The organism is Caballeronia sp. EK (assembly GCF_014384845.1).
GTDB classification, from domain to species: Bacteria; Pseudomonadota; Gammaproteobacteria; order Burkholderiales; family Burkholderiaceae; genus Caballeronia; species Caballeronia jiangsuensis.
The window spans coordinates 57,672-108,822 of record NZ_JACSUE010000019.1 but is presented as its reverse complement, the minus strand read 5'-3'; the positions used below and the strand labels follow the sequence as shown (position 1 = coordinate 108,822).

Sequence of the window (51,151 nt, the reverse complement as noted above, 5' to 3'; positions counted from 1 at the left end):
CTGCGAGCCCATGTAACACAAACGGGCTACCGCTTCGGGTGAGCGGAAGAGATCAGTTTCCGCCCACCTGGAATCAATATACAAGTAACCAAAGAAACAGCTATCCCCAGCCTAAGCACTTCATGCCGGCCGCGGCACAGGCGATTGGCCTAATGGCCCGGCAATAGCGAGTGCCCCCACAAGCAGACAAGGGCTTGGACCGCGCACGGTCTGACACATCGCACCACTCGCCTCACTGGTTCAGCACCAAATAGCTCCGGCCCGCTACGCGGCCGACGGGTCAATCGGGTCCGCGCACGCTTCTTCTCGACGGTTTCCCTCGCGTACCCGACGGCAGCGCGTAGCGCTGTGCCGAAGCTCTTTCGTGCTGAACCAGCGCACTGAAACGTCTCGGGCGGCAGACCGTGCGCGAGCCAAGCCCGAGTGGGCCTTCGAGGGCGACACTTAGGCGAGTGCCACCGCGGGCTGGCAAGCATGGCCAAACTACGTGTGACCGCGGGCCTAAACGAGCTGCTTTCTTTGGTTACTTTCTTTGCAGCAGCAAAGAAAGTGACCCCCGCCCCGGGGAGGGGCAGTGCTAATAGACCGACGTGATATCGGGATCCGACGAAAGCAGCCCCCCAATCCAACCCATTCCCCAACGCCACCCGCGCAGCGAAACCACCCCCTACGCTCCGCTAGAATCCTAACTTCAGCGCACGGCCGCGCTCTCCGACGAAGACCGAAATTCATGAAAATCGCCACCTGCAAGCTGGGTCGCTGTATCACGGTTTCTCATGACGAATCCAAATCTCCGCCTCACCCCCGCCTCGCCTAGATTCTTTGTTCCCCTATGTCTCGTATTGCCGCGCTCTGACACGTGGAAATTGGGTAGCTAGGTGGGTAGCTAGCCTATAATGCGCGCCTAGCTACCCACCCTCAGCCATGCCGAAACAATCCCATCTGCTCGACGATATCCAGATCAAACGCTGGATCGCGAAGGGCGAGCCGCTCGCCAAATCTGACGGCGAAGGCCTCACCTTCACTCTCTCAAAAGCCGGAACGGCGAGTTGGATTCTTCGCTACCGCATGGGCGGTGGACGCCGGAAAGAACTCACGCTCGGCAACTATCCGGACGTGTCGCTCGCCGCGGCGCGCAAGCTCGCGCGCTCGCATCGCGCCTCGATCGACTCGGGCGCGGACCCGGCGTCAGAGAAAAAAACCGAGAAGGCGCGCTCGCTCAGCGCCTGGACAGTCGCGGATCTGATCGACGACTTCGACGAGAAGGTGCTAAAACCGCCGCTCGCGAAGGGAACCATTTATTACCGCAAGTGGGACCTCGAAAACGTCGTGCGCCCGAAGCTCGGGTCGCTAGAGGTACGCAAAATCGCGGCGGCCGACGTCGTGCACATGTTGGAGACGAGTAAGCGATCGTGGACGGTCTGTAAACGCATCCTGACGACGGCGACACAGCTTTTCGCGCACGCCTGCGGCAAGCGGATGATCGACGTCAATCCGTGCACTGGCATCAGCCTCAAGTCACTTATGGGTCCGCGCCCGCCGGTCAAGCCCCGAATCATGCTCACCGAGGACGAGTTGCACAAGTTACTCGCCGACATCGACGAGACGATCGGACGCGAGAACGGCCTCGCGCTGCGCATTCTGCTCGCGACGTGCGTGCGGTCAGTCGAGCTCGTCAAGGCGCGCTGGGATCACATGGACTGGGACAACAACACGTGGTGGGTTCCGGAAGAGTCGGTCAAGACGCGATCGGGATTCCTCGTGCCGATCACGCCCACGGTGCGCAGCTGGTTCGAGCAGTTGAAGGCAATCGCGGGTGACTCCGACTACGTGCTGCCGGCGCGGCGCATCGATCGCGTAGAGAAGCACGGCGATACGCACATCGGCAACACGACGCTATGGGCGGCGATTGACCGCGCCTTCACGCGCGGCGGGCTAGAGATTCGCCGTTTCACGCCGCACGACACGCGCAGCACGGCGAAGGGCCACATGCGCAACATGAAGATCCCGAACGAGATTACCGAGATCGCGTTGAATCACAAACTGAAGGGCATGGAGCGGATCTACGACGTGCGCGAGGAAATCCCCGAGCGGCGCGAGGCGCTCGAACTGTGGGCCGCGTTCATCGTTTCGTGCGCGGAGGGAAAAAAGTGGAACGTGCTGCCGTTCAAGGCCGCATAAACGAGAAAGCCACCCGAAGGTGGCTTTTCGATTTCCGCACACTGCCAGTCAGTAACAGAGCGTGTACTGGCCAATAACCCCGTTGTAGATCAGCTGACAACGCGCGAGCACGTCGCGTCCGAGCAGCCCAAATATGCCCTGGGATGCGAGATTTGCCTCTGTTACAGGTAGCGCTTGTATGTTGAACGGCGTTCCGTTTGGAGACGGGATTGCGAGCTCGACATCATACTGATTGCAGGAGACAGGCGCACCGTTTGTTGACGGCGTATGCACCTGAATTGTGCCGGTCGGTTGCAGTTGAAGCGGCCCAAGGAGACCGGGATCGACGGAAGTGTGGCTGGCACCCGTATCAATCAGAAAGATACCGTGCGTCGCCGCTGGGAGAGCTTGCCCCGCTGCTCGCAGGGCCAATTGACGATGGACGCTCGGCGCCAAAACAACGGTAACTAATGGCCCCATAGGGCCGATTTGAAGATTTATGCTGGGCACGGAACGTAGAATCGACGAGTGAAGTTTGCCGCAGACTCAATGCGAGTGATCTGCTTCACCAAGAACGGCTCGAGTTTGAATGTCTGATATCCGATCTTGAGTGCGTCATCGTATGTGTCGAATTTTTCTACCACGTTGTCCCCTTGTATGAGGACAAACTTTCCCTCATCAGCGAGAAGATTAAGTAATTCTCTCTGATAAGTTGCAAGCTCTTTCGCAAGAGCAGTCATGATGAACTCCTGTTGGTGCCTGGTGAGGGTCGTCTTTTTAGTATGTTAGCACCCGCACATTTAGCCATACGTTAGGAAAGAGACGAACTGTCCCGGCAATTCGACGGTTTGGCCCGCTTCCCTTCGCTCAGTTCCCCCGATACAAAGCCGGATCAGGCGCCGATTGCTGCACGACAGTCGGCGCTGGCGTCGTGACGTTCACCGGTGCAGCTGCTGCCGCGTTGCCGACGTCTGCGATCATCTGCGTCTTCTCGCGGCTGTCTTTGCTGGATCCGAAGTAGTAGCTGACGACCGCGATCCAGGCGGTTTGCAGCGCTCCGACCATGACTAGCAGCAAGTCGTGCACGTCCTGACGAAGCGGGGCGAGCATCACAGCGCCTAGACACCCGAAGAAGCCAGCGGTGATACCGCCTGCAAGCCACTGGGGCGTGTGATCGTTCGGGCTTGCGATCTGCCGCGCGCGGGCGTTCTGGATGTCCGCGAGCCGGTTCTGTTCTGCCGTCACCGCGAGCTGCTGCAGCTGCACCTTCGCGTTCGTCTGAAGCTCCTGAATCTTCACGATTGCGTCAGGGTTGCCGACGAGGGCAGCACTCACGGCATCGGGCGTATTCTCGGTGCCGAGCGCTGCCGCGACCAGCCCACCTACCGCTGCTCCGGCGGGGCCGCCCAATAGCGTTCCGACGACGGGTGCGGCCTTGCCGATGACGCCCGCAATATCTCCCCATGTGCTCATGCTGCGACTCCCAGAGCTCGATTCAACTGCCAGCCGTACTCGAACGTTTCCTGCGTCGGATTCGCTTCCGCGATCTCGACATACCGCACCGACTGTTGCGCAGCGATCATCCCGAGCAGCACGCGCCGGCCATCGTTGCCGCGCTGCGCGATGAACGCCTGAAGCGCTGCGATTGTCATTGCGCCGATACCGCCGTCAACTGAGAGGTCAGGGAACGCCTTGCCTTGCTGGTTCAGCACGTTGAGCGCGCGCTGCAGGAACTTGACGCCGGTCGCTGGCCCCATGTTCACACCGATGTCGAGCAGCTTTTCCGCGACATCACCATCGATCGCCTGGACCTGATCGAGCCTCGGCTGGGTCCAGTAGCGCGAGCGATAGATCGCGATCGCGGTGTCGCGCGTCATCTGCGCCATTGGGCCCGTGTAGCCGAAGGCGCGTGCGGTCGCGGCCGTGACGCCCCAAATTGTCTCGCCACCCCTATCGGCCGGGTTATTGGAATAGCCGCCTTCGCGGCCGATCACCTTGTCGATGTAGTCGGTCGGATTCACTGTGTCACCCTCACCTTGAAGTACTGCCAGAGCGCAACGCCGATAAACAGAATCAGCGCCCATAAACCTCTCTCGACTAGCTTGCTGCGCAGGTCCTCGTAGAACTTCGCGCGTGCTTCAGCCTTTCGAATCTGCGCCTCATGCGCGCGGCGGTGGCCATCCGGATCACCTCCCGGAAAGCCCTTTGCCAAGTCATCAACCAGCTCTTTCACGACCTTCAGATCCTTTTCCAAAACCGCAAGAGAACTCGTGTTCTCGACGTGCCGCAGTCCGAAATCGACGGTCAGTTTGTTGAGCGCGGCGAGAATGGCGCGCATGTCGTCGCCTTCGGTACGCGGCGGATGGCCCTCATGCTGCATCCGCTCCATTTGAGTTCCCCGTTATGTGGCTGTTGTGTTTTTTATGTGGTGCCGCGCGGGCGGCACTTCCCTTTACACGTCCACCGCGTCTTCGAACTCGGGCAGCGTCTTCAGATAGGCATAGGCCTGCGTGAAGGGATCCGCACCGGCGACGTTGAACGACACGCCGTTGTATGACACGGCTGCATCGGACAGCATGTTGTTCGAGTCAGCGGCCGCGTCTTGCGACGGATACATCCACACGCCGAACGACATGGAATTGCCCGACAGTTCGATCTGCGGAAGAACGACTCGGTAATAAGCCGCAGGAATTTCCAGCGTCTTGTAGGTGGCAGATTTTTTGAGTGCCATTTCGATTCCTTAAGATTGAGTTCCGACCACGGTTCCGTCCGTGTCCGTTGAAGGCGCGCTGTTCTTGATGCGAAGACGACCCGAGCTATCGACCCACAGGTAGTAGGCGCCGAGCTTGAAGGGAAGCGCTCCGTTCCAGGCGCTCGAGTACGTCACAAGCTTGTTCGTCAGCAGCCATCGCGAGGTGGCGCTGTCGTAAATCAGCGAGACCGCCGTGTTGTTCGAGGACAGCGGATAGTTGTCCGGGACCGCGATATTCCCGCCGCTGACGAGCGTGACCAGACGGCTGGACGAAGCGGAGCGCAGCACGATCTGACGGCCATCGGAGCCGTTGTTGATCGTGGACAGCGAATCGCTCGACGCGGCGCCCTCGGTGTCGACCGCGAAGTACGTGCCGGTGTCGGGAATCGTGATCGCGTCGCTTGCAATGGTCTGCGTCGGCGCGCGCGGCGTCGTAACCGTGCGGCTTGCCGGAGTCAGCGCCGCGAACGCGGGCGCCTCGTTCATGCGATCGGTGCGCTTCCAGCGTCCCGCGCCTGATGTCTCCGAGATCACATCGAATGCGTTGGGCGAATCCTGGCTCGTCGAATCCCACCTGAATTCGCCGTCCGCCGCGCTATCGAACTCCGCGCCCGCATTCGCGCGGATCGTCTGCGCGAACTTGCGGCGTGCGTAGCTCGTCGAGGGGATGGCCGTTGGGTTCAGCGTGTAGGAGATGGCGGGAATCTTCTCCGGTTGAAACGATGCGAGCGTGATGCCATCTGCTGCGACCGTAGCGCTCGTGTAATCGACCACGCCCGGACCGTCCGTCGCACCCGTGCCGCCGCCAAGCGGAACCTGAGCCGTGCGTACGGCATCGACGCCGGACCAGCCGGTGCCCTTTGCCGACATGAAATAATCGCCACGCGAGATAGCAGCGCCGCCGGTGGCCGTCAGAATGCCGTAGGCCGCGCCCGTCGTGCCGTCGTCGCGCAACTGCTCCGAGATGCGATGGACGTTATTCACCGAGTCGACGAAGGTCTGAGAGACCACCTTCGGTTGACGCTGCCCCACCGAATCGAAATAGTTCTGATACATCGTGACGAACAGCTTGACCGCGTCAGGCGCCGCCGTCGGGCACCATGCCGGAGGGCTCGGGTTGTAGCACGCGAGCGAGCCCAGGAGCATGCCCTTATCGTGCTGGCGGATCAGACAGCGCGACACCGTGATGCGGCAGCCGGACGGCATCTCGACGAGCGTCGACATATCAATACATCCGTCACCGGCATATCGGAACGAACACTGATCGATCCACACCTTGTCGACGGTATCCGGCGTGATCCAGATGCCATCACGCAGCGTTACCGTCGCGCCCGGAACCGAGCTGAACTGCAAGCGCCGGACAATGACGTTCGTGCTGTTGATGAGCTTGAAGCGAGTGACGTCTGTCGGCGCCCAGACTCGAGCGTTACGGCCCGGAGCATCCACCGTGATATTCGACGGCATGATGATCTGCGAGTTAAGGAAGACGTCGAAGTTGCCTCGCGGATGGAACAGCACGCGCCCCGAGCCCGCGGTGCGTACCTGCTCGATGCACCACCGCAGCGAGCCCGATACCAAGATGTCGTCGCTCGTGTTCGTCACCCAGTAGATCGTCCCGCTGCCACCACCGGTCGTTCCACCGCTCGCCGCGTAGCCGACCATCGTGGAGAAGTCAGTCGACATCGAATCGGCCTGCGCGCGGTTGTACGCGACGGTCTTCGTTGCGGCCGAAAAGAAGCGCGTGATGCCGTCCTGAAAAGTGAACTTCCCGCCACCCACGTCCGAGAAGTCGAGCGGCACATTCGTCGCGGTGTTCGCAAGAACGACAAGCGTCAGGTTCTCTTTGCGCGTGTGGACCAGATCGCCCGCCAGAAGGTTGGCGACCGGAAGCGACGCGAGGTCGTCGAGGTTGTCCACCTCGATGCCGGCCATCTTCTGGACGGTGCCGCCCTTCGATCCGATCAGCGTTGCGCCGGTCGGTGCCGCGAGGTCGGTGTACACCTTCGCCAATCCAGCTTGCAGATCGTCGATGCTCTCGCTAATGCCCTCGGTTGCGTCGACGACCGGCTGATCCCAGATCGTGACGCCCTGCGCATCCTTGAGCACCTGACGATACGATCCGCCGCCCCAGATGACCGCTTCTCCGCGCGCATCGAGCACAACGGGATTCGTGTTCGGGATGGTCATTGCCTCGTCTTGCCACGTGTCTTTCTTGTTCTCCGTGCTGGGCTCGTAGAAATAGACCTTCCCGCCGATCAGAGGCCGGCCATTGAGGTCCGTGAAACCTGTCTTGCCCTTGGGCAGAATGGATGCCATGGTCTAATATCCCCGAATCGATAAGGCGAAAAACATGAAAGATCTCTGGTTCTGGTTCGTCAGCACGGTGACTTCACAGAAGTTCGTCATTGGCGTTGTCTCGTCGGCGCTTTTCACGTGTTTCCTAACGCTGATGTCCAGGCTGGGCGACGAGAGCCCCGCCCGCTGGCGCAAGAAGTGGGAGAAGCGGGTTCAGGCTCCCTTTGACGCCCGGGTTCGCCGTGGCTCGGATCTGCGCGGCGAGTGAGTTTGCGACCGTGCGCTCGTCGAGAAACTGGTTCACCGAATTGCGCACGATGTTCACGCCGGGAAAGCCCCCGACCTTGCCGCTCATCTTCGAAAGCAGGTTCATCACGGCCGCACCCGTATTCGAGTTGTTCACCGCCGATCCCGCCGGCTGCGCCTGAATGTTCCCGGCCACACGGCCGATCTGCCGCAGCTGCGCCGCCACATCGGAACCGAAGATTGCCTGCAGCTTCGCGTCGCCGATCGAATTCAATGCCTTGTTGAATCCCGCCTGCGAGAACGTCCCAATCTCGTCGCTCGCGCCGTTCAGCGCCTTGGACTTCAGGTAATCGGCCATCTGCGCGCGCAGCTGGTTACCCTGATCCGGAACGAGGCGCAGCAGCGAATTCACGTCGCCCACATTCCCGTTCACCACATAGCGCTTGAAGAAGTTGTCAGGCACTGCGTCGCCGTTCACGACGGCGCGCAGCGCCGGATTGCTGTCGATCGTGCCGAAGCGTTGCGCGGCCGCCGCGCGCGCCTGCCCGAAGGCCTGCACCGCTTCCTCGCCGGGATTCGACGGCGGCAGCGGCGCGCCGTGCGGCACGATCTGATTGCCGCCGAACTGCGTCGAGCCTTGCAGCGGCTCTGCGCTTTCGAGTGCGTTGCGCACCACGCCGAGCGCGTGCCGCTGGTTTCCATCGGTCGATGACCGGATCGCGCGCGAGAGCTGCGTCTTGAACTGCTCGGACACGCCCACGGTCAGCGGCAGATCGCCCGACGAAATCTGATTCATCGTCGTGCGCGCCCATTCCGGAAGATGCGCGTGCGCGAGGTCCTGATCGAGCGTCGTGTTCGCCTGATTGACGAACGTCGTGTGATCGAGCGGAATGTCGCCGCCGTTCAGCGAGCGGGCGCGGTTATAGAGGCCGGTCACGTTCGCACGCGCCGCGTCGTCGACGCCCTGCAGCGCATTGATCGTCGACTGACCAGCGTTGAATTCGCCGGGCGCATTCGCCGCGCCGCGCTCGTTCAGCGCGCCAATGAGGGCGCGGTTCTGATCGGCGAAGCGCTGCGTGAGCGGTTCTCCAGCGCCTTGCACGCCCCGAAAATTGCGCTCTTGCGCGAACTGGATCGGGTCGCGCGTGGACTGCCCGAGCGTCAGACCAGCGTCGCGGCCTAGCACCGCCTCGCCTTCTGCGCGGCGCAGAATCGACGCCGCGTCGGTCGTCTTGTTGCTCGCGAGCGCGTCTGCGACCTGAGCGCGCACACCGTTGCGGATCGACTCCGGGATCGCCGCGAGGTCGATGCCTTCCTGTCGCGCGACTTCGACGAGCAGCTCGTCGGCGTTCGTGTTGGCCGTGCGCTGAACGCCGGGCGTCGCCGACTTGATCGCGGTCACGACGCGATTCGCGCCATTCACGAGCTTGTCCAGTGCCGCGCCCGCCGTCGCGCCGATTGCGCCGCCGGCCGCCCCGCCGAGCGCGCCCCCGCCAACGCGCGATAGCTCGGTTCCGATCGTATCGTCGCCATGCAGTGGCTGCGCCCCCGCCGTTGCGCCGCCAGCCACTGCGCCGCGTAGCGCAGCGGACGCCACGCCGCGCGTGCCTGCCATGATGGGGCCAGCCGCCATATTCACTGGATTCGCCATCGCGCCGGCAATGTCGCCTACCGTCTGCTCCGTCGCATTGGCCGGTGCAGGCGTCACTGCATCGACACCGCGCCGGATGAGCGTGTCGACGTCCTGCAGGTGCGGGTTATGGCCGATCGCATCGCCCACCGTATTGATGAGCGCGTTAACAGGGTTAGCGACCAGTCCGACCGCGTCGGCGATGCCATGCCCAGCCGCACGCGCAGTCAAACCGAGTTGATGGCCGACGGAATCGAGGATCGGCGGATTTGCGCGCGCGCCGCCGGGAGAGCCTTGCTGTGATTGGGTTTGCGATTGAATGCTTGCATTATTCCGCGACCCCAGCGCCGCGAGTAAGTCGTCGTCACTGATGCCCGAGAGATCCTGAGGCGTCGCGGCGTTGGCCGTGCCCGAGATGGCACTCGCAACCGCGTCGCCGACTCGCGCGAGCACGCCCGGCTGCTTCGACTGATTGCGCTGCACGGTCTGCACGACGCTCGCAAGCTTCGCCCCGTAGTTCGGGTCTTCCGCATAGCCTCGAAGGCCGCCAGCGAACTTCTGGACGTCCGATCCCGCACCAACGACGCCGGGATATTTTCGCGCGAGCAGCGACGCCTGATCGGCGGCGAACGCATCGGGCGACGAGTACGCGCGATAGTTGTCCGTCGAGCCGGTCATGTTGTCGCGCGCGGCGAGACCGCCGCCGGAGAAGTCCTTGATGTTGCCCAGATTGTTCGTGCCCGGCACGACGGACTTGCCCCACCCGGTTTCGAGGCCCCACTGTGCGAGCAGCAGATCGGGATCGACGCCGAGCTTCTGGCCGGCGGCTTGCGCGGTGCCCTGATGCTGCGCAATGAACGCCGCGGGCGTGCCTGCGGCCTTCGGCGCGGGGCCGAGCGCGGACAGCAACTGATCGTCGGACAGATTGCTCAGATCGGCCATTTAATGCCCCATCGCTTGGAGTTTCGCGGCGAGCGCGGGATTGTTGGCAGCACGGCGCAGCAACTCGGCGCGCGCGGCGTCCGGCGCGATCTGCGCCGCCGGCTGCTTCTGCGCTGCGGGCTGCTGCGCGGCCGGGCGCGGCTGATTGCCGTAGTCCTGATTCGCGTTCGAGATGATGCCGCCGATCATCGACGCGCCCGGGCCCGCCTGCGCCTTCAGACCTTCGATCGCGAGATCACGCGCGCGGGCCTTCTGTTCGATCGTCGCGGCGCTGTCGCCCGGCTGCGGGAAGTATTTCTTAGCTTCGTTTGCATATTCCTCGTTGGAGATCGCCGCACCCGACTCCTTACGAAGAACTGCCGACACGAAGTTGCGCTGCGCCTGCTCGTAACTCTGCTGCTGATCGTTCGGAGCCCCAGCCCAAGTCGGCAGAGAATTAACAGCGTTTCCAAGCGCATTGCCCACGACCGGGATCCCCTCGACACCTTGCTTGATGCGACCACCATTGGTAATGCCAGAGGCCTCAAGCTGGCGAAGGGTGTTCTGCGCGTCAAGCGCTCGCGCACCAAATGCGACGGCATTCGACTGCTCACCGGTCAGGTTCGCGGCGGTCGTTGCAATCGGATTGCCCTGCGCGTCACGCACCGGGACAGATTGACCAGTTCGCTTGTTGATGACGACACCGTTCTTCGCGTCATATTCGAGCCCCCGCGTCAACGCGCTCGCCGCTTCCGTCGCTGAATTGGCTTGCGACACGGCAAGCTGGCCGGCGGCGTTGCCTTCGGTCGCCTGATTGTGGCGCTGCGTTTCGGTGAACTGGCTCTGCGCGAGTTGATCCGCGAGCGTCTTGTGCTGCTCGTCGAGTTGCTGCAGGACGGTGAGCGCTTGCTTGCGCGCGTTCGCAATGACCGTCGGATCGTAGACAGCCGGCGCGTTGTCCAGCGACGACGGTCCGAGATTCGTATGCGCCCATTGGCGCGCGGCATCCCACGACGCTTGATCGGTCACGCTGCCGAGCACCTGGCCGACCGTTTGCAGCTGCGCGCCCGCGGCTTCGAGTCGCGTCTTCTGCTGCGTGAGCTTCGCCGTGTCGGCTTCCATCAGCGATTTCTGAATGCCCGGAATCGCCGAGCCATAGCCGGATTGCACGACCGCGCCGAGCAGGCCTTGCTGATTGACGGTGCCGTCCGCATTCAGGTTTCTCGCATAGGCATCGTTCAGAGCCGCGTTCTGGCCGACCTCGCGCTGCTTGTCCGCGATGGACAGATCGAGCAGCTTGTTGCGCTGCTGTGCGTCCTGAATGGCCGCGACCTGAGCGTATTGGGTCAGCGGGTTCTGAATCTGAACCGGCTGGACTTGGAGGGCGATGGAAGGATCGAGGCTCATACCGGGTTCCCGTAAGCGTCAGTCGCGGTCGATGTGTTCTTGTTGAGAAGGCTGCTCAACAACTGGTTGCTCTGATAGCCATTGATGGCGCCGGAAATGCCGTTGCTGATCGCGTTTGCCGAACCCACCTGACCAGCAGCGGTAGCCGCCGCGCCTGATGTCAGCGTGCCCGCGATGCTGTTCGTCGATGTCGTGCCCAACTGCCCCGTCTGTGCTGCGGCGTTCGCGCCGGTCTGAACGAGCCCGAGCAGACGGTTTACGTTGTCCGACGCCACGCCGTAGTTCGTCGTGTAGTTGCTCAGCGCGTTGTTGCGATTCGTCGAGTAGGTCGAGAGCGCCCGATTGTAGACGTCGTTGTAGGTCGAGTCCGCGAGGCCCGTGGCGTACTTCTCCGCACCTTTGACCGCAGCACCGGACGATCCGAGTCCGCGCGCCGATGCGCTGTTCTGCGCCGCCTTCAGCCCTTGATCAAGCGTGAACTGATAGCCGGGCGTCGTCTGCGCTTGCTCCGCAGTAGGTGCTGTAAAAGACCCGTAGCTGAACGTCGACGAGAGCAGCGGATTCTTGATCGAAGCCAGCAGCGCATCGATATTGCCTGACCCGAGATCGCGGTATGGCTGCAGATCGCTGCGGACCTGTTCCTGCTGCTGTTGCTGAAGCGCTGCCGCATTGGTCGCCGCGTCCGCCTGCGTTTGCGCCGCATCCTTGGACGCGTTGCTGCTGATGATTGCGCCGCCGACCGCGCCGGCTGCAGCGAGCCCGCCACCGACGACCGCCGCCGTCGCGGCCGAGATTCCGAAACTCATGCTTTCACCTCGATACGATTGTTCAGCGCCTGCTTGTTCTCGCTCCCGCCGAGCAGCTCGGAAGCCTTCGATTCGGTCAGTTCCTCGACGAGCTTGTCGAGGTCCGTTTCGTCCGTCGCGTGCACAGTCGTCCAGTACGTGTCTTCGTGCGCATAGCCCGCGCGCTTCGCGCCGGGCTTCGAGACGAGGATTGCGTGCGCGTCCGTCAGGCGCTTCACCCCGTCATCCGTCGTCACGGTCATGTCGCCCGACACGATGCAGAGATGCTCGGTCTTATGCACCGCGCCCGTGAGCGTGACGCCCTTCGGGATCAGCATCTTTCGCGCATACAGGCCGGGCGCGAAGTGATGCCACACAGGACATTCCACTTGCGGCAATCGCGCGAGTTCGTCTTCGAGCGCGAACACGCGCTCGCGCATCGGACGATTGTCGGTCGTGGTCAGTTCGCTCGACATATTCACTCCGCAACGTATTCGATGCCGCTGATGTTCAGCGAGCAGCCATTGCCGTCAGCGAATATCTGCGTGCCCGGCTCAAGCTTGTGATTGACCAGTTCAGGAAACTGGGCCGTCAACCCGGCTGGAACAGTCTTGCTCGCAATGCGCGTCGCCGAGCCTGCCGACGTCCCGCTTGGAACCTTGTAGACGTTGATCGTGACGGGCGATCCGCCCGGATTGTTCGCGCTCGCTGCATGGATCGATGCCGATGTCAGATCGGGCGCCGTGTAGTAGCTCACCGCCGACGCCGTGAGCGTCACGCCTTTGACCATCTCTTTGTATTTCGTCGCCATCGCTCACCCCGTCAAATTAGGTCACTACTGAATCGTCGGCAAAACGCTTCCACGCGCTACCGTCGCTATAAGCCGGAACAATCCCCGTCGCTCCGGTCGCGTTGGTTACGAAACGCCGCCATCCCTTGTTTCCAGCCGCTGCCGTAGGGAGGCTCGCCTTCGCGACCTGCGCCCAGTCGTTCGGATCGGCGGGCGTCGACAGCGTGTCGAGCTTCGCTTTGTCAGCGGCCGACAAGAAACCAGCAGCAGTCGCCGTGGCGATCGCATGTAGGTCCGATGCGTCCTGAATGCCGTGCGTCGGCACGAGATCCAAAGCCGGGAGTACGACGCGCAGCGCGCACGCAACCACCTGCATTGCTTCGAGTTCTGCGACGCGCCTCGCAAGCGCACCGAGCAGCGGAATCGCAACGAGTGCCGCAGCTTGCATGTCCAGTTCGTCGATTCGCAAGCCTTGTTTCTTGAGCAGCGCCGCGACGTCATCGAGCAGCGTCTTAAGCGCGCTCAGATCGCCACCGGCGTTAGCACCAGTGCGATTGAAGATAGTCAGCAGGAAGTCCCACCACACGCGATTTACACGGCCATCAGGGCCGAGGAATGGAACCTCGTACGGCGGGAATGGAGTCGGTGAGCCTGCCATTACGCCCCCAGTTCCGCGTCGACGTACGCGCCATTCAGCGCCGTCTTCACGGGCGCCGACCACGACACCTCGAACACGCGCTCGCGCGATTGACCGCAGCGATTGAACCGCACGAGATGACCAAACTGGCCACGCGCGCCGAGACCTCGCGAGACAGGGTTCTTCCACGAACGCCCGCGCGTGTCGGACCAGCGCAGCCGCACTTGCGGCTCATCCTCGCCAACGGGGATCTCGCCGACTTCCATGTCGAGGCTGAACCGGTCGAGAAAGATGCGCTTCTTCTCGTTCGAAAGCGCCGGCCACGAGCGGATATGCAGCATGTCGTGACCTGCGTCGTCGTAAGCGTCCGGAGTCATTTCATACAGATCTCCCGTCTCCCAATCGCCGACGAGCTGCATGCGATTCCACTGCGCGAAGCAGTTGCCGCGATGACGATGCAGCGCACCGGCGGCGTCCATCCAAAGGCGCTCGTGCCACTGGCCCGTCGCCAGATCGAAGCACCATGTCTTATCGGCGGTCGGGAATGTGAGCACGTAAAAAATATGGCCGTCGCGCTGGTAGCAATAGCCGATCGCGTCGTCGATGCGCGCGTAGCTCTTGATCTCCGCCTCCATCGCATGCGTCGAGATGCGCAGTGCACTCATCTGCGACGAGCGGAATACCATGCCTTGACCATCCGCCCCGTCAGAGAGCCAGTACACCGATGTGTCGATGGTGGCCACTGACGCGGGAGCCGAGCAACCCTGATGGATGAGCACGCCGGGATAACGCTGAAACGCGAAGTCATCAGCACCAGACGGCGACCAAACTTCGGTCGTGCGCTCCCCGAGCAGCCAGACCGCACCGGCGATCGCTGCCGTCGCAACCAACTTATCCGGCGCGCCGTTCTTCGACACGATGTCGAGTGAATCGAACGTCACCGCCAGCGCGCCACTGATGTAGAACTGACGCGTGTCCGGCTGATTGAAGATCAGGAAATCGTTGAGGATAGAGATGCACGGCGAGCCGTAGAACGCTTCCTCGTCGATCTTGGCGAACTCATATGTTGTCAAGTCGACCATGTATCCATCTTCAGATCCATCGACCACAACGAGCGTCAAACTGTTGTCGCGCATCGAGACCGGTCCGCTCGACGTCGCGAGCGAACCGAGCAACGTGAATGTCCAGTCGTTCGCGATGCGATAGAGGCCCGTCGATACGACTGCGTAGAGATCGCCGCTCGTCGCCGTGTATAAGCCGCGAAAGCCCTTAAGCGGCGCGCTCGCGCGCTTTATCAGGCCCGGCGTCAGATGGTGGGTCGTCGGAAACTCGGAATCGGACGGATTCGCTTCCGGGAACAGGTTCACGCAACGCTGCGCGCTCGCGATCACGCTGCGCGCCTCGTAAGCGCCGGTTGTGAGTGACATCTTCATGCGCGCCACCCGTAGTCCGTCCCGCTCAACCAACGCGGCCATTTGCAACCACCGCGCGCGATCATATGTCCGAAGCACAGAGTCGTGCGCAGACCATCGGCATCCGTCATGACGATGCGAAAAGGCATGCGCGCGCGAATGTACATCTTGTCGGGCAGCGGCGTGTCGAACGTGAAAGTGTTGCCCGTCGCGGTCATTGTTCTCGATGGATAGCCCAAGATCTCGAACGTGAGCGTCTTGCCGCTCAGGTCTTCTGCATCGATATCGTCTGCGCTATCGGTCGCGTAGACCTTCATCGCCAGCTTGAAATCGTCGCCCGCCTGGAACGCGAAGTCGCGCTCCTGCGCGGGCGAGTCGAGCGCGACGGAGAAATTGATGTCCATCAGAAGTACTCCGCGCACACGGGTTCGCCCGAGCGGGGCACGCTGACTAAGCTCGAGATCTCCCGCTCGCCCCAGTCCCATACGTCGGTCGTGAGGCCCGCGCCGAATTCTGGAGCCGCGAGGAAGGACGCCATGAACACATACGGCTCTGCAGCGGCTTCAGGTATGCCTTGCAGAGTCCACCGCACGCGCTCGTCTTTCTTCAAACTTGCATGCACGGCGGAAACCTTTTCCTCGGCGATGAGCAGGTCGTCGGCGTCGGCAGTCTGGCCCGTGCCGAGCACCTTCAGCTTGCGCAGCACGCGCGTCGCCAGTTCTGCCTGAGTCGTCATAGCCTTAGCCCTCTGCCTGCGTGGACGATTCGTCCGCCGATGCGCGGCTGCGCTTTGCGCCTGCAGATGCGCGGACCTGAAAATGCGAGTTGGTCGCCAGCTTCGCTGCCATGTCGTCGGATACATCGACCTCGACATCGCGCGCGAAGAACGTGCCCTTGTACTCGACTCCTGGAGTCGGGTCGTTCCCACTCGGGTCGCCGATGAAAGTCACTCTTGCCATGCTGTTTCTCCGATGACGGGGAGCGGCGGCGTCGCCACCACTCCCCGCACGCATTTAAGCGTTAGGTGGCAGGAAATAGACAGCCAGCGAAATCGTGCCGGAGGTCGCGCTCGTGGCCGGCGCCGCCTTCACCACAATGTCGATGGTGTCGTCTGCCGTGAGCGTAAGCGGGAGCGCCGTTGCTGCTGAAGCTCGGGCAACGCCACCCGCCTGTCCCACGGTAGAGGCCGCGATGAAGTAGTCCGGATCGACTCCGTAGCCAACATCGAGCGTTACCGCCGGCGAGCCGCTCGAATCGAGGTCGGGCGTTACGACCGTGACATCCACGATCGTCGTACCCTCATCGAACATTGGGCTTTGCAGCATGTCGTTGATCACCAGTGCCCCTGCGAGCGCGTAGGTGAACACCGCGCACTTCAAGCCCTTAGCGTCGCCGGGGCCAACCTTGCCGCCTGCGCGGCCTGGGATGGGCTGCATTTGATAAGTTGTCGCCATGTCGTTGCTCCTTAAGCGTCAGCAACGGCGGCCGCGTACACAGTCACGACGCCGTGTTGAACGAGGTTGTCGGTGTCGCCGGCGCCACGGCCGAACAACAGCTTCTCGATGCCACGAATCTCCTGCACGCCGACACCGGTCCGAAAGCCGTAGTCGCGCACGTTTGTCGTGGATTTGGTGCGCTGCGCCCACGCCACCCCGATCGCTTGAGCGCCGACGAGGAAATTCGCGCCGACCTGAATGCCGCCCGCGCCGACACCAGGCAGGAACGGGATTTCCGGAATTTCGCGGATGATCACGCCGTCCCACTGCAGCGAGCCGCCAGTAAAGAGCGGGTTGTTGCTCAGGGCGCCGCTTTCACGTGCGCGAGCATCGCGGTTTGCGGAGACCATTGCGGCGTCTTTGCTGAGGTCGCGGAACGCCAGCGAGTTGGCGAACATCACGAACCACTCTTCGTCCTCGGCAAGACGGATCGGCTTGATGGCCGGAGACGCCAGCTGCGCGCGACGCTTGGCGAGGCTAATCATGTCGCACGACAGCTTGTCGGCCGTGTTGTCGATGTTCGCGAGCGATGCGCTGTGATCGTTGCTCGAGTTGTTGCTCACCGATGCGCCGAAGAGAACGCGGTCTGCGTTGTCGGCGAGCCAAGCGTCTTTCTGCGATTCGGTCGCGGTCGTGTAGAGCACGCCGTTAATCGAATAGAAGGCCGCTATCGTGCCGTCGCGCATTTTTTCCATCGCCCACAGCTTGAGCGCGGTCTTGCCGGCGTTGCGAAGATCAATCGCCGACTTCTGCTCGTCCCAATCAGTCACGACGACCGCGTTACGCAGCGGGTTGACAGTGACGGCCATTGAGCGCGAGTCGAGCTCGTCCTCGTTGCCTTCGAGAACCTGATTGCCGGTGACGCCATTGCCATTAAGCTTTCGCACATTGGCAAACGTGACCTTGTTGCCCGGCTTGACGGTCAGATCGTCCTTCAGTTGGATGATCGAGTTTTCGTCGGTGCCCATGTACCGCTTAAAGCGGCTGTCACGGACGTATTCCATAAAGAACTGATCGTCCCACTGCTGGGGAGTCAGTCCGGCGCGTGCGGTAGTTTCAGACATGATCGACCTCTATTAGCGTTTGAGAATGTCGTTGAGAGACGTCGGTCCGTTCCACGTCGGCGCGCTACGCGGGCCTGCGGATCGGGTCGTTGCAAGAGTTTTCGGAAGGACGGGCGCTGCGGCCTGCGTCGGGTGCTGAACGGTTTCGGCGGTCTGGGTCTGTTGCTGCGCTTGCAACTCGGCGAGCAGCTCGGCACGCATCTTTTCGCGATACGCGACCGGGTCGTCGCCGATCGAGGCGAACGCTTGCATGCGCGTCGCTTGCTGATACATCCATTCATACGGATGCCGTTGCCTGAGCAGTTCAGCGCCCAATGCCGGGTTCTTCGCGGCTTCTGCTTGGAACACGGCGAGCTTCTCGTCGACGTCGTCATGCTTGGCACGAAGCAGCATTTCCGACGTGTTAAGACGCTCGTTGAACAGTGCGGTCTGATAGTCCATCTCGACCGGCTGATTCTCTTGCTGCGAGGTTTGCTGAGCCTGCGGTTGCTCCTTCTGCGCGCGCAGATGCTTCAGTTCTTCCTCGAAGCGGATCGCCTTTTCCTTCCAGTCCTGACGCCCCTTACGCTCTTCCTCTAGGGCTTTCAGCGGGACCAACTTGTCATGCTCGGATGCCGGCGGCGCATCGTTTCCAGCTTCAGACGCAGTCGTTTGGCTTTCGCCTGCTGCTGCATCCGTCTGCTGCGTTTCGCCCGTGTGGCTTGCTTCGCCCGTATCAGCTGCTGCATTAGCGGTAGCGTCATTGGTCTGCTCCCCACGGAGAACATCGTCCAAGCTGTTCATCTGATTTCCTCTCTACGCCCGATCGTCCCCGGCGGCGGTCAACGCCCGAATCGGCGGCGGCCCGTACTACGCGTACTGCGAAATTTGTGACGGCTGTTGAGCCTCTGCGATCTTCTTCACGGCTGATGCCTGAAGGTCGCCGGTCTGCGCGTCGAGCTTTCGAATCTCGGCGGCTTGCTTCATCTGGTCGAGCGTCGACGGGCCTTGCTCGGGCGCTTGCGGCGTCGGGCCTTGCTGCGCCTTCGCCATCGACTCGGCGGCCTGTGCTTGGCTCTTCTGCGCGTCGGCGTTCGTCTTGTTGATGTCGGCCTCGGCCTGCGCCTGTCCGATCTGCGCGGCGGCTTGCTGGGCCGGTGCGGCGGCTTCTTGCTTCTGCTTGAGCATCTCCAGCAGCTTGTCTTTGTTGCGCAGCTGCGAAGCCTCGATGAGCACCTCGGGCGGCAGCGGCGTGCCCGCCTGCGCCATGGCCGGCGCGAGCTGCGAAAGCATCTGGAATTGCTCGGCCTGTACGTTGGCCACGTCCGGTCCTTCCTCGATCGTGATGTCGACGTCGAGGCCCGCAATGTCGTTGTCCATGCGTACGATCTGCTGCAGGCGGGGATCGCCCGGCTGCAGCCCCATCTGCTGCGCGTACTGCGCGGCTTCCTCGGGCGGCAGCTCGCCGAGCGCCTGACCGAGCGTGACCGGCTGATTCAGGCCGACCCACTTCGCGTTCTTCTCGTCGTCGGTGACGCGAATCCACTTCTCCGCGGTCCAGAATTGCCGGATGCGCAACCACGTGGCCTCGTAGACTTGCTTCGTCCACTGGCGCAGGTCGTCGATGATCGGCTCGACCTCGATTGCGCCGCCTGCCTGCTGCGACTGGATCGCACGGCCGGATTGAATGCGCGGATCTTTGCCGGCCATCGCAGCATTGGGGCCGCTCGCCTGCAGTTCGCCCGTCGCGTGCTGGAGCAGCGCCATCTGCGATTGCGCCATGTCACCGGTAGGCAGAATGCCGAAGTCCTGATTGAGCACGCCTGCGTTCTCGATTTCGAGATGGCCGTCGGGCTTTGCGAGCTCGCGCCGCGCCTTGTCCACGTCCGCGATCGCCTGCCGGTTGCCAAAGGTCTGGCGCACGCTCATCAGATGCAGCGCCTTCGAGCGGCGCTTGTTCACCTCGTCTTGCAGGCTGATCATGTCGCGCGCGTGGCCGTAGCGATTGTTCTCGCGGTCGACGTAGGCGCTGCGCAGCTTCAGCGAGCACGCGGGCTGGCCTTCACGGTCGACGTAAGGCGACGGAATCGGCTCGGAGAGATAGCCGCCCTTCGTCACGGTCGCGATCATCCACACGCCGCGATACTTGAACTGGATCTGGATCACGCGCACGCGGGTGCGGCGGTTGTCGCTCCACGTCGAGAACTTCGGCCGGTCGTCGTAGGTATTGCTCAGCGAGTTCGAACCGAGCGTCGTCTCGATGGCATCCTCGTAGCCCGGGAACGTCTCGAAGGCCTCGTCCTTGTCCATCCAGATCACGACGCCCAGATAGCGCGCGTCGCTGAAGTCCTTCTGGCGGCTGTACGGGTCCGCGAAGATGCGATCCCAAGGCACGCGCGTGAGCACGACCTCGGGGCCGTCCGAACCGTTCTCGACGGTCACATCGACGCCGCCGGTTCCCTCGATGAGCATGTCTTCGTAGACGTCCGAGCGGATCACATCGAAGTCGTTGCGATCGGCCACGAAGCGCAACGCGTCGGTCGCGGCCTCGCTCATCTGGTCGTCGTCCGGATTGCGCGGGAAGGCCTTCGGATCGCTGCGCATGCGGCGCTCGAAGCCGCGCAGATACTCGACCTTGCGCTTGATGTAATTGATGGTCAGCGCGGGCTGGCCGCGACGGCGCAGCGTGGCGAGTTCCTTCTCGGTCCACTGCTGGCCGTTGTAGTAGTCACGATCGCGCTCGGCGAGACGGCGCGCGTCGTCCGTCATCTGCTCGGCCTCTTCGAACCAGCGGCAGAGCAGCGTCGCGTCCGGCGCTTCGACGATATCCACCTGGACTTCGACTGATGCGACGGGCTGTTGAGTAGGTTGAATAGCTGCCATCAGGCGACCTTCCAGGTGGATTCGTCATCGTCCGAGCGGTTGAACGCTCGTTGCCAGCGGTCGATCTCGACCGGTCGTTGTTCTTTCACCGGCACGATCGCGGGATGAGCATCGGCAAGCGCGCGGCCGATCAGGCTGCCCGCGTCTACCTCGTCGTCGTTCTTCGCGGTCGGGAATTTCGTGTACTGGTCGAGCACGTCGTCGCCTTCCGGGCCTTCGGGCAGCCAAACGGCGCCGTTCGATGCCAGACCTTGAAACGCCTGCGCCTTGACCGTCTTGTCGCTGCCGTGCGGGCTGATCGGTTCGATACGCACGAACGTCTTCTCGCGGCGCATCGCGGCCGTGACGAAGCCCTTCACGGACTTCCAGTTGTTGTCGTCTTCGGGGAACCACGCGAGCGGCCGGTGCTTGCGGATGAGGCCCGTGCGCACGTCCTGCGGCTCGACCTCGCGCAGCTTCGCGGCCTCGGTGTTGCCGACGACCTCGGCGACGAGCTTGTCCATCGTCATCTGCTTGCGGAAGCCGTCGATCAGATAGACGTCGCCCTTCGCATCGACGCCCCAGATGCGCACGCACGCGAAGTCGCTCTTGTCGGTGCCCGCCGGTGCGTGGTCGCTCGTCATGTAGTAGTTCATCGCCTTGGGCTGGCTGCCCGGGCGATATCGACGGAACCACGCCTTCTGGAAGTACGTGCCCTCGTCCGGCGATGGCTTCTGCTGATACAGGCTGAACCACGAGCGGCGGTTCTGTTGGAACGGCTTCCAGTGGTCGAGGCTGAACCACTCGGGCCACAGCGTCTCGCCGAGCTTGCGGCCGAGCGGATCGTCGGCGCGGTCTGCGATCGCGGGCAGACAGACGACGTGCCACGTGCGGCCGTCGCGGCCCTGAAAGACGCCCGACTCGCCGTCCCATCCATCGGGCAGGATGCGGCCCGCCGGATCATCCTGATGCCAGCGCGTGAGCATCATGACCTGCGGCGCGCCCGGGATCAGACGCGAGCAAAAGTCATCGATATACGCGTCCCACGTCTTCTTGCGGATCGTGTCGGACTCGGCCTGTTCGCGGCCCTTGATCGGGTCATCGATCACGCCAAGGTGCGCGCGATTACCCGTCAGGCCCGACAGCAGACCGCCCGCCATGAATTCCGAGCCGTTGCTCAACGTCCACTGGTGCGCCGCCCGGTTGTCACCGACGAGGCCCACGTCCATCAGGCGTTGGAAGCTCGGCGAGAGCGCAAGCTGACGCGCGCGACGGCCCTGCTTCTCCGCGATCTCAGTCGCGTAGCTCGCCAGAATCACATTGCGGCGCGAGCGGCGCGCCATGAACCACGGAATGAAGACGACGTCGGTATAGGTGCTCTTCGCGCTGCCCGGCGGCATGAGCACCATCAGATTCGGGATCGCGCCGTTCTCAATGCCCTGCAGCTTCTCGCACAGCAGCTGGTGATGCGCGGCGAGCTTCCCGATGCGCATCATCGAGAAGCGGTCTTCGTCAGCCTCTGCGGTGACGGGCACTGTCGGGATATCCACCAGACACGCGAAGTCGGGCAGACTTTGACGCGCCAGCAGACGCCGGGCTTCTTGAACGTGCTCGATGGTGAGATCGCGGGCGCCCATCAATCCACCTTGATGGAAGCGATGATGCGAAGCTGCTCTGGCGACAAGCCGCTCAGGTCCACTTCGTTCTTAACGGGGATCGGGCCTTCATCCGGGCCGCTGAGCATCGTGATGGACTTCCCGTATCCGCGTTCGAGCAGCTCCTTACCAGCAGCGATCGCCGCAGTCTCGTTCGCGCTCTTCAATGCGATATCGGCGAGGCGTGCTATCACTTCGGCTCCGTATTGGCGCGCGAGCGATTTGACTTCGGCGGTCGCCTTATTCGGGGTGCCCTTCACCCGCCCGCCAGTCTTCGGCGTGCCGGGTTTTCTGCCCCGTTTTTTCGGCTGCTTAGTCGCCTCGTCCATTTCTACCCGTGCGCTACTGTCGAAAATTGCGCGAATCGCGCTTCACACGCAGTATTGAGCGATCGGATAGACCAGATTTGGGCTAAATCACCAGAATGAACGGACGATGGACGTAAAAAAACCGCCGAAGCGGATTTTCATCGAGTCTGCCTATCTCACCATGATCGGATCGTACCGCTGCTGCGTTGGCGCCTCGTCGCGATCCTTCCCGGTCTTAATGGCCCAGAGCCTGAGCAAACACATGCCGAGAGAATGGGACGGCTCGACGCCTTGCTTGTAGTTCTGAAGCGTGCTTCGCGGAATAGATGTGATGCGTGACACCTGATACAGCGAGCCGCCGTCCTGACACAGATCGGTCAATATTCGAAACCAATCGATGCGCAATTCGGGCGTTACGGTCATGCTCGCGCTCGGTGAGGGAATTCGGGGGCTGCTCCGTTTCGTGGAGCGAACGACGCGCGGGGCAGCGCGTACCAAGGTGGCGAAACTATTTGCCGCCGTGCAGCCGCTCGTGAGCGCTGGCGGTCGGATCGAAATCCGCTCCGAGGTCAGAACGCTCGGTCGGTCCGTCGTGGAGGTGTTGCTTCAGCAGATAGCCTTCGAGCGGCCAGATCTTTGCAACCGCGTTTTGCCGCGCGATCTTGCGACCGATCTCGGCGTCGAAGTTCTCAGGCGATGCGCAGGCGCTCTCTCCGGTCACCGTGAAACCGTTGCGCAGGACGAGCACGCAAAAGGTGAGCAGCTTCGTCGCCGAATGCGGCGCTTCCTCATCGCCCCACGCGATCACGCCACCGGCGTTCATCGTCCGCTCGATCGCGGCGCCGAAGACGCCCTCTGCCGCCGTGAAGTAATACGCGCGCTCGATCGCCGCTTCGATGTCTGCCGGCGTGATGCGTGGCGCTGTCTTGCTCTTGCGTTGGATCTCGTCTTCGATCTGCTCGTCGCTGGTCTTCGGCGTGTGGACTGCCATGTTCATAGGTGCCTCGTAGGTGGGTGGAAAACCGGAAGTCAGGGTTTGCTTTACTGCGTTTCGTGGACTAGCTTCGAAGAAGCTACCCGCCACTCAAGAAAGGGCTTTCGCAGTTGCTCGTGAAAGCGCTTCTCGGCGTCGGGGTTCGAGATGAGTTCCCGCCGCGACTCGATTTGGCACACGAGCCGGATGAACTCGGCGCACTGCTCGTGATCGAGTTCCGTGCCTCCGTCGAGAGATGCAATCCATTCCCGGAACTGAGGGTCGCGTGGGAGAGCGCCGGCGAGCTGGAGCACGTTCATGCTTCCCCCGAGATCATCACGTAGCACTCACCGCCCTTCACGATCGGCCCGCGCAGCACAAGCAGCTCGTCGATCTGCTCGTCGTCATCGAACACACCAGCGTGCTCCAGTGCGTCGCAAAGCGCCTTCAGACGGTTGTCGAGATCCGATGGTCGACGATCGCGCATGCAAAGCCGCACAGCCATGAAGATCCGCGCCCTACCGAACTTCATCGCGTTACGCTCGGCGACGATCTCGGCAACGCTCTGGCGAAAGTCCTTGCCCTGCTGCGTGATGTACATGCCGTGCGGCGACTTACGCCAGTACGTGTTGACCGAAGGCGGCAGCGGAAGCGTGAGGAACTGAGAAACTGCCGCTCGCTCGATGTCATCTATGCCGCTCAGACGCGTTTGTAACGGTTCCATTTCGGCTGAATTGGCAAAGCCAATGGGTGAGTAGCCAAGAGTCATTTGGAACCTCCAGACGCACGCGCATCAGCTGCCTCACAAGCCTGCGTGTAGAGGCCGGCTGCTATGCCGCAGAGCACCGGCAGGATCAGGACAAACACGATTGCTTGGGCGTCGGCGTTCATGCGCTCACCTCGGTACGTTGATTCGGCTTACGGATTCCAAATGCCACGGCCATCGGGTCGAAATCTGCGGGGAGCACCGCGCGGAACGGGTAGCCCTTCTCGCCGAAAAGCGGCTCCGGCGAGAAAACCTCATCGACGACGCCCGGCTCAGGCGTCCATCCGGTTATGGGGCGAAGCTGGTGATCGAACGCAATGCCGGTCACGACGCCTTCCCGGTTCGATTTCGTGTTCAGGTTGAAGCCTGAGAGCGGGCGACCCGAAGTTTTCACACGCCACACGAACGAACCGAGTTCGAATGTCCTTTGCACGTCGGGCTCGATGATTTCGACGACAGCGCCGACGTTTTCCTTGAAATTGCTGCGTGCGATGAACGCGAGATCACCCTTTTTGCAGTTCATTCGGCCTCCATTTCGGTTGTGAGGTCGCGCTGCTGTCCGATTTCCTTCGTCAGCGTCACGAGTTCGTTTTCGAGTGCTCCGTGTGCGACGCCGGCGCGGCGCAGTGCCATCGCTCGATCGACGAGTGGCTTGTTCCGATGCAATTCCGCCGTGATCGCGTCATTCAAGCCGGGGTTGGCATTGAAGTGACAGCAGCAGTACCACTTGCCACTCACGCCATGGACGCCCATCAGCGGGCAACCGTAGGCAGCGCAGAGGTCCGGGGTGCGTTCACTCATGCGTGGCTCCGCTCGTAATCGTCGACGCGGCGCTGCGTGTCGGCCTTCAGGCTCTCGAGAAACGAGCGGTCGGCAGCAGCCGCAGCAGTTTTCGCTCGAGCGAGTTTTTCGGCCTGACTCGGCATCGTTCCGAGAATCTGCGCGATGCGCGCCTTGCACTCGGCGGCCTTTGCCGGGTTGCATTCGGTCTGCGGTGCAGCTAGAAGCGGGGCATGCGCGCTGGCAGCGGGTAACGACAGCAGGCCCTTCTCGACCGAGACTCGAGCGAGCTGCTCACGGCCATCGCGATCGAAGCCCCACGAGAAAACCCATTCGACGGAGCGCTTCGCCGCGCGAGCTTCGGCACACAGGCGCTTGTACGTCTCCTTGAACGCCATGCGTGCGCCGATCTCGTCGCGCTCGAGCAAGCGCTTCACGTCGTCGTTCATCGCCTCTGCGGTTTCCGTCGTCCAGCGGACGCTCTCGAACTCGTTCGCGCCGGCTAGCGCCGTCACCCATGCCTCATCCGCAGCCGGTCGACCGTCGTTCAACGGATCGCCGCTCAGTTGCGCGATCAGGTCCGCCGGCTTCGGCGGGAATTGGCCGCGCTGCGGGTCTTTGATGTGTGCGCTGAAGGCCTTGCGGACGTCCGAGAGCGAGTATTCGCCCAGCGCAGCGAAGAACAGCGATCGCGCGTCAGCCGTGAGCGACTTGCTGTGCAGCGAATACGCGGCGTCAAGCACGCGAGCGAAGCTATCGAAATCACTGGGCTGCATGGTCTACCTCCGTGCCGAAAAGCATCGCCTTCGCTCGAGCGTTCTCGCGTTCGTTGAAGGCCTCACGGGAATCGCGATCGCCGCTGCCGCGAGTCGCGTTCGACTTGATCGGGAACAGGCCGCGCCACGAGTTCAGCGTGGACTGCTCGAGCACGGCCCGAGGTCGATGCCCATCGCCCATCAGCTTTTCGAGTTCGCGAACAGCGAGCGATACTGCGTCGGGGGTCAGCGGGGCTTTGATTTTTTTTCGCATGGCAACGAACCCCTTCCACGCGTCTTCGGGCATCCAATCCGGCAGCGTCGCGACGTCAGTCGCCGGCGCTTGTTTTTCTCGACTCCCTTCCTCTCGACTCGACTCGACTCGACTCGACTCCGGGGGTGAACACTCGTCGAGTGTTCGCTGTATGTTCGGCGAACACTCAGATTCCGTTCGGCGAACACTCGACGAATTCGACGATCGAATGCGGGTTTGCCGGCGCTTTGCAGCGCCCTCAGGAACAGAGCCGTCAGGCATCGGATATTTGAACGTCGGTTGATCGACTTTCTGGTGATGCCAACCGGTGATCATCCAATAGCGTTCGCCGTCGACCTCGTACTCGTCTATCAAGCCAATCGAAATGCATTCGTCGACCATTCGGCGAACATCATCCGAAGTGAGATCGTCAGCAGGGAACACTTCGGCCTTCAGCGTCTTCGGCTTCGCCGGATGAATGCCCGCATCGTCACAGAATCCCCACATGCCGATGAACATCAGACGCGCGTCGCGCGACAACTCCATCACCTGTTCGGAGGTCCAGTACTCGGGCTTGATGCTGCGGATGCGCGCCATGTCGATCTCCCCTCAGGCCGTCCGAGCACGCACGATCTTCGGCTCAACACGAGGCCCCTTTCCGCGCGTGTAGATCCGCGCCGTGAGTGCGTTGATCTCTTCGACGGTCTGGTGGATCGCGTTGCCGATGCGACGCAGATCCGCCATCTCTTCGTCGTCGACTTCGCCGTCCTGTGTAGCTTCCTGATGGCGCTTAGCGAGCGCGCCATAGTGCGAGGTGAGCTTCAGGAACTTCTCGAGCAACTCTTCGTTGTCCGGCTCAGAGGAAGGCTCGGGCAGATGCACCACGACAGCGTTACGGTCAACAGCCCAGGCCGTGAGGATTCGTTCGTCGCCTGTGATGTCAGTCGTACGGACGGCTTCGGCGAGCGTGATGTGATGCGTGGTGTTGTTGGGGTTGACCTTGTTGCGCAGCACTGCTGCCGACATGCCCAGGCGTGGCGCGAGAGACTCCGTACCGCCTGGGTAATCGTGGACCACTGCGTAGGCTGCGTCGGTGATGTTCATGGTGTTACCCCGTCGAACGTTGTTCCGGCCCCACCTCGCGGATACAGTACGATCCAAGATGGGACGTTTTGGGTGGGGACTACCCCGCACATGGTTCCGACACCGGCCGCCAAGCCACGACACCAGAAACCACTGCTACGGGGAGTCCCCATGGACATTCAAATTGCTCTTCTCGTCTCTTACGTCGGCCTCGTTAAGGCTCTCGACGACAACAAGACCGTACCGATCGGCAACGTCATTCACACGATCGAAGAAATCCACGACGTCTACGTCAAGAAATCCGGCCCCGTCGAGGGCGTCGATTCGATCCTGCGATTGCTTCGTGACGTTCAGCGCCTAGAGAATCTGGGCACCCCACGCACTCGGCAATAACCGACCCACCGTACGTCTGCGTGAGGTCGTGGTTCATGCCGCGCCCTGCGCGCCGTCTTGCCAGCCAACGACACCAACTCTTTTCATTGAAAGAAACTCCGTGAACGAAAACGAAAACGAAATCGATGTTCTTCGAGATGAAATCACCAGACTTCGCGGGGAGAACCTAGCGCAGGGTCTCCTGATTCTTGCGATCGTCAGGGACCACCCATTGCCCGCTCGAATCGCCGCATCCTTTCGAGATGACGTTGAACGTACGCTCGCAGAGGAAGACGATGCCCCGTTTCCAGCGGCATACCGGGCTGGATTCCTTGAGGAAGTGAATGACTTTCTTGCGGCGCTAGACGGATTCGCGCGGAGTAAAAAGGGGCCTCAGGAATAAGCCGACGCGAGCTCGGCTTCACGTGAGGCGCGCGGAGAGGTTTCATGCCGCCTCCTGGACGGCGAAAAGAGCTGCACAGTCGGCAGGAGTGACCTCGCCGTCCGTGATCCTCTCTATCTGCAACGCTTGATCGAGCGTGACGCGGGTCAGGCCGCGAAACCATTGGCTCACTTGAGCTTGCTTGACAGGCGGGATGAGCAGTTCGCCGAATTGAGCCTGCGTCATCCTCTTCCCCCGCAGGTAGTCGTCAAGTCGCATGAGGCACCTCTCTATGAGTAGCATTGCTTCTATTCTAATCAAAGAGCAATGCTTTTCAAGAGATTCACAGGAAAAAAGTGGAACTAATAAAATCGCGCCATGAAAAGACGAGAACTCACTTTCGAAGAACAGCAAGAGGCCATGCGCTTGCGTGACTCATGGGCTCGGTATAAGGACCAAAATCATGGGGTCACCCAGGAATGGCTGGGGCGCGAGACGGGGCTGGGATCACAGGGTGCCGTAGGCCAATACCTGCGCGGAGTGATTCCTCTGAACCTTTCCGCTCTGTTAAGCTTTTGTCGGGTCTTGAAAGCGAGTCCCGAATCCATAAGCCCGAGACTGGCCAATTTGATGCCGCCCTCCGACTTTGGAGTCGGGACACCAATCATTCCGGTCGAGCATGGCGCGGAGACGCCCGAGGGCTACGTGGCAATCGAGAGATACAACCTCAAATTCGAGGCGGGCAGCGGTCACATTCAATGGGAAATCGAGAAGGAAAGCGAGCCGTACACCTATTCGCTTCGCTACCTTCAACAGAACAACATTCGGCCGCACAATGCGAGACGGGTGAAAGTGTCCGGTGACAGTATGGAGCCGACGCTATTTGAAGGCGATTCGGTGCTCGTCGATATCAGCGATACCGCAATTCTGGACGGCAAGGTCTACGTACTGCGGTACGGCGACGGATTTCGCATAAAGCGAATATTGAAGCGCTTCGACGGTTCAATCGTGCTCGTGAGCGACAACAGAAAGTATCCGGAAGAGGTGGTTACTGAAGAGCAGGCGGCTCAGTTTATCCAGATCCTTGGCCGGGTTCGTGACCGAAGCGGGAGCGGTGGCCTTGCTTAAGAAAGTCTGCACAATCGGAATCTGTGCCTTACTCTGCGGCTGCCCCTCCTATTCGGGCATCATCCCGATGGGCCAGGACACCTTCTTCCTCTCTAAACAGGGCGCTAGTAGCTTTAGCGGTATGGGAAGTCTTAAGGCGGAAGTTGTGCAGGATGCCGGCGAGTATTGCAGCAAGCAGGAAAAAGCGCTCCAGATTCTGTCGACGAGCGAGTCGCAGCCTCCGTACATCTTCGGCAATTATCCTCGCGTCGAAATCCAGTTCACCTGCCGCTTGTCGACCACCGAAAAAGTCGCACGGCCTATAGAATGATGCGCAGTAAGGTTGCGTGGCTCGTCATAGTCATTGCAGCTGGAGTCGCGGGTCTAAACAGCTGCTCGGACAGGTGGACCGCCTTTGTCTATCCGGACAAGAATTTTCTGGCGGACTACAGAAATTTGGGTGACTTCCCGTCGCTAGATGACTGCCGAAGAGCGTCGCTCACGGCGCTTCAAAGGTATTCCGCAACTTCCTCGTCCGGAACGTACGAGTGCGGGAAGAACTGCGATGGCGGAAGGCAACTAGGCGAAATACAAGTTTGCGACGAAACAACTCGATAATTCTCCAGTGTTTTCCCGCTCCGGCGGGATTTTTTTTGACTATTCGCTGACTAGAGCCCTAGAAATCCTTTTCATTTTCTACAAAATTATTCTTATTGAGAAATCCATTTGGCGTGAGAAATACGCGCCTGCAGGTTGACCGGCCATTCCGTTCGCCGAAAACTCAGTCGTTGCAGCCTTCATATCGGATCGCGCCTCCTCCCCGCGCATTCAATCTCCGCGTCCGTTTTAGCCAAATCTCGAAGTGAGTGCTCCTCCAACTCTGTCTTGACTAGAGGTAGTCCTCAGTCACCCGTCTACGCTGACGGCATGAAATATTAGCAATGCTCTTGACAGAATAAAAAGCTTTGCTAATATCGAATCAAGAAGCAACGCTTCTTATCGGGCTGACGATGCTGCCGGCCCCGCTCTTTAAAAAACCATCCCGCACGCCTCCCATGTGGACTCGCGTGCCGGCCTCAAGGCGAGGTCGTGAGCCAGTGTCAGCACCCCGCGCAAGGCTGTGTTTCGGCTTCCGGGCTCTGCTGGATGGATCTGGCGAAGAGTCTTACCAGAGTGCCACGTCAGGACACTCCGTTAAGACGGCGCGCGGCGCGAGCCGAGCGACTTTTGATGATTTGGGGATCGGAGATGGACAAGCTCAATGCGCTTGATGTCACGCCGGGCTCGCCGACGCGGTTTAGGGCGCAGGGGTCGTTGGTGCCGCGGAGTTTGGGGTGACAGCACACGGGAAGACGCCTTGCACAGCATTAGTCACATTCACACTGGCAAGTCGATGTAGTTGGTCAGGGCGATCGTCAAGGAATTTCGTGACTATCTGCACGATCTGGCCGTTGGTGACATCGGCCGGCACGCAAATGCCTAGTTTCGTATTCACGCGGATGATCGCCTTTTGAACTTTGGAATCGTACTTTTCAGGCAGAAAAAATAAGGCCCCACGCGTGACGCCGAGATCGTATCCGGCCAAGACGCCGCTTATGAAGCTCAGACACGCAAAGCGATCAAGTGCGGACGCATCCGTTGCGCACTCTCTCTGAAGCTCAGAGCTCGATTTTGCATGCACCGCCTGCGAAGCAAGGCCTACGAGAGCGCTCACCAACACGGCAGAAATACGCATTCGATTCATCTTCGGTCTCCTTGTTTTTAGGGACCGAAAGCATAGCAAACCTGCCGCCCCGCGCCCCCGCCCTCCAGTCCCCGCTTTTCAGGTAAGCCCATAACGTGAGGTGACCCAATGAATCTACGAGATCAAGGATTCCGCCTGCTTGTATGCCCGTCGCGCGTGACAGCGGAGTGGCATCACCCGAGCGCGGTGGACAACCTACTGATGGCTGGATGGACGGACTGCACGGAAATCCGCACGGCTGGCGTGAAGGCTGACGACGAGCCAGCGAACCCCGAGTGCCCGAACTGCTCTGGATGCGGACTCGACGAAGAGCTCACGGACTGTGAGCACTGCGACGGTGAAGGCTACGAATGGTGGAGATGAAGATGAACCTTGCCAAGACGATGCGTATCGCGGACTACGCAACCGCGCGAGTGAAGGCTGATGCTGATGACGCGCAGCTGGAGTTTGAAGACGCGAAGGAAGCAGCTGCGAAGGAAGTGACGTTCGACGACGTGCTCGAAGAACTGACCGAGTTGCCCGAAACGCGAAAGATCGCCGTGATGTCACAGATCTCCACTGACGGCCGGCACTTCGCGTTTCGACTCGAAGCGGTCTTCACGGATGCGATCGAGAAGATTGCGAAACGCCGCGCATGGGCTGAGATCACGAAGGCGCGAGGTGGCTGATGCGCGCCGTCACCTTCTACGCCACGACCTGCGCGCTTGCGGTCCTTCTCACCGGTTTGATCGTCACCATCATCATCAATAGGGGCTGACATGTTCGATCTCTATACAGAGCAACGCAAGGCGATGCTCAAACAGCTGTATGAGTACGTCGATAGCCATGAAGAGCGCCTCGCGCGTGCGAAGGAGATGCTTGGTGATAAATGGCTTCTCTCGCCGAACTACAACGGTCACTACGTGCCGGAGCTAATGAAGAAATCCGGGAGCATCCGATGAGCCGCGCACCCTCCCCCAGCCGCAACCCGACCGCTGCGACACGCGAGCGCATGGATCGAATGATCGGCCTGCTCGAAGAACACGGAGCGCTCACCGAGAATCAACTCGCCGAGTATCTCCACGTCACGCCGAACGTCGTCAATCAGATGGTCTGGACTGCGCATGACCAGTGCAAGGTGCACATCGCCGGGCAGACGTATAGCAAGCTTCGCAAGAACTTCGAGGTGAATCTGTGGGGCGCCGGATCTAAGCCTGACGTGCTCAGCCCAGCGATGCAGAAGCGGCTTCACAGCCGCGTGAAGTGCATCGAGAACGCCGGAACCAAGAAGGTCGACAGGGACATCAAACCATTCCGTGATCAGCTTTTATTCATAACTGCAGGGAGACCGCTATGAAGCTCGCACGAGGCCAAGAGATACCCGACGAGATGATCCTCCAGCGTATGGAGACCGGCGACAAGCTGACCGTCGCGCGCCTCGCAGCGAGGCTGAATATGAGCCCGGAAAAGGTTCGCATGAAGCTGCTGGACATGGTCGCGCAAGGAAAGATCAAGCGCGAGCGCGAAGGCAAGAGCATGAGCATGGCCTACCTCTACTTCGTCGATCGCGTTCGGATCATCGCCGGCGGTGCGTACGAGATTCCGACGCCTTTCGTGGGCGTGAACCTGACCGGGGATCTCGTCGGGTATGCGCAGGAGATGAACGCGCGCGCCGCTCTCTGCATGTCAATTCGGAGGGTCGCTTGATTCTCCCGATCATCCTCTTCATCGCAGTCAGCATATTCGCTGTGCCGCTTATCTCGATCTTTCGCAACGTCTTCTAAACACAGGAACAAGGAGCCACATGTCAACAGCACTGTCCGTGCGCCAAGAGTTCGGCGCGCAGGAGACCACAACCGCGCTTGTCGAAACCGCGTCGACCGCGATCGCCGCCCAGTCAAAGGCGATGGTCGAGGCGCGCTACATCATGGCGATGCGCAATCCGCGCAACTGGGACCAGGTGCGTCAGGATCTGATCGCCGAGTGCAAGCGGCCATCCTTCGCTAACAACAAAAGCGCTTGGTACAAGAAGCCGATCGGCAAGGGCGTGGAAGGCCTCGGCATTCGCTTCGTCGAGGTCGCGCTGCGTTGCATGAAGAATGTGCTCATCGAGACGACGATGATCTTCGAGGACGACGCGAAAGAGGTGCATCGCGTCAGCGTGACGGACCTCGAATCGAATCTCACCTATCCGCTCGACGTGCGCGTTTCGAAGACAGTCGAGCGCGCGAAACCGATGGACGATGGATCGTATATCTCGGTGCGCAAGAACAGCTACGGGAATATGACCTACACCGTTCCGGCGAACGAGGACGATCTGCTCAACAAGCGCGGCGCACAGATCTCGAAGGCGATGCGCACGCTCGGGCTACGCATCATCCCAGGTGATCTGCAGGACGAAGCCGAAGAGATCATCAAGGCCGTTCGTATGAATGAAGCGGCTCGCGATCCCGGCACAGAGCGAAAGAAGCTCGCTGATGCATTTGCCGAAATTGGGGTTAAGGCGTCCGATCTCACCGAATACCTCGGGCATTCGCTCGACACCTGCTCGCCTCCCGAGATGGTGGAACTGCGTGGCCTCTACGGCGCCATCAAAGACGGTGAGGCCACGTGGAAGCAGGTCATGGAAAACAAGGCCGAACAGCAGCGAGGCGATGACGGAAAAGGCGGAGGCGCTCCCGACGGCGGTAAGAAAGTGATCGCGATCTGCACCGACGAGGACTTCGAAAAGAAATCGCCCGACTGGCGAAAGCTGATTCTCGGCAAGAAAAAGACGGCTGCCGAACTGGTCGCCATGATCGAGACGCGCACGCGACTCACCGAAGACCAAAAAATGAAAATCGATGCATGGAGCCACGAAAATGACTGAACGCATTACTCACGATCTGGTGCAGGGCTCGGACGAATGGCGGCAGTTCCGCCTGACGAAGTTCGGCGCGAGCGAGGCCGCCGCAATGCTGGGCATCTCTTCGAAGGTCAAGCGCAACGAGCTGCTGCACATGAAGCACACGTGCACGCCGCAGGAGTTCTCCGACTGGGTCCAGAAGAACATCCTCGACTACGGCCACGAGGTCGAGGCGCTGGCCAGGCCGATCGTCGAAGAGATGCTCGGACAGGATCTCTATCCGGTGACGTGCTCGCTCGGCATACTCTCGGCGTCGTGTGACGGCCTGACACTCGACGACGAAATCGCGTTCGAGCACAAGCAATGGAACGCCGACCTCGCGCATGCCGTACGCTCGGGCGTTCTGCCCGATGAGTATCAGCCGCAGTGCCAGCAGATCATGCTCGTGACCGGCGCGAAGAAGGTGATTTTTGTTGTCTCGGACGGCACGCGCGAGAGCCTCGAGCACATCGAGGTCGGGCCAGATTCCGAATGGTTCGATCGCTTGATCGCAGGCTGGGATCAGTTCGAGCGCGACCTGGCCGCATACCAGCCGCGCGACCTCGCCGAGAAGCCCCAGGCCGACGCGATCATGGCGCTGCCGGCGCTCGCTGTCCAGATTCGCGGCGAGGTCATCACGAGCAACCTGCCCCTGTTCCGCAACGCCGCCGAGCGCTTCATCGCCAGCATCAAGACGACGCTCGAAACCGATCAGGATTTCGCCGACGCTGAAGCGACGGTCAAATTCTGCGAGGCGGCCGAAAAGGATCTGGAGGTCGCGAAGAACGCCGCGATCGCGCAGACGGCCAGCATCGACGAACTGATGCGCACCGTCGACCACATCAAGGCCCAGCTGCGCGACAAGCGCCTTGCGCTCGACAAGCTGGTCACGAAACGCAAGGCCGAGATCAAGGAAGAGATCATTGCCGACGGCCGCAAGGCATACAACGAGCATGTATACGCACTGAATGACGAACTCGGCGTTGTCGCGATCGCACTGAATGCGCCGGATTTCGTTGCTGCCGCGAAGAACAAGCGCACGCTCGCGAGCCTGCACGAGGCGGTCGACACGGCGGTCGCGAACGGCAAGATCGCCGCCGACGCGGCCGCGAAGGATCTGCGCGCGAAACTCGACTGGTACAAGGAAACCGCCGTCGAGCACATGTTCCTGTTCCGCGACCTGCAGCCGTTGATTCAGAAGCCGGCCGATGACTTCAAGCTGGCGGTGACGACGCGCATCGCAGAGCACAAGCGCCAGGAGGAGGAACGCGAGGCGAAGCGCAAGGCGGATGAGGCGGCGGCAGCGCAGCCCGCGCCCGAGCCGGTCAAGATGCCGATCTCTGTGTCGGCGGCATCAGCACCGATGAGGACCGCGCCGATTCCCGCGCGCGTCGCGCCGGCCGTCGCTGCTCCGACCAGCGCGCCGACGCTGCGCCTCGGCCAGATCAACGAGCGGCTCGCACCGATCACGATGACCGCCGATGGCCTTGCGAGCCTCGGCTTCGCGCACGCCGCGACGGACAAGTCCGCGAAGCTCTATCACGAGGCGGACTTCGCTCGAATCTGCGATGCGCTAATTCGGCACATCGTTGAGAGCGCGCTCAGCGTGGAGGTGAGCGAGTGACCGTCGAGAGCCCCCTCTATCAAGCCCTGCGCCGTCTCCGCGACGCGCAAATCCCGGCCGCTGACCGCGAGCTGCTTCGTCCAGCCTTCGCCGCGATCGAAGACGGGAAAGTTCTGCTCTTGCCCGACCGCGTCGTTGCGCGTATCCGCGATCTCGATGCGCGGCTGAAGAAGTCGAAATAACAACCTCATCCTGGAGAACCCATGTTTGAACTCAACGAACACGCCGCAACCGTGACGTCCGTGACCAACATCGCCGAGAAGCACGGTAACGCTCGCGTGCCTGCCGTCTCCATCGGCCTCGCAGTCACCGGCGCGAGCACGCTGCTCAATCACTTCGACGAGGCGCTGCGCGGCTTCTTCTTCCGCAAGGAGCAGCCGAAGCCCGGCGCTCTGCCGCTGGAGACGGACGAACTGACTGAACTGCGCTTTCCGCTGCTCAAGAATCCGTCGTGGAATAAGGAATACGCCGGGTATCAACTGCGCTTCTGCATCGGCGCGACGGGCAAAGAAGACGTGTTGCTCAACGATGTCGACCTGAAGGCGATCGGTATCAGCCCGCTCGAAGGCGGAAGCGTGCAGATCTCGTTCAAGGCGCATGCGCAGCCGGGCAGCGAGCAGGACCACGGGAAGATCGCTCGGATGCTCATGCAGGAATGCTCGATCACGCTGACACCGCCCGACGTCGATCCGTCGCTGTTCGACGGGCACGACAAAGACGACGCATAACCATCCACCACCGGCGCCTAGAGCGCCGGATTCATTTCGAGGGAAGCATGAGCGAGAAGAAGAAGCCCGCACAGGGCGACGAAGTGTATGACATCCACGGCCGCGCGGGCATCTTCGTGGCGCAGGCTTCGACTGGCTACATCGTTGAGCCGATCCACGAGCATGAGGATTATGACGAGCCGATCTATGGCTCTCCCGAGACGTGGAAAGAAGTGTTCTCGTCGCCGCCGACGCAGAAGCTTCATGCTGAAGTCGCAGAAGTCGAGGCGAAACTCAAGACGGTTCTCGACGAACTGCACGCGGTACGCGCAGAACGGCACGCTGAAGACGCCGCGTATCAGGCGCGTGCGGCGCTGCGCAAGCAGTTCAAGCAGCTGGAAAAGCTCGACGACTTCATCGCCGGGAAGATCACGCACTTCCTCGTATCGGAGGGTGACTATTACCCGCCGCGCATTGAGGAATTCGAGAGCTTCATCAAGACGAAAGACCGATACGACAAGCAGCTTCGTCTGCTCTCGCTGTACGGGGATTCGAAAGGCGATCTGACTTGGAATCTCGACCGCTATTCGGACGGATCGGGCGATAGCTGGCGGCACGGAAATGCATGGCCGGCAACGTCATACGAGGACGCGGTTTCGCTGCTGTCCGGCTTCCTTGAAAAGCGGTACGCAATGCTGCGCAAGGAAGATCCGAAAATGCGCGGCCGTGCCTCGATGTATGCAGACGCGGCGCGCAAATACGGTCTGACCGTGCCGGACGACATCGCGGAATGGGCCGAACAGAGCAGCGCAGAAGCGAAAGCAAAGACGATCGAGGCCGCGCGCAAGGCGATGGAAGAGGCAAAGGCGCGATATGACGCCGCCCTGAAATCGTGACCCGCCTCCTCCCCACCTTCCGTGCCCTGCTCGAAGCACTCAGATTGGTGATTGGACAGACTGTTATTGCGAGAGAACATGACTGAAAACGATATTGCACGCGTGATTTTCGCGAACCTTTTCCCGCGCGGCATGTGTCCGGCAGATTGGGACAGCGGCGCGATCCTTGGACCCGATAACTGCGTTCGCGAACAATTCCTCATGGCTGCCCGCGCACTTCTCTCCGCGAGCATCGCCGACACAGCGGGGGCGAAGCCGTTTCAAGCGCGCGTGCAGCCGTGGCTGATGGAGTGCTTCGGCGCCATGATCGCGGGCGACCGCGAGGAACGGAACCATCGCTTTATCGAAGAAGCGTTGGAGCTTGTGCAGGCGTGCGGCATGGGCGCTAGCGAAGCGCACCAGTTGGTCGATTACGTCTATGGGCGTCCGGTCGGTGAGCCGCATCAGGAAGTCGGTGGCGTCATGGTCACGCTCGCTGCGCTGTGCCTTGCGAATGATCTCGACATGCATGAAGCGGCAGAGACGGAACTGGCGCGCATCTGGACGAAGGTCGAACAGATCCGCGCAAAGCAGGCAGCGAAGCCGAAGCATTCGCCATTACCGCAAGCCATCGCCGCCCCTCCCGCGCCTTCGGTAGCCGATGCGGCGGGGGCGAGTGAGACGAGGCCGATTCAAGAAATGACAAGCGTTGTTCGCAACCCTGACTACGCGACGCCCACAGACGTTAATCGGGACGAAGCCTACCGCATGATTGCAGACGCTCCTGTGCCCGGTATCGACTCAGAGGCGGCCAGTGCATCGAACTGGGCGTTCGAAGCCGCCAAGATTAACTTTGACCGAATCCACGCGGTGGTTATGGAGTTCGGGTGCCGCCCGCAAGACACTGTCGTTGATTGGCTTCGAGAGCGACTGACCGCTGCTCAGATCGATCGATTCGAATGTGCTGCCCGGAAACAAGGAACGGCAGGAGGGAACGATGCGGCTGATTGCGATTGGCCTGGATGCGGCTGCGATCCGAAAGCAAACCGAGTCTTCGAATCACTGGAGGAAAGCGGTCTGTTTCAAGAAGCCGAGCGGTATCGATGGGCGAGATCGCCAGAAAACGGCAACGCAATGTACATCTGGATTTCAGAAGGCAATGCTGGCGGCAATCTCGACAAGTTGATCGACGCCGCAATCGCCAAGGAGAAGCAGACGTGAAAACGGTGCTTCTATCGACGCTTAGCTACTGGAGTACATGCTTGGCCGTTGCATTCACCCCTCATAACTTACAACCGATCCCCATCGCACTCGGGTTTTGCGCTCTGATGCTGACCTTTGTGCAAGACCATCGGGAAGGAGAGCGCTCATGACTAGCCGCGATAAGCGATATGCCGAATGGCTCGCGTCCCACGTGAACAAATGGGGGCACCCGCCGAGTCCGGGAGAAGCATGGGCCGAAGCGGAGCGCCAAGCGCTGGAGCGTGCGATTCGAGTCACAGCGGAAGCCAAGACGACGAGCCACGCATGCGACGCTATTAGAGATCTGATGGAGCCGAAATGACCGACGCCGAAATCGATGCAATCAACATGGCCGGCATTGAAGCAGCACTCAATAGTGCGGGGTCTTGGTCATATCTCGACTTCGCTCGCGCCGTCGAGCGACAAGCGCTGGAGCGGGCGCTTGCGTCAGCCAAAGCTGTAAAGACCGAATTGCGAGCACAAGGGCTCTTACCTTGCTCGAACGGTGCGGGGCTCGCGGCTTACGCCATCCGCGCCCTGATTGAAGGCACATCGAAGGAGTCGACATGACCAGCCACGAACGATTTATGAAATGGCGTTCCACGGCCAAACTGTACGGCAGAGACTCTGCCCCTTGCGCCTGGGAGGCATGGCAAGAAGCTGAGCGTATGGCGTTGGAACGGGCGGCGGAGCGCTGCATGTCCATCCTTGGATACCCGTCGCGCGAGTACTACGCGGACGCGATCCGCGCCATGATCAAACAAGACGGCAACTGACCCAGATAACGAAATGAACACGACCACCACGCCCCCGAAGCTCTACCGAATCAGCGCTGTCATGGCGCAACTCGGCGTCTCGCGCGCGACGATCTATCGAATGGTCGCAGCAGGCAAGCTGCGCCTCGTGAAGATCGGAGAGCGTTCGAGTGGCATCACGGCCGAAAGCATCGACCAGCTGATCGATTCTTCGCCGTCGAAGTGATGCCGGATAGAATGTCTGCCGTCGCTTTCCCACCCGATTCCTTACCACGGAACGGGTGGGTAGCTAGGTGGGTAGCCAGAACGCGCCGAACCACCTACCCAACCCATCAAAAGCCCGCCTGATAAGCCTGAGAATTTCTCGTGAAGATAGCCACCTGGAACGTCAACTCCCTCAAAGTCCGCCAGCAACACGTCATCGACTGGCTGGCCGCTTCACAAGTCGACGTGCTGTGTCTTCAGGAACTGAAGCTCCCCGACGAGAAATTCCCTCGCGCCGAGCTCGAAGCCGCCGGCTTCAAAAGCTGGTTCGCGGGACAGAAGACCTACAACGGCGTCGGCATTCTGGTCAGGTCCGACGCAGGCTTCGAAGTGGATGAGATCAGCGTCGTGCGCAACATCCCCGGTTTCGAGGACTTGCAGCAGCGCGTGATCGCCGCGACGATCGACGGCGTGCGCATCATCTCCGCCTACTTCCCGAACGGCCAGGCGCCCGGCTCCGAGAAATTCGCCTATAAGATGCGCTGGCTCGATGCGCTGCGCGAATGGCTGCGCGAGGACATGGCGCGTCACCCGCAGCTTGCGCTACTGGGCGATTACAACATCGCACCGGAAGACCGCGACGTGCACGATCCGAAAGCCTGGGAAGGACAGAACCTCGTCTCGCCAGAGGAGCGCGCGCACTTCGCGCAGCTCGTCGAGCTAGGACTCACCGATGCCTTCCGCAAGTTCGAGCAGCCCGAGAAGCTCTTCACGTGGTGGGATTACCGGATGATGGCGTTCCGCCGCAACGCGGGGCTGCGCATCGATCACATTCTGCTGTCGGAGCAGCTCGCGGCGCGTTGCACGTCGTGCGAAGTGGACAAGGTGCCGCGCAAGTGGGATCAGCCGTCGGACCACGCTCCCGTGATCGCGACCATCGACTGATCCCTGCCCCACCGACGCTCACGCGTCGAGATGCAGTTCCTGAATCTTGCGCGTGATCGTATTGCGGCCGATGCCCAGCCGTTCCGCCGCCTCGACCTTGCGCCCGCGCGTGAAATCGAGCGCCTCGCGGATCACCGCGGCTTCGAAACGGCGCGCGAGTTCGTCCATCACGTCGGCGGAGTTTTCGCGCAAAAGGCGCGCGACTTCGGTGCGCAAGCCGTTCTCCCACACGCTGGCCGCAACGCCCGCCACCGAAGGCGCCGATGCCACCGCGCCGTTCTGTGCCGCGGGAGCCGGGGCCACCGCGCCATCGGACGAAACGGCGATGGCCTCCGCCGCATAGTCCTGGCGCGGCGTGAGATCGGGCGGCAGATCCTTCTGCTCGATCACCTGCGCGGGCGCCATCACCGTGAGCCAGTTGCACAGGTTCTCCAGTTGACGCACGTTGCCGGGAAACGGCAGCGATGCGAGATACGCAAGCGCCGCGTCCGACACGCGCTTGGGCTCGACGCCCAGATCGCGCGCGCTCTTCTGCAGGAAATGGCGCGCGAGCAGTGGAATATCTTCGCTGCGCTCGCGCAACGCCGGCAGACGCAGGCGAATCACGTTCAGGCGGTGATACAAGTCCTCGCGGAACAAGCCCTGCCGCACGCGCGCATCGAGATTCTGATGCGTCGCCGCGATCACCCGCACGTTCGCCTTCAGCGGATTGTGCCCGCCCACGCGATAGAACTGCCCATCCGACAGCACGCGCAACAGGCGCGTCTGAAGATCGAACGGCATGTCGCCGATTTCATCGAGAAAGAGCGTGCCGTTCTCGGCCTGCTCGAAGCGGCCCTGGCGCATCGCCTGCGCGCCCGTGAACGCGCCGCGCTCGTGGCCGAACAGTTCGGACTCCAGCAGATCCTTCGGAATCGCCGCCGTGTTCAGCGCAATGAACGGTCCGTTCGCGCGTGGGCTATGTCGGTGCAAAGCGCGCGCGACAAGCTCCTTTCCGGTGCCTGATTCGCCCGTGATGAGCACGGTCGCCGCCGAATGCGACAGACGGCCGATCGCGCGGAACATATCCTGCATCGCCGGCGCCTGGCCGAGCATCTCGGGCGTCTCCGTCACGCGCTCGTCGACGGCCGCTTCGCCGCGCATGCTTTCGTCGACGGCGCGGCGGATCAGCTCGACGGCCTTGTCGACATCGAAAGGCTTGGCGAGGTATTCGAACGCGCCGCCCTGGAACGCGGCCACGGCGCTGTCCAGGTCCGAGAACGCCGTCATGATGATGACGGGCAGCCCCGGCAAGCGGTCGCGCACGGTCTGCAGGAGCTCAAGCCCCGAGCCGCCCGGCATGCGGATGTCGGAGACGAGCACTTGCGGGCTTTCTCCTTCGAGCGCGGCGAGTGCATCGCGCACGCCGGAGAAGCTGCGCGTCGTGAAGTTTTCTCGTGCGAGCGCCTTTTCCAGCACCCAGCGGATGGATTGGTCGTCGTCTACTATCCAGATCGGCTTCATATCGTTCGGCGAGAAGTCTTCGTATGGTTCGGTGTGAGCCCGTCGAAACGGTCAGGCTTCGATGCCTGATGGGTCACGTGCTTCGCGTGACGTCGCTGGTCGATCGTGATCAATTCTCAAACGGCAACAGGATGGCGAATTCGGTGCAGCCCGGCCGGCTCTCGACTTCGATCAGGCCATCGTGCTGATGGACGAACGATTGCGCGAGCGTGAGACCAAGACCGCTGCCGTCTTCCCTGCCCGATACGAGCGGGAAGAAGATCCGGTCGCGGATTTCGCTGGGGATGCCGGGACCGTTGTCAGTGATATGCAAGTCCAATGCCAGTTTGTGCAGCTTCTTGCCGATCGTCACTTTGCGCGCGATGCGCGTGCGCAGTTCGATCCTCGCATCGCCTTGTGAAATGCGCTCCTTCAGCGCTTCGGCCGCATTGCGCACGACGTTGAGCAGCGCCTGAATCAGTTGCTCCTTGTCGCCGCGCAGGTCGGGCACGCTCACGTCGTAGTCGCGCTCGATCGTGAGGCCGCGCGGAAACTCCGCGAGAATCACGGCCCGCACGCGCTCGCATACTTCGTGGATGTTCACGTCGCCCACGATATGCGGATGCCGGTGCGGCTCAAGCAAGCGATCGACGAGTGTCTGCAGCCGATCCGATTCCTTGATGATGACCTGCGTGTATTCGCGCAGTTCGTCGCGTTCGCGCGCGCCGAGTTCGAATTCGAGCAACTGCGCCGCGCCGCGAATCCCGCCGAGCGGATTCTTGATCTCGTGCGCGAGATTGCGGATCAGTTGCTTGTTGACGGCCGTGAGGTCGTGGATGCGCTCTTCGCGATCGGTACGCAGATGGCGCTCGTTCTCGAAGAGTTCGAGCAACACGTATTCGGGCGCCGCTTCGAGATAGCCGACGATGGCATGCACATGCACCGGCTCGCGGCTCTGACGTTCGAGCACCGCATCGAGCCGCGTCGCGTTGAAGCGGTTCTCCGCGATCGACGCGATCGTGGTCGCCAGCTCGTCCGAATTCGCGAAGAGCTCGGGCCAGTTCATCTGCGTCAGCTGCTTGCGCGACATCTCCAGCATCGCTTCGGCCGAAGGGTTCGCGTACGCGATCCTGAGATTGCGTATGTCCAGAACGAGCACGTTCGTGGGCAGCGCTTCGAATCCCGGGAGAAGCCCGCTTCCCGCGAGTCGCGAGTCGTCTGTCAGCGCATCGGCGTGACCCTTGCGCGCCTTGATGAGGTTCTTTAGCACCATCGTGCAATGGTTGAGGTCGTTCGTGAGACCGATCTTCTTCTCGTTCTATGACATTGCGGCGATTAAAAAAGGGACGGCGCGCCGTCCCTTTTCTTCACTGCATCGCATGCGTCGCGCGCTTCGCTTGACTGCTCACCACGAAACGCGCTCGGGTCATGCGGGCGTGCGTCGCTTTACAGCGAGTAGTACATCTCGAACTCGATCGGATGCACCGCCTGACGATAACGCTGCAGCTCGTTCGTCTTCAGTTCGATGTATGCGTCGAGCATCGAATCCGTGAACACGCCGCCGCGCGTCAGGAACTCGCGATCCGCGTCGAGCGCATCGAGTGCCTGGTCGAGGCCGGCGCACACGGTCGGGATCTTCTTGTCTTCTTCCGGCGGCAGGTCGTACAGATTCTTGTCCGCGGCTTCGCCCGGATGAATCTTGTTCTGCACGCCGTCGAGACCCGCCATCATCAGCGCGGAGAAGCACAGGTACGGGTTCGCCAGCGGATCCGGGAAGCGCGTTTCGATACGGCGGCCCTTCGGGTTCGAGACGTGCGGAATACGGATCGATGCCGAACGGTTACGAGCCGAGTAAGCCAGCTTCACGGGCGCTTCGAAGTGCGGCACGAGACGCTTGTACGAGTTCGTACCCGGGTTCGTGATCGCGTTCAGCGCGCGCGCGTGCTTGATGATCCCGCCGATGTAGAACAGCGCGAATTCCGACAGACCGGCGTAGCCGTTGCCCGCGAACAGGTTCTGGCCGTCTTTCCAGATCGACTGGTGGACGTGCATGCCCGAACCGTTGTCGCCGACGATCGGCTTCGGCATGAACGTCGCCGTCTTGCCATACGTGTGCGCCACGTTATGGATGATGTACTTCATCTGCTGCAGCCAGTCCGCGCGCTGAACCAGCGTCGAGAACTTGGTGCCGATTTCGTTCTGACCCTGGCCCGCCACTTCGTGGTGGTGCACTTCGACCGGAATGCCGATCTGCTCGAGCAACAGACACATTTCCGAGCGGATGTCCTGGAACGTATCGACCGGCGCGACCGGGAAATAGCCGCCCTTCGTGCCCGGACGGTGACCGGTGTTGCCGCCTTCGAATTCCTTCGCCGACGACCACGGCGCTTCTTCCGAGCCGATCTTCACGAACGTGCCCGACTGGTCCGTGTTCCACTGCACCGAGTCGAAAATGAAGAATTCCGGTTCCGGACCGAAGAACGCGGTGTCGCCCAGGCCCGAGCTCTTGAGATAGGCTTCCGCGCGTCGCGCGAGCGAACGCGGGTCGCGCTCGTAGCCCTTGCCGTCGGCGGGCTCGACCACGTCGCAGGTCAGAACCAGCGTCGACTCTTCATAGAACGGGTCGATGAACGCGGTATCCGCATCCGGCACGAGCAGCATGTCCGACGCTTCGATGCCCTTCCAGCCTGCGATGGACGAACCGTCGAAAGCGTGGCCGCTTTCAAATTTGTCTTCGTCGAATGCCGAAACCGGCACGGATACGTGTTGTTCTTTGCCGCGCGTGTCGGTGAAACGGAAGTCGACGAACTTGACGTCCTCGTCCTTGACGAGTTGCATGACGTCGGCCACGGATTTACTCATTACCTATCTCCTGATTAACAAAAGTCGGCGAATCGCTTCGCCGCCCCGACCAATCCTGTATATCAATTCAATCGAGGATGGAAAGGCAGCTTCCGTGCCAAGCGCACCATCTTTGCGCTAAGCGCTTGAAGCAGCGCGCGTTTTGAAGCAATCCTTGTTGCGCTGCAAATCGGATGCGCACCTTTTCGGTGCGCACTCGGTTGTCCAGTAATATCAAAGCACGTTTTCGGTGCATCGTGTCGCTCTTGCACCAGTATCGCGCATCGGTCTGTCCGGCTTAAGCCGCGCGCTAGAATGATTCTTTGCGCTTAACGGAGACCGATACGCCATGAGCACGCTCGAACAACTCTATAGCCAGGCCAGCAAACGCGCCGCCGAGAACAGCCTCACGTACGCGGGCGCCTTCTCACCCGCCGAGGCGTTCGAACTCCTGCAACTCGATCCGCGCGTGCGCCTCGTCGATGTTCGCACGCGTGCCGAGCTGGACTGGGTCGGCCGCCCGGCCATCGATGGCGCGCAGTACGCGCATATCGAGTGGATCCGCTACCCCGGCTCCGTGCCGAATGCCGAGTTTATCGAACAATTGCGACAGGTCGCCACCCCGGATACGCCTGTCGTGTTTTTGTGCCGCAGCGCCGCGCGTTCGAAGCTCGCGGCGGTCGCGGCGCAGAAGGAGGGTTATGCGCAGGCGTATGACCTGCTGGAAGGCTTCGAAGGCGATAAGGATGGGCAGGGGCATCGGAAAACGGTGTCGGGATGGTGTTTCCGGAAGCTGCCGTGGATCGGGGCTTGATGTTGTTTAGTCCGGCGCGTCGAGCAACGTCCGCACGCGCCTGACCCTCGCTTCATCGACAGGCGCGAGCCCCTTCCCGTCGACGCGCACACCCGAGCCGAAGTGCACCGCGCGCGCACCCGTCGATGCAACGAAGGGCTGCACGGCATCGACGCTCAGTCCGGCGCCCGCGAGCACCGTGCAGCGCGTTCCGGCCGCCCTTTCGACGAGCTTCGCAATCGTCGTCCGCGCTTCCAGCACCGATGGCTTGCCGCCCGACGTCAACACGTTAGTCACGGCATCGAAAGTCAGCAGCGTATCGAACGCGGCGAAGAGATCGCGTGCTTCGTCAAATGCGCGGTGAAACGTGAGCTGCAAGCCGTCCGCCGCTTCGATCACGCGCGCGAGGCCGTCGGTGTCGACATCGCCATTCGCGTTCAGCATGCCCACGACGATCGCGTTCGCCCGCGTCTTCGCCACTGCGCGCACGTCGCGAAGGATGACCGCGTAGTCGTCGGCATCGTAGACGAACGAGCGGCTGTGCGGCCGCACGATCACGTTCACCGGAATGCCGACCGCGTCGACCACCGCTTCGATCAGCCCGATGCTCGGCGTCAGTCCGCCCTCGCCCATCGCCGTGATGAGCTCCAGCCGGTTCGCGCCGCCGCGTTCCGCCGCGCGCGCATCGGCAACCGTGGTCGCGATAACTTCCAGCAGCGTCACTTCGTTTCCTCCGGCGGCACTTCGACGACCTCGCCGCCCAGCGCGATCACGCCTTCACGCAGCACGTCGAACGCCGCATTCGCCTGCTCCGGATCGCCCTTGACGCCCAGATCGATGTGCGAGCGCGCGTAAAGCGCCCCGCGCGCCGCATCGCCGACGCTCGGCAGGCTGAACGCCCGCACGCCGTCAAAATCGCGCTCGATCGCAACCATCAGCGGCGTGATGCGCGATTCCGGCAGGCCGAACACCAGCAGCGAGCGCTCCACATGCGGCGTCGCATGATGAAGATGCGCGTACTTCGTGTCGAGCACCCACTCGAGCATCGGCCAGGCCATCACCGGAAAGCCCGGCACGAAGTGATGATCGCCGACCGTGAAGCCGGGGATCTTGTTGTAGCTGTTCGGAATGATCTCCGCGCCCTGCGGAAACGTGCCCATGTTCAGGCGATGCAGATTCTCCGGCGACTCCAGATCGACCGGCTTGTCGCCCGCCTGAGCCGCCGTGTCGCGGATGCGCGCGCGGATCAGCTCCGCCGCTTCCGGATGCAGGGCGAGCGGCACGCCGAGCGCCTGCGCGGCGCACTGACGCGTGTGATCGTCCGGCGTCGCGCCGATGCCGCCCGTCGAAAAAACGATATCGCCGGACGCGAAAGTTCGCGCGAGCGTCGCGGTGATGCGCGCGGGATCGTCGCCGACGTATTCGGCCCAGTCGAGCGACAGGCCGCGCGCGCCCAGCAGTTCGATGATTTTCGGCAGATGCTTGTCGGTGCGTCGGCCGGACAGAATCTCGTCGCCGATGATGATGACGCCAATGCCCATGAGTGCCCCTTTGTTCTTACAGTGAAACGTCGCGGGATTCGACCGTGATCGCCGGATAATGCGGCTCGTTCGCGCGCAGGCGCTCGAGCGCGTGCAGACAGTAATGCGCGAACCACAACGCGGAAAACACGAGGATGAACGCATACGCCCAGATCGTCACGGCCGCGACGACCGGGAAAAGCGGCAAGAGCCATACGGACCACGCCCAGAGCATCGTCGGCACGGAACTCAGAAGGCCGCTCACGATGCCGATCGCGAGCAAAGGCCAGCGCGCATCACGCACGATCACGCGGCGCTCCTCCGCGCTGGCATGCAGCGCGAGCGCGTCGTAAGTCATCACGCGATACGTCAGCCAGCCCCACAGCAGCGGCGGAATCAGCGCGAAGAACGGCGGGATCAGCCAAAAGGGCAGCGTGACGACCAGCAACACGAGACACACAAGCGTAGTCACGACCGAGTGCCCGAGACTGCCGTACCACGAGCCGCCGCGCCGTTCTTCGAGCGACGAATAATGCCCTCTCGGTTTGCGCGTGAGCAGCGTGACGACGCCCGGCATCGAGAGCGTCGCGATCAGCAGCAGCACCGTGACGACGATCAGCGGCACCGTCATGATGACGACGAGGAACGGCGCGATCACCGCGTGCAGCGACGAGAAGCCGACCGTATCGAAGAGGCGGTACATCGCGGATGTGAGCGCCCAGCCGTCGAGCCAGCTGTTCGCGGCGCCCGTGAGCGTCTGCCAGAAGAACCAGAGGAGCGCGCCCCACAGCACCGTGGCGACGCCGAAAGGCATCAGCGTCAGCCACAGCATGCGCGGATGAAAGACGTTCGCGAGCGCGCGCACGAACGAACGCAGCAGGTCACTCATGCGTGATTCGAAGAAGAAAGAGGAACCGACAGGATAAACCAGCGCCGCGCGCGGCCGCTCGTCGTGGCGGAACGTTCAGACGGCCGCCGAGTTGTCCGAAGCGGACGCGCCCGCGCGCCGCGCGGAAACGCGCGCGGCGATGCGCCTGAACGCGAGCCAGTGCTGCTCGATGAAACCGTCGCCGTAATGCACCGGCTTCACGCCCGGCGCGCCGAGCTGGTCGCGGATGCCGGTCGGCTCGACCGTGCGGTCGAACGATGCCGAGCGGAACAGGATGTCCCAGAACGAGAACAGCACGCCGAAGTTGCAGCCGTAGGTCGTGCCTTCGTGACCGAAGCCGATCGCGTGATGACGCCGATGAAACGCCGGACTCACGACGATGCGGTCGAAGAGCCAGCCGAAGTGCAGCCGGATGTTCGCGTGCTGCACGCTCTGCATGAAATTCGTGATGGCGACGAGCACGACGAATTGCGACGGCTCCACGCCGATCACGAGCGCGACACAGGCGAAAAAGCTCGCCTGCAGAATGTCGTCGAGCAGATGGTTGCGATCGTCCGTCCAAAGCGACATCTTCTGCTGGCTGTGATGCACCGCGTGCAGTTCCCACCAGATGCCGAAGCGATGCTCCAGACGGTGATACCAGTAGCCCGCGAAATCGAGGATCAGCAGATAAATGACGAACGTGACGAGCGGCTGCGTCGTGACGCCCGGCCACAGATTGTCGATTTCGAGATTCGGCACGTTATGGATGCGCAGCCAGCTCTGCATCGAATCGAAGAGCGGCTGGAACGTGAAGAAGAAAAACAGGTTGAGGATGCCGAGCTTGACGATCCACGTGTAGAGCACGTCCACGCGCACACCCTTGCGGTCCTTCCATTCCTCCGCGGGGCGGAAGGCTTCGAGCGGGCGCAGGATCGCGTACATCGCGAGCACTTCCAGCACGCCGACGATCACCCAGTAGAGCGCGTCGTACGTGTCCTCGTCGTAGTCCATCAGGCCGATCTTGAACAGCGCCGGCTGCACGACATCGACATAGAGAAGCGTCTGAAGCCAGGAAACGAGACCGTCCAGCGACGAAAGAATGGAATGAAACATGGTGCTCCGTGGTGCTTGCGGCCGTCCGGTGCGCCGGCCTTTCCTCAATCCTAGTATAGGGCGCGCCAGGCGCCCTCTGCTGCTCCGCTTACGCCCCGTTGGGCGCCGTCACCGGTGCGCGGTTGAAGAAATAAATGCCGTGCGGCGAGCGGCCGACCTTGATGGTTTCGATCAGCTTACGATTCGCGAGGTCGATCACGCCGACGTGCTTCGCGAAGCGGAACGTAACCCACAGATACTTCTTGTCGGCGGAAAGTTCCATGTCGTCCGGGCCAGGCAGCAGACCGGTGATATCGCCGACATTGGTGAGCGTGTCCTCGTCGATGATGCTGATCGTGTTCGCCACGCGATTCGACACCAGCACGTGCTTGCCGTCGACCATCGAACGGAAGTTGTGCGCGCCCTTGCCCGTCGTGATGGTCTTGACGATCTTCTGGTTGCGCCAGTCGACCACGGCCACGTAGTCCGCACCCGTCATGCCGACGAGCAGATACTTGTCTTGCGGCGTGAGCCAGACGCCGGCGGGCACCTTGCCGACCTTCATCTTCCATTTCACGGTCTGCGTTGCCAGGTCGATCGCGGCGATTTCACCGGACACCTGCAGCGAGATGAACGCGGTCGAACTGTCGTTCGTGAACGCGATGTGGCTCGGCATCGTCGCGAGCGGCAGGCGCTTCGCGATGCTCAGGTTCTTGCCGTCAAAATGGTAGATGTCGAGGCGATCGAGACGCAGGCCCGTCGACACGAACCATTTCCGGTCCGGCGAAAAACCGAGCTGATACGGGTCTTCGATGTCCTGCACCCAGCGCTGGAACGCGCCGGTTTTCGGATCGACGAACATCAGGTTGTTCGACACCGAATTCGCGACGATCAGCGACGAGCTGTCGGGCGTCGGCATCAGATGGTGCGGCTCCTTGCCGGTGGGCACGGTGCCGACGACCTGATGCGTGTTTTCGTCGATCAGGCTCAGCGTGGCTTCCGCCGAGTTGAGCACGATGACATTGTTGGCGAACGCTGCGGTGGCGAGGAAAGCGGCGCCGGTAGCAAGCGCCGCGCGTGCGGCGGCCGCACGGAAACGGCCGGAACAGAAAATATTGCGCATGGAAAATAGGCTTCGGGAGGCAGGCGTCATTGTAGAACGTTTGCCTCGCGCGGCGCGTTGACCGGCTGCGGCTTTTTGCGCAGTACGCTGCACCTGCGCAAGAAACGGCGTGTTGCTGCAAGGTTTTCCGTCACGGTCTAGCGCTGCATCGATTCCCAGACCTTGTGGAGCCGTTTCACCGAAACAGGCATCGGCGTGCGTAATTCCTGCGCGAACAGCGACACGCGCAGTTCTTCCAGCAGCCAGCGGTACTCCGAAAGCCGCACGTCCGCGACGCCGCCGCGCTGCGAAATCGCCCGCTGATAATGCTGCGCGAGCGGTTGCAGATCGCTGAAAAGACGCGCGTCGCGGGCCGGATCGGCCTTGAGCTTGTCGATGCGCATGCCGATCCCCTTCAGATAGCGGGGAAAGTGCGCGAGCTGCGCATACGGCGTATCGATGACGAAGCGCTTGCCGATAAGCGCGCCGAGTTGCGCCTGCATGTCCGCATACGCCGATGTGAACGTCTTTGCCTGCGCCAGCTTTTTCGCGAGCGCCGCATATTCGGCCAGAATCGCGCCGACGAGCCGCGCGATTTCCTGCGCAAGCAGCGTCAGACGGCCTTTCGCGGCGTCGCGGCGGGCGTGGAAACTGGCGTCGTCGTCGGGCAGCGGGTCTTGCAGGCACGCGCGATCGAGCGCCGTCTCGACGATCTGGTCGCGCAATTCATCCGACGTGCCGAGCGCCATGTACTGCATGGACATTTCGCGCAGGCCCGGCAGGTTTTTCTCCAGATAGCGAATCGGCTCGCGCAGTTGCAGCGCGAAGAGCCGCCGCAATCCCGCGCGATGGATGCGCGCCGCTTCCTCGGGCGAATCGAACACTTCGACGTCGCAATGCGTGCCGCGATCGACGAGCGCCGGATAACCGAAGAGCGTCTGCCCGCGACGGCGGATTTCCAGCAATTCGGGCAGCTTGCCGAAATTCCAGGTGGTCAGATTCTCGTAAAGCGCGGTGCCGACCCCAGCCGGTTGCGTTTGCGGCGCGGATTCCGATTCGCCCGAGAGCGCGTCGAAAGCCGCCGCCGACGTCAGCTTCTGGAACACCTGCTGCGCCTGTGCGCCGAGCTCCGTGCGCAACTGCGCGAGATTGCGGCCCATCGCGAGTTGGCGGCCGTGCTCGTCGATCACCTTGAAGTTCATGAACAGATGCGCGGGCAGCGTTTCGAGCTTGAAATCCGCGCTCTTCACGGCGAATTGCGTTTGCTCGCGAATATCCGCGATGAGCGAATCGACGAGCGCGCCCGCGCCGAATTTCGGCCCCGCATGACGCCCGGCGAAACCCGCCGCGTACTCCGGCAACGGCACGACGTGACGGCGCAATTTCTGCGGTAGCGATTTCAGCAGCAGTTGCGCCTTCTCCTTAACCATGCCTGGGACGAGCCATTCGACGCGGCGCGCATCGACCTGATTCAGCCCGTACAGCGGCACCGCGAGCGTGACGCCGTCGCGCGGCGAGCCCGGCTCGAAGTGATACGTAAGTGACATCTCGATGCCCGACATCGTCATGCGCTTCGGGAACAGGTCGGTCGTGACGCCGGCGGCTTCGTGGCGCATCAGGT

The 51,151-nt window shown here is 61.7% G+C and carries 63 protein-coding genes (1 of these 63 running past the window's edge); 20 read left to right on the top strand and 43 right to left on the bottom strand.

All coding sequences use genetic code 11. The annotated features are described in order from the left end of the window. Positions 1-924: 924 nt before the first annotated feature. Entirely contained in the window at positions 925-2,181 is a 1,257-nt protein-coding gene (locus IAG25_RS35645) for a tyrosine-type recombinase/integrase (protein ID WP_187609044.1), read from the top strand. A 476-nt stretch (positions 2,182-2,657) separates the two neighbouring features. Here IAG25_RS35645 and IAG25_RS35640 read toward each other — a convergent pair whose 3' ends face one another. The 32 genes from IAG25_RS35640 to IAG25_RS41745 form a co-directional block, all read right to left on the bottom strand. Next, a complete protein-coding gene (locus IAG25_RS35640; protein ID WP_187609043.1) occupies positions 2,658-2,900 on the bottom strand; it encodes a hypothetical protein in 243 nt (80 codons plus the stop codon). 127 nt (positions 2,901-3,027) lie between these two features. Further along, a complete protein-coding gene (locus tag IAG25_RS41755) occupies positions 3,028-3,633 on the bottom strand; it encodes a hypothetical protein (RefSeq protein WP_255504193.1) in 606 nt (201 codons plus the stop codon). Continuing rightward, positions 3,630-4,181 carry a glycoside hydrolase family 108 protein gene (locus IAG25_RS35630; RefSeq protein ID WP_187609042.1) on the bottom strand — a complete coding sequence of 184 codons (552 nt, stop codon included), beginning with the start codon at positions 4,179-4,181 and terminating at the stop codon, positions 3,630-3,632. The genes IAG25_RS41755 and IAG25_RS35630 overlap by 4 nt, the downstream gene beginning before the upstream one ends. Then, positions 4,178-4,549: a hypothetical protein gene (locus IAG25_RS35625; RefSeq protein WP_187609041.1), complete on the bottom strand. Its 372-nt coding sequence runs from the start codon at positions 4,547-4,549 to the stop codon at positions 4,178-4,180. The genes IAG25_RS35630 and IAG25_RS35625 overlap by 4 nt, the downstream gene beginning before the upstream one ends. Positions 4,550-4,612: 63 nt before the next feature. Next, positions 4,613-4,891 (bottom strand): hypothetical protein, encoded by a 279-nt coding sequence (locus tag IAG25_RS35620; RefSeq protein ID WP_187609040.1) that lies wholly within the window; start codon positions 4,889-4,891, stop codon positions 4,613-4,615. A gap of 9 nt (positions 4,892-4,900) precedes the next feature. Then, complete coding sequence (locus IAG25_RS35615) at positions 4,901-7,228, bottom strand: pectate lyase family protein (RefSeq protein WP_187609039.1); 2,328 nt, start codon at positions 7,226-7,228, stop codon at positions 4,901-4,903. A gap of 124 nt (positions 7,229-7,352) precedes the next feature. Then, positions 7,353-10,025: a glycoside hydrolase family 73 protein gene (locus tag IAG25_RS35610; protein ID WP_187609038.1), complete on the bottom strand. Its 2,673-nt coding sequence runs from the start codon at positions 10,023-10,025 to the stop codon at positions 7,353-7,355. Continuing rightward, on the bottom strand, positions 10,026-11,411 hold the full coding sequence (locus IAG25_RS35605; protein WP_187609037.1) for a hypothetical protein: 1,386 nt from the start codon (positions 11,409-11,411) through the stop codon (positions 10,026-10,028). Then, positions 11,408-12,217: a hypothetical protein gene (locus IAG25_RS35600; protein WP_187609036.1), complete on the bottom strand. Its 810-nt coding sequence runs from the start codon at positions 12,215-12,217 to the stop codon at positions 11,408-11,410. Before IAG25_RS35600 ends, IAG25_RS35605 begins: the two co-directional genes overlap by 4 nt. Beyond that, entirely contained in the window at positions 12,214-12,672 is a 459-nt protein-coding gene (locus tag IAG25_RS35595) for a hypothetical protein (protein WP_187609035.1), read from the bottom strand. The genes IAG25_RS35600 and IAG25_RS35595 overlap by 4 nt, the downstream gene beginning before the upstream one ends. A gap of 2 nt (positions 12,673-12,674) precedes the next feature. Then, complete coding sequence (locus IAG25_RS35590) at positions 12,675-13,007, bottom strand: hypothetical protein (protein ID WP_187609034.1); 333 nt, start codon at positions 13,005-13,007, stop codon at positions 12,675-12,677. A gap of 16 nt (positions 13,008-13,023) precedes the next feature. Beyond that, positions 13,024-13,707 carry a hypothetical protein gene (locus IAG25_RS35585; protein ID WP_222946794.1) on the bottom strand — a complete coding sequence of 228 codons (684 nt, stop codon included), beginning with the start codon at positions 13,705-13,707 and terminating at the stop codon, positions 13,024-13,026. Continuing rightward, the gene (locus IAG25_RS35580; RefSeq protein WP_222946793.1) at positions 13,644-15,050 is read right to left on the bottom strand and encodes a hypothetical protein; all 1,407 of its coding nucleotides are present in this window, start codon (positions 15,048-15,050) and stop codon (positions 13,644-13,646) included. Before IAG25_RS35580 ends, IAG25_RS35585 begins: the two co-directional genes overlap by 64 nt. Positions 15,051-15,052: 2 nt before the next feature. Beyond that, positions 15,053-15,439 (bottom strand): hypothetical protein, encoded by a 387-nt coding sequence (locus tag IAG25_RS35575; RefSeq protein ID WP_187609031.1) that lies wholly within the window; start codon positions 15,437-15,439, stop codon positions 15,053-15,055. Beyond that, positions 15,439-15,771, bottom strand: a complete 333-nt coding sequence (locus tag IAG25_RS35570) for a hypothetical protein (RefSeq protein ID WP_187609030.1) — start codon at positions 15,769-15,771, stop codon at positions 15,439-15,441. The genes IAG25_RS35575 and IAG25_RS35570 overlap by 1 nt, the downstream gene beginning before the upstream one ends. A 4-nt stretch (positions 15,772-15,775) precedes the next feature. After that, a complete protein-coding gene (locus tag IAG25_RS35565) occupies positions 15,776-15,994 on the bottom strand; it encodes a hypothetical protein (protein ID WP_187609029.1) in 219 nt (72 codons plus the stop codon). 54 nt (positions 15,995-16,048) lie between these two features. Next, a complete protein-coding gene (locus IAG25_RS35560) occupies positions 16,049-16,489 on the bottom strand; it encodes a hypothetical protein (RefSeq protein ID WP_187609028.1) in 441 nt (146 codons plus the stop codon). 11 nt (positions 16,490-16,500) lie between these two features. Next, complete coding sequence (locus IAG25_RS35555; protein WP_187609027.1) at positions 16,501-17,595, bottom strand: phage capsid family protein; 1,095 nt, start codon at positions 17,593-17,595, stop codon at positions 16,501-16,503. A gap of 12 nt (positions 17,596-17,607) precedes the next feature. Beyond that, positions 17,608-18,378, bottom strand: a complete 771-nt coding sequence (locus IAG25_RS35550; protein ID WP_187609026.1) for a hypothetical protein — start codon at positions 18,376-18,378, stop codon at positions 17,608-17,610. Positions 18,379-18,444: 66 nt separating this feature from the next. Then, complete coding sequence (locus IAG25_RS35545) at positions 18,445-20,457, bottom strand: portal protein (RefSeq protein ID WP_187609025.1); 2,013 nt, start codon at positions 20,455-20,457, stop codon at positions 18,445-18,447. Then, positions 20,457-22,073, bottom strand: a complete 1,617-nt coding sequence (locus IAG25_RS35540; RefSeq protein WP_187609024.1) for a terminase large subunit domain-containing protein — start codon at positions 22,071-22,073, stop codon at positions 20,457-20,459. Before IAG25_RS35540 ends, IAG25_RS35545 begins: the two co-directional genes overlap by 1 nt. Continuing rightward, entirely contained in the window at positions 22,073-22,420 is a 348-nt protein-coding gene (locus IAG25_RS35535) for a hypothetical protein (RefSeq protein WP_187609023.1), read from the bottom strand. Before IAG25_RS35535 ends, IAG25_RS35540 begins: the two co-directional genes overlap by 1 nt. 150 nt (positions 22,421-22,570) lie before the next feature. Beyond that, positions 22,571-22,822, bottom strand: coding sequence for a hypothetical protein (locus IAG25_RS35530; protein WP_187609022.1), 252 nt, complete (start codon positions 22,820-22,822; stop codon positions 22,571-22,573). Between the two features lie 85 nt (positions 22,823-22,907). Then, positions 22,908-23,396: a Gp49 family protein gene (locus IAG25_RS35525; protein WP_187609021.1), complete on the bottom strand. Its 489-nt coding sequence runs from the start codon at positions 23,394-23,396 to the stop codon at positions 22,908-22,910. Positions 23,397-23,440: 44 nt separating this feature from the next. Then, a complete protein-coding gene (locus IAG25_RS35520) occupies positions 23,441-23,692 on the bottom strand; it encodes a hypothetical protein (RefSeq protein WP_187609020.1) in 252 nt (83 codons plus the stop codon). Further along, on the bottom strand, positions 23,689-24,096 hold the full coding sequence (locus IAG25_RS35515; protein ID WP_187609019.1) for a RusA family crossover junction endodeoxyribonuclease: 408 nt from the start codon (positions 24,094-24,096) through the stop codon (positions 23,689-23,691). The genes IAG25_RS35520 and IAG25_RS35515 overlap by 4 nt, the downstream gene beginning before the upstream one ends. A gap of 41 nt (positions 24,097-24,137) precedes the next feature. Further along, the gene (locus IAG25_RS41750; protein ID WP_255504192.1) at positions 24,138-24,263 is read right to left on the bottom strand and encodes a hypothetical protein; all 126 of its coding nucleotides are present in this window, start codon (positions 24,261-24,263) and stop codon (positions 24,138-24,140) included. After that, positions 24,260-24,661, bottom strand: coding sequence for a hypothetical protein (locus IAG25_RS35510; protein ID WP_187609018.1), 402 nt, complete (start codon positions 24,659-24,661; stop codon positions 24,260-24,262). Before IAG25_RS35510 ends, IAG25_RS41750 begins: the two co-directional genes overlap by 4 nt. After that, entirely contained in the window at positions 24,658-24,939 is a 282-nt protein-coding gene (locus tag IAG25_RS35505; RefSeq protein WP_187609017.1) for a hypothetical protein, read from the bottom strand. Before IAG25_RS35505 ends, IAG25_RS35510 begins: the two co-directional genes overlap by 4 nt. Then, positions 24,936-25,694 carry a hypothetical protein gene (locus tag IAG25_RS35500; RefSeq protein WP_187609016.1) on the bottom strand — a complete coding sequence of 253 codons (759 nt, stop codon included), beginning with the start codon at positions 25,692-25,694 and terminating at the stop codon, positions 24,936-24,938. Before IAG25_RS35500 ends, IAG25_RS35505 begins: the two co-directional genes overlap by 4 nt. After that, positions 25,681-26,523, bottom strand: a complete 843-nt coding sequence (locus tag IAG25_RS35495) for a hypothetical protein (RefSeq protein WP_187609015.1) — start codon at positions 26,521-26,523, stop codon at positions 25,681-25,683. The genes IAG25_RS35500 and IAG25_RS35495 overlap by 14 nt, the downstream gene beginning before the upstream one ends. Positions 26,524-26,535: 12 nt before the next feature. Beyond that, positions 26,536-27,030 carry a YmfL family putative regulatory protein gene (locus IAG25_RS41745; protein WP_255504190.1) on the bottom strand — a complete coding sequence of 165 codons (495 nt, stop codon included), beginning with the start codon at positions 27,028-27,030 and terminating at the stop codon, positions 26,536-26,538. A gap of 150 nt (positions 27,031-27,180) precedes the next feature. On the opposite strand from IAG25_RS41745, the gene IAG25_RS35485 reads away from it, so the two are divergent. Beyond that, a complete protein-coding gene (locus IAG25_RS35485; protein WP_187609014.1) occupies positions 27,181-27,402 on the top strand; it encodes a hypothetical protein in 222 nt (73 codons plus the stop codon). A gap of 100 nt (positions 27,403-27,502) precedes the next feature. Next, on the top strand, positions 27,503-27,784 hold the full coding sequence (locus tag IAG25_RS35480) for a hypothetical protein (protein WP_187609013.1): 282 nt from the start codon (positions 27,503-27,505) through the stop codon (positions 27,782-27,784). Positions 27,785-27,826: 42 nt separating this feature from the next. Here the strand turns inward: IAG25_RS35480 and IAG25_RS35475 are convergent, their stop codons facing one another. Further along, positions 27,827-28,042: a helix-turn-helix domain-containing protein gene (locus tag IAG25_RS35475; RefSeq protein ID WP_187609012.1), complete on the bottom strand. Its 216-nt coding sequence runs from the start codon at positions 28,040-28,042 to the stop codon at positions 27,827-27,829. Positions 28,043-28,141: 99 nt separating this feature from the next. Here IAG25_RS35475 and IAG25_RS35470 point away from each other — a divergent pair, with 99 nt between their 5' ends. Together IAG25_RS35470 and IAG25_RS35465 are read left to right on the top strand one after the other, a co-directional pair. Next, positions 28,142-28,891, top strand: a complete 750-nt coding sequence (locus IAG25_RS35470; protein WP_187609011.1) for a S24 family peptidase — start codon at positions 28,142-28,144, stop codon at positions 28,889-28,891. Beyond that, complete coding sequence (locus tag IAG25_RS35465) at positions 28,884-29,201, top strand: hypothetical protein (protein WP_222946792.1); 318 nt, start codon at positions 28,884-28,886, stop codon at positions 29,199-29,201. Before IAG25_RS35470 ends, IAG25_RS35465 begins: the two co-directional genes overlap by 8 nt. A gap of 966 nt (positions 29,202-30,167) precedes the next feature. Here IAG25_RS35465 and IAG25_RS35460 read toward each other — a convergent pair. Next, positions 30,168-30,614 (bottom strand): Rap1a/Tai family immunity protein, encoded by a 447-nt coding sequence (locus IAG25_RS35460; protein ID WP_187609010.1) that lies wholly within the window; start codon positions 30,612-30,614, stop codon positions 30,168-30,170. A gap of 365 nt (positions 30,615-30,979) precedes the next feature. Here IAG25_RS35460 and IAG25_RS35455 point away from each other — a divergent pair, with 365 nt between their 5' ends. From IAG25_RS35455 to xth, 14 genes are all read left to right on the top strand, one after another. Next, on the top strand, positions 30,980-31,282 hold the full coding sequence (locus IAG25_RS35455) for a hypothetical protein (RefSeq protein WP_187609009.1): 303 nt from the start codon (positions 30,980-30,982) through the stop codon (positions 31,280-31,282). Between the two features lie 90 nt (positions 31,283-31,372). Next, positions 31,373-31,555, top strand: coding sequence for a hypothetical protein (locus tag IAG25_RS35450; protein ID WP_187609008.1), 183 nt, complete (start codon positions 31,373-31,375; stop codon positions 31,553-31,555). After that, positions 31,552-31,950: a hypothetical protein gene (locus IAG25_RS35445; RefSeq protein WP_187609007.1), complete on the top strand. Its 399-nt coding sequence runs from the start codon at positions 31,552-31,554 to the stop codon at positions 31,948-31,950. Before IAG25_RS35450 ends, IAG25_RS35445 begins: the two co-directional genes overlap by 4 nt. After that, positions 31,947-32,300: a hypothetical protein gene (locus IAG25_RS35440; protein ID WP_187609006.1), complete on the top strand. Its 354-nt coding sequence runs from the start codon at positions 31,947-31,949 to the stop codon at positions 32,298-32,300. Before IAG25_RS35445 ends, IAG25_RS35440 begins: the two co-directional genes overlap by 4 nt. 97 nt (positions 32,301-32,397) lie before the next feature. Then, positions 32,398-33,462, top strand: coding sequence for a hypothetical protein (locus IAG25_RS35435; protein ID WP_187609005.1), 1,065 nt, complete (start codon positions 32,398-32,400; stop codon positions 33,460-33,462). Then, positions 33,455-35,101 (top strand): YqaJ viral recombinase family protein, encoded by a 1,647-nt coding sequence (locus IAG25_RS35430; RefSeq protein WP_187609004.1) that lies wholly within the window; start codon positions 33,455-33,457, stop codon positions 35,099-35,101. The genes IAG25_RS35435 and IAG25_RS35430 overlap by 8 nt, the downstream gene beginning before the upstream one ends. Beyond that, on the top strand, positions 35,098-35,283 hold the full coding sequence (locus IAG25_RS35425; protein WP_187609003.1) for a hypothetical protein: 186 nt from the start codon (positions 35,098-35,100) through the stop codon (positions 35,281-35,283). Before IAG25_RS35430 ends, IAG25_RS35425 begins: the two co-directional genes overlap by 4 nt. A gap of 21 nt (positions 35,284-35,304) precedes the next feature. Further along, positions 35,305-35,829, top strand: coding sequence for a hypothetical protein (locus IAG25_RS35420; protein WP_187609002.1), 525 nt, complete (start codon positions 35,305-35,307; stop codon positions 35,827-35,829). A 47-nt stretch (positions 35,830-35,876) separates the two neighbouring features. Beyond that, the gene (locus IAG25_RS35415) at positions 35,877-36,704 is read left to right on the top strand and encodes a hypothetical protein (RefSeq protein WP_187609001.1); all 828 of its coding nucleotides are present in this window, start codon (positions 35,877-35,879) and stop codon (positions 36,702-36,704) included. A 78-nt stretch (positions 36,705-36,782) separates the two neighbouring features. Further along, complete coding sequence (locus IAG25_RS41740) at positions 36,783-37,904, top strand: hypothetical protein (protein ID WP_255504188.1); 1,122 nt, start codon at positions 36,783-36,785, stop codon at positions 37,902-37,904. Positions 37,905-38,243: 339 nt separating this feature from the next. Further along, the gene (locus IAG25_RS35405; protein ID WP_187609000.1) at positions 38,244-38,495 is read left to right on the top strand and encodes a hypothetical protein; all 252 of its coding nucleotides are present in this window, start codon (positions 38,244-38,246) and stop codon (positions 38,493-38,495) included. Further along, on the top strand, positions 38,492-38,701 hold the full coding sequence (locus tag IAG25_RS35400) for a hypothetical protein (RefSeq protein WP_187608999.1): 210 nt from the start codon (positions 38,492-38,494) through the stop codon (positions 38,699-38,701). Before IAG25_RS35405 ends, IAG25_RS35400 begins: the two co-directional genes overlap by 4 nt. Before the next feature lie 13 nt (positions 38,702-38,714). Then, positions 38,715-38,906: a helix-turn-helix transcriptional regulator gene (locus IAG25_RS35395; RefSeq protein ID WP_187608998.1), complete on the top strand. Its 192-nt coding sequence runs from the start codon at positions 38,715-38,717 to the stop codon at positions 38,904-38,906. Positions 38,907-39,046: 140 nt separating this feature from the next. Then, positions 39,047-39,829 (top strand): exodeoxyribonuclease III, encoded by a 783-nt coding sequence (xth, locus tag IAG25_RS35390; RefSeq protein ID WP_035506460.1) that lies wholly within the window; start codon positions 39,047-39,049, stop codon positions 39,827-39,829. Positions 39,830-39,847: 18 nt separating this feature from the next. Here xth and ntrC read toward each other — a convergent pair whose 3' ends face one another. From ntrC to glnA, 3 genes are all read right to left on the bottom strand, one after another. Continuing rightward, positions 39,848-41,332, bottom strand: a complete 1,485-nt coding sequence (ntrC, locus tag IAG25_RS35385) for a nitrogen regulation protein NR(I) (protein WP_187608997.1) — start codon at positions 41,330-41,332, stop codon at positions 39,848-39,850. A 109-nt stretch (positions 41,333-41,441) separates the two neighbouring features. Beyond that, positions 41,442-42,584 carry a nitrogen regulation protein NR(II) gene (gene glnL / locus IAG25_RS35380; protein ID WP_035506455.1) on the bottom strand — a complete coding sequence of 381 codons (1,143 nt, stop codon included), beginning with the start codon at positions 42,582-42,584 and terminating at the stop codon, positions 41,442-41,444. A 173-nt stretch (positions 42,585-42,757) separates the two neighbouring features. Beyond that, a complete protein-coding gene (gene glnA / locus IAG25_RS35375; RefSeq protein ID WP_061119874.1) occupies positions 42,758-44,173 on the bottom strand; it encodes a type I glutamate--ammonia ligase in 1,416 nt (471 codons plus the stop codon). 328 nt (positions 44,174-44,501) lie between these two features. On the opposite strand from glnA, the gene IAG25_RS35370 reads away from it, so the two are divergent. Beyond that, positions 44,502-44,966, top strand: a complete 465-nt coding sequence (locus tag IAG25_RS35370; RefSeq protein WP_187608996.1) for a rhodanese-like domain-containing protein — start codon at positions 44,502-44,504, stop codon at positions 44,964-44,966. Between the two features lie 6 nt (positions 44,967-44,972). On the opposite strand, the gene IAG25_RS35365 is transcribed toward IAG25_RS35370, so the two are convergent. The 6 genes from IAG25_RS35365 to hrpA form a co-directional block, all read right to left on the bottom strand. Then, on the bottom strand, positions 44,973-45,668 hold the full coding sequence (locus tag IAG25_RS35365; protein ID WP_187608995.1) for a copper homeostasis protein CutC: 696 nt from the start codon (positions 45,666-45,668) through the stop codon (positions 44,973-44,975). Beyond that, a complete protein-coding gene (locus IAG25_RS35360) occupies positions 45,665-46,486 on the bottom strand; it encodes a competence/damage-inducible protein A (RefSeq protein ID WP_187608994.1) in 822 nt (273 codons plus the stop codon). Before IAG25_RS35360 ends, IAG25_RS35365 begins: the two co-directional genes overlap by 4 nt. Before the next feature lie 16 nt (positions 46,487-46,502). Further along, positions 46,503-47,354, bottom strand: a complete 852-nt coding sequence (locus IAG25_RS35355; RefSeq protein WP_187608993.1) for an EI24 domain-containing protein — start codon at positions 47,352-47,354, stop codon at positions 46,503-46,505. A gap of 75 nt (positions 47,355-47,429) precedes the next feature. Beyond that, positions 47,430-48,449 carry a sterol desaturase family protein gene (locus tag IAG25_RS35350; protein WP_187608992.1) on the bottom strand — a complete coding sequence of 340 codons (1,020 nt, stop codon included), beginning with the start codon at positions 48,447-48,449 and terminating at the stop codon, positions 47,430-47,432. 88 nt (positions 48,450-48,537) lie between these two features. Next, entirely contained in the window at positions 48,538-49,551 is a 1,014-nt protein-coding gene (locus tag IAG25_RS35345; protein WP_187608991.1) for a YVTN family beta-propeller repeat protein, read from the bottom strand. Between the two features lie 137 nt (positions 49,552-49,688). Further along, positions 49,689-51,151: the 3' portion of an ATP-dependent RNA helicase HrpA gene (gene hrpA / locus IAG25_RS35340; protein WP_255504184.1), read on the bottom strand. The gene runs 3,058 nt beyond the window's last position; only the last 1,463 of its 4,521 coding nucleotides appear in the window; its start codon lies beyond the right edge, outside the window; its stop codon occupies positions 49,689-49,691.

Excerpts from the sequence above, each read along its gene's own strand:
- IAG25_RS35620 (WP_187609040.1), bottom strand. The coding sequence starts at position 4,891 with ATGGCACTCAAAAAATCTGCCACCTACAAGACGCTGGAAATTCCTGCG.
- IAG25_RS35605 (WP_187609037.1), bottom strand. The coding sequence starts at position 11,411 with ATGAGCCTCGATCCTTCCATCGCCCTCCAAGTCCAGCCGGTTCAGATT.
- IAG25_RS35595 (WP_187609035.1), bottom strand. The coding sequence starts at position 12,672 with ATGTCGAGCGAACTGACCACGACCGACAATCGTCCGATGCGCGAGCGC.
- IAG25_RS35640 (WP_187609043.1), bottom strand. The coding sequence starts at position 2,900 with ATGACTGCTCTTGCGAAAGAGCTTGCAACTTATCAGAGAGAATTACTT.
- glnL (WP_035506455.1), bottom strand. The coding sequence starts at position 42,584 with ATGGTGCTAAAGAACCTCATCAAGGCGCGCAAGGGTCACGCCGATGCG.
- IAG25_RS35450 (WP_187609008.1), top strand. The coding sequence starts at position 31,373 with ATGTTCGATCTCTATACAGAGCAACGCAAGGCGATGCTCAAACAGCTG.
- IAG25_RS35560 (WP_187609028.1), bottom strand. The coding sequence starts at position 16,489 with ATGGCGACAACTTATCAAATGCAGCCCATCCCAGGCCGCGCAGGCGGC.
- IAG25_RS35355 (WP_187608993.1), bottom strand. The coding sequence starts at position 47,354 with ATGAGTGACCTGCTGCGTTCGTTCGTGCGCGCGCTCGCGAACGTCTTT.
- IAG25_RS35460 (WP_187609010.1), bottom strand. The coding sequence starts at position 30,614 with ATGAATCGAATGCGTATTTCTGCCGTGTTGGTGAGCGCTCTCGTAGGC.
- IAG25_RS35485 (WP_187609014.1), top strand. The coding sequence starts at position 27,181 with ATGGACATTCAAATTGCTCTTCTCGTCTCTTACGTCGGCCTCGTTAAG.
- IAG25_RS35625 (WP_187609041.1), bottom strand. The coding sequence starts at position 4,549 with ATGGAGCGGATGCAGCATGAGGGCCATCCGCCGCGTACCGAAGGCGAC.
- IAG25_RS35645 (WP_187609044.1), top strand. The coding sequence starts at position 925 with ATGCCGAAACAATCCCATCTGCTCGACGATATCCAGATCAAACGCTGG.
- IAG25_RS35435 (WP_187609005.1), top strand. The coding sequence starts at position 32,398 with ATGTCAACAGCACTGTCCGTGCGCCAAGAGTTCGGCGCGCAGGAGACC.
- IAG25_RS41755 (WP_255504193.1), bottom strand. The coding sequence starts at position 3,633 with ATGAGCACATGGGGAGATATTGCGGGCGTCATCGGCAAGGCCGCACCC.
- IAG25_RS35345 (WP_187608991.1), bottom strand. The coding sequence starts at position 49,551 with ATGCGCAATATTTTCTGTTCCGGCCGTTTCCGTGCGGCCGCCGCACGC.
- IAG25_RS35395 (WP_187608998.1), top strand. The coding sequence starts at position 38,715 with ATGAACACGACCACCACGCCCCCGAAGCTCTACCGAATCAGCGCTGTC.
- IAG25_RS35615 (WP_187609039.1), bottom strand. The coding sequence starts at position 7,228 with ATGGCATCCATTCTGCCCAAGGGCAAGACAGGTTTCACGGACCTCAAT.
- IAG25_RS41740 (WP_255504188.1), top strand. The coding sequence starts at position 36,783 with ATGACTGAAAACGATATTGCACGCGTGATTTTCGCGAACCTTTTCCCG.
- IAG25_RS35545 (WP_187609025.1), bottom strand. The coding sequence starts at position 20,457 with ATGGCAGCTATTCAACCTACTCAACAGCCCGTCGCATCAGTCGAAGTC.
- IAG25_RS35360 (WP_187608994.1), bottom strand. The coding sequence starts at position 46,486 with ATGGGCATTGGCGTCATCATCATCGGCGACGAGATTCTGTCCGGCCGA.
- glnA (WP_061119874.1), bottom strand. The coding sequence starts at position 44,173 with ATGAGTAAATCCGTGGCCGACGTCATGCAACTCGTCAAGGACGAGGAC.
- IAG25_RS35530 (WP_187609022.1), bottom strand. The coding sequence starts at position 22,822 with ATGACCGTAACGCCCGAATTGCGCATCGATTGGTTTCGAATATTGACC.
- IAG25_RS41750 (WP_255504192.1), bottom strand. The coding sequence starts at position 24,263 with ATGAACGCCGACGCCCAAGCAATCGTGTTTGTCCTGATCCTGCCGGTG.
- IAG25_RS35520 (WP_187609020.1), bottom strand. The coding sequence starts at position 23,692 with ATGAACGTGCTCCAGCTCGCCGGCGCTCTCCCACGCGACCCTCAGTTC.
- IAG25_RS35500 (WP_187609016.1), bottom strand. The coding sequence starts at position 25,694 with ATGCAGCCCAGTGATTTCGATAGCTTCGCTCGCGTGCTTGACGCCGCG.
- IAG25_RS35590 (WP_187609034.1), bottom strand. The coding sequence starts at position 13,007 with ATGGCGACGAAATACAAAGAGATGGTCAAAGGCGTGACGCTCACGGCG.
- IAG25_RS35535 (WP_187609023.1), bottom strand. The coding sequence starts at position 22,420 with ATGGACGAGGCGACTAAGCAGCCGAAAAAACGGGGCAGAAAACCCGGC.
- IAG25_RS35555 (WP_187609027.1), bottom strand. The coding sequence starts at position 17,595 with ATGTCTGAAACTACCGCACGCGCCGGACTGACTCCCCAGCAGTGGGAC.
- IAG25_RS35430 (WP_187609004.1), top strand. The coding sequence starts at position 33,455 with ATGACTGAACGCATTACTCACGATCTGGTGCAGGGCTCGGACGAATGG.
- IAG25_RS41745 (WP_255504190.1), bottom strand. The coding sequence starts at position 27,030 with ATGAACATCACCGACGCAGCCTACGCAGTGGTCCACGATTACCCAGGC.
- IAG25_RS35440 (WP_187609006.1), top strand. The coding sequence starts at position 31,947 with ATGAAGCTCGCACGAGGCCAAGAGATACCCGACGAGATGATCCTCCAG.
- IAG25_RS35515 (WP_187609019.1), bottom strand. The coding sequence starts at position 24,096 with ATGGAACCGTTACAAACGCGTCTGAGCGGCATAGATGACATCGAGCGA.
- IAG25_RS35575 (WP_187609031.1), bottom strand. The coding sequence starts at position 15,439 with ATGGACATCAATTTCTCCGTCGCGCTCGACTCGCCCGCGCAGGAGCGC.
- IAG25_RS35445 (WP_187609007.1), top strand. The coding sequence starts at position 31,552 with ATGAGCCGCGCACCCTCCCCCAGCCGCAACCCGACCGCTGCGACACGC.
- IAG25_RS35525 (WP_187609021.1), bottom strand. The coding sequence starts at position 23,396 with ATGAACATGGCAGTCCACACGCCGAAGACCAGCGACGAGCAGATCGAA.
- IAG25_RS35510 (WP_187609018.1), bottom strand. The coding sequence starts at position 24,661 with ATGAACTGCAAAAAGGGTGATCTCGCGTTCATCGCACGCAGCAATTTC.
- IAG25_RS35610 (WP_187609038.1), bottom strand. The coding sequence starts at position 10,025 with ATGGCCGATCTGAGCAATCTGTCCGACGATCAGTTGCTGTCCGCGCTC.
- IAG25_RS35370 (WP_187608996.1), top strand. The coding sequence starts at position 44,502 with ATGAGCACGCTCGAACAACTCTATAGCCAGGCCAGCAAACGCGCCGCC.
- IAG25_RS35475 (WP_187609012.1), bottom strand. The coding sequence starts at position 28,042 with ATGCGACTTGACGACTACCTGCGGGGGAAGAGGATGACGCAGGCTCAA.
- IAG25_RS35505 (WP_187609017.1), bottom strand. The coding sequence starts at position 24,939 with ATGAGTGAACGCACCCCGGACCTCTGCGCTGCCTACGGTTGCCCGCTG.
- IAG25_RS35405 (WP_187609000.1), top strand. The coding sequence starts at position 38,244 with ATGACCGACGCCGAAATCGATGCAATCAACATGGCCGGCATTGAAGCA.
- IAG25_RS35420 (WP_187609002.1), top strand. The coding sequence starts at position 35,305 with ATGTTTGAACTCAACGAACACGCCGCAACCGTGACGTCCGTGACCAAC.
- IAG25_RS35600 (WP_187609036.1), bottom strand. The coding sequence starts at position 12,217 with ATGAGTTTCGGAATCTCGGCCGCGACGGCGGCGGTCGTCGGTGGCGGG.
- ntrC (WP_187608997.1), bottom strand. The coding sequence starts at position 41,332 with ATGAAGCCGATCTGGATAGTAGACGACGACCAATCCATCCGCTGGGTG.
- IAG25_RS35455 (WP_187609009.1), top strand. The coding sequence starts at position 30,980 with ATGAACCTTGCCAAGACGATGCGTATCGCGGACTACGCAACCGCGCGA.
- IAG25_RS35350 (WP_187608992.1), bottom strand. The coding sequence starts at position 48,449 with ATGTTTCATTCCATTCTTTCGTCGCTGGACGGTCTCGTTTCCTGGCTT.
- IAG25_RS35470 (WP_187609011.1), top strand. The coding sequence starts at position 28,142 with ATGAAAAGACGAGAACTCACTTTCGAAGAACAGCAAGAGGCCATGCGC.
- IAG25_RS35570 (WP_187609030.1), bottom strand. The coding sequence starts at position 15,771 with ATGACGACTCAGGCAGAACTGGCGACGCGCGTGCTGCGCAAGCTGAAG.
- IAG25_RS35565 (WP_187609029.1), bottom strand. The coding sequence starts at position 15,994 with ATGGCAAGAGTGACTTTCATCGGCGACCCGAGTGGGAACGACCCGACT.
- IAG25_RS35400 (WP_187608999.1), top strand. The coding sequence starts at position 38,492 with ATGACCAGCCACGAACGATTTATGAAATGGCGTTCCACGGCCAAACTG.
- IAG25_RS35550 (WP_187609026.1), bottom strand. The coding sequence starts at position 18,378 with ATGAACAGCTTGGACGATGTTCTCCGTGGGGAGCAGACCAATGACGCT.
- IAG25_RS35415 (WP_187609001.1), top strand. The coding sequence starts at position 35,877 with ATGAGCGAGAAGAAGAAGCCCGCACAGGGCGACGAAGTGTATGACATC.
- IAG25_RS35580 (WP_222946793.1), bottom strand. The coding sequence starts at position 15,050 with ATGTCACTCACAACCGGCGCTTACGAGGCGCGCAGCGTGATCGCGAGC.
- IAG25_RS35495 (WP_187609015.1), bottom strand. The coding sequence starts at position 26,523 with ATGGCGCGCATCCGCAGCATCAAGCCCGAGTACTGGACCTCCGAACAG.
- IAG25_RS35540 (WP_187609024.1), bottom strand. The coding sequence starts at position 22,073 with ATGGGCGCCCGCGATCTCACCATCGAGCACGTTCAAGAAGCCCGGCGT.